Source organism: Kitasatospora sp. NEAU-CNBT7, from assembly GCF_057220535.1.
Genome location: NZ_JBXQQB010000040.1, coordinates 1 through 57,671, shown reverse-complemented (window position 1 = coordinate 57,671; position 57,671 = coordinate 1). Strand labels below are relative to the sequence as shown.

General features: G+C 73.5%; 42 protein-coding genes and 1 rRNA gene. 34 read left to right on the top strand and 9 right to left on the bottom strand.

The genetic code is table 11. From position 1 onward, the window contains the following. The first annotated feature begins 97 nt into the window (after positions 1-97). Positions 98-439: a DUF2218 domain-containing protein gene (locus tag AC2TEW_RS33870; protein ID WP_484627099.1), complete on the top strand. Its 342-nt coding sequence runs from the start codon at positions 98-100 to the stop codon at positions 437-439. A 47-nt stretch (positions 440-486) separates the two neighbouring features. Here the strand turns inward: AC2TEW_RS33870 and AC2TEW_RS33865 are convergent, their stop codons facing one another. Together AC2TEW_RS33865 and gabT are read right to left on the bottom strand one after the other, a co-directional pair. After that, positions 487-1,182: a phosphatase PAP2 family protein gene (locus AC2TEW_RS33865; protein WP_484627098.1), complete on the bottom strand. Its 696-nt coding sequence runs from the start codon at positions 1,180-1,182 to the stop codon at positions 487-489. Between the two features lie 372 nt (positions 1,183-1,554). Next, positions 1,555-2,895: a 4-aminobutyrate--2-oxoglutarate transaminase gene (gene gabT, locus AC2TEW_RS33860; protein ID WP_484627097.1), complete on the bottom strand. Its 1,341-nt coding sequence runs from the start codon at positions 2,893-2,895 to the stop codon at positions 1,555-1,557. Between the two features lie 241 nt (positions 2,896-3,136). On the opposite strand from gabT, the gene AC2TEW_RS33855 reads away from it, so the two are divergent. The 9 genes from AC2TEW_RS33855 (at position 3,137) to AC2TEW_RS33815 (ending at position 14,747) form a co-directional block, all read left to right on the top strand. Continuing rightward, positions 3,137-5,191, top strand: a complete 2,055-nt coding sequence (locus tag AC2TEW_RS33855; RefSeq protein WP_484627096.1) for a type IV secretory system conjugative DNA transfer family protein — start codon at positions 3,137-3,139, stop codon at positions 5,189-5,191. A 157-nt stretch (positions 5,192-5,348) separates the two neighbouring features. Further along, entirely contained in the window at positions 5,349-6,914 is a 1,566-nt protein-coding gene (locus tag AC2TEW_RS33850) for a PucR family transcriptional regulator (protein ID WP_033824381.1), read from the top strand. Between the two features lie 230 nt (positions 6,915-7,144). After that, positions 7,145-8,587: an aldehyde dehydrogenase family protein gene (locus AC2TEW_RS33845; protein WP_033824380.1), complete on the top strand. Its 1,443-nt coding sequence runs from the start codon at positions 7,145-7,147 to the stop codon at positions 8,585-8,587. Positions 8,588-8,726: 139 nt separating this feature from the next. After that, the gene (locus AC2TEW_RS33840) at positions 8,727-9,134 is read left to right on the top strand and encodes a hypothetical protein (RefSeq protein ID WP_033824379.1); all 408 of its coding nucleotides are present in this window, start codon (positions 8,727-8,729) and stop codon (positions 9,132-9,134) included. A 58-nt stretch (positions 9,135-9,192) separates the two neighbouring features. Continuing rightward, on the top strand, positions 9,193-10,419 hold the full coding sequence (gene dxr, locus AC2TEW_RS33835) for a 1-deoxy-D-xylulose-5-phosphate reductoisomerase (RefSeq protein ID WP_484627095.1): 1,227 nt from the start codon (positions 9,193-9,195) through the stop codon (positions 10,417-10,419). Between the two features lie 43 nt (positions 10,420-10,462). Then, a complete protein-coding gene (locus AC2TEW_RS33830) occupies positions 10,463-11,767 on the top strand; it encodes a M50 family metallopeptidase (RefSeq protein WP_484627094.1) in 1,305 nt (434 codons plus the stop codon). Positions 11,768-11,908: 141 nt separating this feature from the next. Then, the gene (ispG, locus tag AC2TEW_RS33825) at positions 11,909-13,069 is read left to right on the top strand and encodes a flavodoxin-dependent (E)-4-hydroxy-3-methylbut-2-enyl-diphosphate synthase (RefSeq protein ID WP_033824378.1); all 1,161 of its coding nucleotides are present in this window, start codon (positions 11,909-11,911) and stop codon (positions 13,067-13,069) included. Between the two features lie 128 nt (positions 13,070-13,197). Continuing rightward, positions 13,198-14,073, top strand: coding sequence for a GNAT family N-acetyltransferase (locus AC2TEW_RS33820; RefSeq protein ID WP_484627111.1), 876 nt, complete (start codon positions 13,198-13,200; stop codon positions 14,071-14,073). A 107-nt stretch (positions 14,074-14,180) separates the two neighbouring features. Further along, positions 14,181-14,747 (top strand): GNAT family N-acetyltransferase, encoded by a 567-nt coding sequence (locus AC2TEW_RS33815; RefSeq protein WP_033824377.1) that lies wholly within the window; start codon positions 14,181-14,183, stop codon positions 14,745-14,747. Here the strand turns inward: AC2TEW_RS33815 and AC2TEW_RS33810 are convergent. Then, positions 14,720-15,646 (bottom strand): aminoglycoside phosphotransferase family protein, encoded by a 927-nt coding sequence (locus AC2TEW_RS33810; RefSeq protein WP_484627093.1) that lies wholly within the window; start codon positions 15,644-15,646, stop codon positions 14,720-14,722. The two genes, AC2TEW_RS33815 and AC2TEW_RS33810, sit on opposite strands and share 28 nt — an antisense overlap. A 116-nt stretch (positions 15,647-15,762) precedes the next feature. Then, positions 15,763-16,917, bottom strand: coding sequence for a ferritin-like domain-containing protein (locus AC2TEW_RS33805; protein WP_484627092.1), 1,155 nt, complete (start codon positions 16,915-16,917; stop codon positions 15,763-15,765). Positions 16,918-17,159: 242 nt separating this feature from the next. Between AC2TEW_RS33805 and rimP the strand changes: the two genes are divergently transcribed. The 10 genes from rimP to AC2TEW_RS33755 all read left to right on the top strand — a co-directional run bounded on the left by rimP (position 17,160) and on the right by AC2TEW_RS33755 (position 31,020). Next, positions 17,160-17,747, top strand: coding sequence for a ribosome maturation factor RimP (gene rimP / locus AC2TEW_RS33800; RefSeq protein ID WP_484627091.1), 588 nt, complete (start codon positions 17,160-17,162; stop codon positions 17,745-17,747). 51 nt (positions 17,748-17,798) lie between these two features. After that, positions 17,799-18,797 carry a transcription termination factor NusA gene (gene nusA / locus AC2TEW_RS33795; RefSeq protein ID WP_033822733.1) on the top strand — a complete coding sequence of 333 codons (999 nt, stop codon included), beginning with the start codon at positions 17,799-17,801 and terminating at the stop codon, positions 18,795-18,797. An 88-nt stretch (positions 18,798-18,885) separates the two neighbouring features. After that, a complete protein-coding gene (locus AC2TEW_RS33790; protein ID WP_484627110.1) occupies positions 18,886-19,179 on the top strand; it encodes a YlxR family protein in 294 nt (97 codons plus the stop codon). Between the two features lie 186 nt (positions 19,180-19,365). Beyond that, the gene (gene infB / locus AC2TEW_RS33785; protein ID WP_484627090.1) at positions 19,366-22,485 is read left to right on the top strand and encodes a translation initiation factor IF-2; all 3,120 of its coding nucleotides are present in this window, start codon (positions 19,366-19,368) and stop codon (positions 22,483-22,485) included. Positions 22,486-22,618: 133 nt separating this feature from the next. Then, complete coding sequence (locus AC2TEW_RS33780; protein WP_033819666.1) at positions 22,619-22,915, top strand: DUF503 domain-containing protein; 297 nt, start codon at positions 22,619-22,621, stop codon at positions 22,913-22,915. A gap of 150 nt (positions 22,916-23,065) precedes the next feature. Next, positions 23,066-23,515, top strand: coding sequence for a 30S ribosome-binding factor RbfA (gene rbfA / locus AC2TEW_RS33775; RefSeq protein ID WP_359891583.1), 450 nt, complete (start codon positions 23,066-23,068; stop codon positions 23,513-23,515). A 2-nt stretch (positions 23,516-23,517) separates the two neighbouring features. Next, positions 23,518-24,609: a DHH family phosphoesterase gene (locus AC2TEW_RS33770; protein ID WP_484627089.1), complete on the top strand. Its 1,092-nt coding sequence runs from the start codon at positions 23,518-23,520 to the stop codon at positions 24,607-24,609. Between the two features lie 103 nt (positions 24,610-24,712). Next, on the top strand, positions 24,713-25,618 hold the full coding sequence (gene truB / locus AC2TEW_RS33765) for a tRNA pseudouridine(55) synthase TruB (protein WP_484627088.1): 906 nt from the start codon (positions 24,713-24,715) through the stop codon (positions 25,616-25,618). 387 nt (positions 25,619-26,005) lie between these two features. Beyond that, positions 26,006-29,962, top strand: coding sequence for a hypothetical protein (locus AC2TEW_RS33760; protein ID WP_484627087.1), 3,957 nt, complete (start codon positions 26,006-26,008; stop codon positions 29,960-29,962). An 80-nt stretch (positions 29,963-30,042) separates the two neighbouring features. Further along, positions 30,043-31,020 (top strand): bifunctional riboflavin kinase/FAD synthetase, encoded by a 978-nt coding sequence (locus AC2TEW_RS33755; protein ID WP_484627086.1) that lies wholly within the window; start codon positions 30,043-30,045, stop codon positions 31,018-31,020. A 141-nt stretch (positions 31,021-31,161) separates the two neighbouring features. Here the strand turns inward: AC2TEW_RS33755 and AC2TEW_RS33750 are convergent, their stop codons facing one another. From AC2TEW_RS33750 to eccE, 3 genes are all read right to left on the bottom strand, one after another. Then, positions 31,162-33,381, bottom strand: a complete 2,220-nt coding sequence (locus AC2TEW_RS33750) for a nucleotide-binding protein (protein WP_484627085.1) — start codon at positions 33,379-33,381, stop codon at positions 31,162-31,164. A gap of 214 nt (positions 33,382-33,595) precedes the next feature. Next, the gene (locus tag AC2TEW_RS33745) at positions 33,596-34,360 is read right to left on the bottom strand and encodes a hypothetical protein (RefSeq protein ID WP_484627084.1); all 765 of its coding nucleotides are present in this window, start codon (positions 34,358-34,360) and stop codon (positions 33,596-33,598) included. Beyond that, positions 34,360-35,739 carry a type VII secretion protein EccE gene (eccE, locus tag AC2TEW_RS33740; RefSeq protein ID WP_484627083.1) on the bottom strand — a complete coding sequence of 460 codons (1,380 nt, stop codon included), beginning with the start codon at positions 35,737-35,739 and terminating at the stop codon, positions 34,360-34,362. Before eccE ends, AC2TEW_RS33745 begins: the two co-directional genes overlap by 1 nt. Positions 35,740-35,960: 221 nt before the next feature. Between eccE and eccB the strand changes: the two genes are divergently transcribed. The 4 genes from eccB to mycP all read left to right on the top strand — a co-directional run bounded on the left by eccB (position 35,961) and on the right by mycP (position 39,834). Then, a complete protein-coding gene (gene eccB, locus AC2TEW_RS33735) occupies positions 35,961-37,547 on the top strand; it encodes a type VII secretion protein EccB (RefSeq protein ID WP_484627082.1) in 1,587 nt (528 codons plus the stop codon). 188 nt (positions 37,548-37,735) lie between these two features. Further along, positions 37,736-38,038: a WXG100 family type VII secretion target gene (locus AC2TEW_RS33730; RefSeq protein ID WP_033817668.1), complete on the top strand. Its 303-nt coding sequence runs from the start codon at positions 37,736-37,738 to the stop codon at positions 38,036-38,038. 83 nt (positions 38,039-38,121) lie between these two features. Continuing rightward, positions 38,122-38,418, top strand: coding sequence for a WXG100 family type VII secretion target (locus tag AC2TEW_RS33725; protein WP_484627081.1), 297 nt, complete (start codon positions 38,122-38,124; stop codon positions 38,416-38,418). Positions 38,419-38,556: 138 nt separating this feature from the next. Continuing rightward, positions 38,557-39,834 (top strand): type VII secretion-associated serine protease mycosin, encoded by a 1,278-nt coding sequence (gene mycP / locus AC2TEW_RS33720; protein ID WP_484627080.1) that lies wholly within the window; start codon positions 38,557-38,559, stop codon positions 39,832-39,834. A gap of 80 nt (positions 39,835-39,914) precedes the next feature. Here the strand turns inward: mycP and AC2TEW_RS33715 are convergent, their stop codons facing one another. Together AC2TEW_RS33715 and eccCa are read right to left on the bottom strand one after the other, a co-directional pair. Continuing rightward, the gene (locus AC2TEW_RS33715) at positions 39,915-41,324 is read right to left on the bottom strand and encodes an APC family permease (protein WP_484627079.1); all 1,410 of its coding nucleotides are present in this window, start codon (positions 41,322-41,324) and stop codon (positions 39,915-39,917) included. A gap of 418 nt (positions 41,325-41,742) precedes the next feature. Beyond that, a complete protein-coding gene (eccCa, locus tag AC2TEW_RS33710) occupies positions 41,743-45,696 on the bottom strand; it encodes a type VII secretion protein EccCa (protein WP_484627078.1) in 3,954 nt (1,317 codons plus the stop codon). A gap of 422 nt (positions 45,697-46,118) precedes the next feature. Here eccCa and eccD point away from each other — a divergent pair, with 422 nt between their 5' ends. The 10 genes from eccD to AC2TEW_RS33660 form a co-directional block, all read left to right on the top strand. Beyond that, positions 46,119-47,573 (top strand): type VII secretion integral membrane protein EccD, encoded by a 1,455-nt coding sequence (gene eccD, locus AC2TEW_RS33705; RefSeq protein WP_484627077.1) that lies wholly within the window; start codon positions 46,119-46,121, stop codon positions 47,571-47,573. Positions 47,574-47,717: 144 nt separating this feature from the next. Beyond that, positions 47,718-48,008: a 30S ribosomal protein S15 gene (gene rpsO, locus AC2TEW_RS33700; RefSeq protein WP_033817663.1), complete on the top strand. Its 291-nt coding sequence runs from the start codon at positions 47,718-47,720 to the stop codon at positions 48,006-48,008. 419 nt (positions 48,009-48,427) lie between these two features. Then, entirely contained in the window at positions 48,428-50,635 is a 2,208-nt protein-coding gene (locus tag AC2TEW_RS33695; RefSeq protein ID WP_033817662.1) for a polyribonucleotide nucleotidyltransferase, read from the top strand. A gap of 93 nt (positions 50,636-50,728) precedes the next feature. Further along, complete coding sequence (locus tag AC2TEW_RS33690; RefSeq protein WP_484627076.1) at positions 50,729-52,081, top strand: M16 family metallopeptidase; 1,353 nt, start codon at positions 50,729-50,731, stop codon at positions 52,079-52,081. Positions 52,082-52,095: 14 nt separating this feature from the next. Beyond that, positions 52,096-52,842: a 4-hydroxy-tetrahydrodipicolinate reductase gene (gene dapB, locus AC2TEW_RS33685; RefSeq protein WP_484627075.1), complete on the top strand. Its 747-nt coding sequence runs from the start codon at positions 52,096-52,098 to the stop codon at positions 52,840-52,842. 7 nt (positions 52,843-52,849) lie between these two features. Further along, the gene (locus AC2TEW_RS33680) at positions 52,850-53,290 is read left to right on the top strand and encodes a tetratricopeptide repeat protein (RefSeq protein ID WP_484627074.1); all 441 of its coding nucleotides are present in this window, start codon (positions 52,850-52,852) and stop codon (positions 53,288-53,290) included. A gap of 48 nt (positions 53,291-53,338) precedes the next feature. After that, positions 53,339-54,073, top strand: a complete 735-nt coding sequence (gene thyX / locus AC2TEW_RS33675; RefSeq protein ID WP_484627073.1) for an FAD-dependent thymidylate synthase — start codon at positions 53,339-53,341, stop codon at positions 54,071-54,073. 240 nt (positions 54,074-54,313) lie between these two features. After that, entirely contained in the window at positions 54,314-55,213 is a 900-nt protein-coding gene (gene dapA / locus AC2TEW_RS33670) for a 4-hydroxy-tetrahydrodipicolinate synthase (RefSeq protein ID WP_484627072.1), read from the top strand. Positions 55,214-55,384: 171 nt separating this feature from the next. After that, on the top strand, positions 55,385-57,070 hold the full coding sequence (locus tag AC2TEW_RS33665; RefSeq protein WP_484627071.1) for a ribonuclease J: 1,686 nt from the start codon (positions 55,385-55,387) through the stop codon (positions 57,068-57,070). A gap of 481 nt (positions 57,071-57,551) precedes the next feature. Beyond that, positions 57,552-57,671: ribosomal RNA gene (locus AC2TEW_RS33660) — 16S ribosomal RNA — on the top strand; the annotation flags it as partial.

Sequence of the window (57,671 nt, the reverse complement as noted above, 5' to 3'; positions counted from 1 at the left end):
GGCGGGCCCCGGGGGCGAGATATTGAGCCAAGCTCAGCATCTGGGGTACGGTGAGGGAACTTAGGTCATCCTAACCAGCCCGAACCGGAGTCCCGCCATGCCTCGTTCCGAAGCCCGCGTCCGCACCGACCGCCCCGCCCGCTACGGCAAGCAGCTGGCCGCCCACATGGGCCGCAAGATCCAGGCCGACTGGTCGGAGGAGGCCGGCCGCGGCGAACTCGCCTTCCGGGCCGGCACCGCCGTGCTGGTGGCCGAGGCGGGGGCGCTGCTGCTCACCGTCGAAGGCGCCGCCGACGACCTGCCGGGCCTGGAGGACGTGGTCGGCCGCCACCTGGTCCGCTTCGGCACCCGGGACGAGCTGGTGGTCGAGTGGCACCGCGACAACGGCGAGCCCGGCCTGGTCCAGCGCAACGAGGACGGCCCCGCCGAAGGTCGGTGAGCGGCCCGGCCGACGGAAGGTCAGCGAGCCGTCCGGCCGGCTGGAGGTCAGCCGGCCGCCCGGTCGGGTTCGCGGCCGTCCGGCCCGGTCGGTGCCGGGGTGGCCCACCGGGCCAGGCCCCACAGCACCAGGGCGCCCAGGCACCAGCTCGCGACCACGTCGAGCAGCCAGTGGTAGTCGCTCCACACCAGGCCCCAGCCGACCCCCGCGCAGAGCAGGGCGGTCGCCGCGTACAGCCGGCGGCGGGCCGGCGCCGCGAGCTCCCGGCTCACCAGCAGCGCCGCGGCGCCGTACGCGATCGTCGAGGTCGCCGTGTGGCCGGACGGGTACCAGCCCAGCTGCTCCGGCGAGAGCGGCACCCCGAACGGGCCCGGCCGGGCGAACAGGGCCTTGCCGGGGATGACCAGCGCGGGCAACAGGACGCCGGCCAGGACCGCCACCGCCACCGGACGCCACCGGCGCGGCGCCCCCGCGCGGTACCGCAGCCAGGCCGCCGCCGCGCCGCCCAGCAGTAGCAGCGGGAAGGCCGGGACGTTGCCGCCCAGGTCCGAGAGGGCGACGCCGAGGTGGTTCACGGCGGTGCTGTGCAGGTCGTGGCGGAACTCGTAGGTCGCCCGGCGGGCGGCCCGGTCCAGGCCCAGCAGCGGGCCGTCGGCCGCGACCTGCCAGGAGACCACCGCGAGCAGTGCGAACAGGACCGCCGGCAGGACCGTGGAGCGGGCGGCCGCCCCCAGGGCATGCATGAGCCGCCCCGAGGCGGGGGGGAGAGCCCCGGGGCGGCTGAGGTGATCGCCGTTCCGTGCGTCCCGGGGGGTTTGGGGCGGACGGTCGGTCGATCGGTCATGGGGGTCCGGCGCCCTGTCGGGGGCGGCGGACCGGGTTGTCGCTAAGTCGTCTGGCTCGCTGTCCATCTGCCCATGACAGTACGTCATGACCCTGCCCTGATGGGCGGGTTCGCCCGATCGCCACAGCATCTTCACCACCGGTAGTACAACCTCCATGGCGGCTCGACGGTCCGCGCAGATCCGCGCGCGTGCACACCGGACGTCCACCTCAAACGGAACGACCCGGTCCGAAGCGGACCGGGTCGTTCAGGGCGTTCGTGCCGGGTCGGATCAGACGGCGGCGAAGGCGCTCTCGATGATGTCGAGGCCCTCGGTCAGCAGGTGCTCCGGCATCACCAGCGGCGGCAGGAAGCGCAGCACGTTGCCGTAGGTGCCGGCGGTCAGGACCACCAGGCCCTCGGCGTGGCAGGCCTTGGCCACCGCGGCGGTGAACTCCGGGTTCGGGTCCTTCGTGCCGGGCTTGACCAGCTCGACCGCGATCATCGCGCCGCGGCCGCGGACCTCGCCGATCACGTCGAACTTCTCCTGCATGGCGCGCAGACGGCCGAGCATGACCTCGCCGATCCGCTTGGCCTTGCCGTTGAGGTCCTCGGACCTCATGGTCTCGATCGAGCCCAGCGCGGCGGCGCAGGCCACCGGGTTGCCACCGTAGGTGCCGCCCAGGCCGCCGGCGTGCGCGGCGTCCATGATCTCGGCGCGGCCGGTCACGGCGGCCAGCGGCAGACCGCCGGCGATGCCCTTCGCGGTGGTGATCAGGTCCGGGACGATGCCCTCGTCGTCACAGGCGAACCACTGGCCGGTGCGGCAGAAGCCGGTCTGGATCTCGTCCGCCACGAACACGATGCCGTTGGCCTTCGCGTACTCCACGATCGCCGGGAGGAAGCCCTTGGCCGGCTCGATGAAGCCGCCCTCGCCCTGGATCGGCTCGATGATGATCGCGGCGACGTTGTCGGCGCCGATCTGCTTGTTGATCATGTCGATGGCCTGGGCGGCGGCCTCGGCGGCGCAGTTCTCCGCACCGGTCAGCCAGCGGTAGGGGTAGGCCACCGGCACCCGGTAGATCTCCGGCGCGAACGGGCCGAAGCCCTGCTTGTACGGCATGTTCTTCGCCGTCAGGCCCATGGTGAGGTTGGTGCGGCCGTGGTAGCCGTGGTCGAAGACCACGACGGCGGTGCGCTTGGTGTACGCGCGGGCGATCTTCACCGCGTTCTCGACCGCCTCGGCGCCCGAGTTGAACAGCGCGGTGCGCTTCTCGTGGTCGCCCGGGGTCAGCTCGTTGAGCTGCTCGGCCACGGCCACGTAACCCTCGTACGGGGTCACCATGAAACAGGTGTGGGTGAAGGCGGCCAGCTGCTCGGTCGCCTTGGCGACCACGGCGGCGGCGCTGTTGCCCACGTTGGTCACGGCGATGCCGGAACCGAAGTCGATCAGGGAGTTGCCGTCCACGTCCTCCAGCACGCCGCCGCCGGCGCGCGAGACGTAGACCGGCAGGGTGGTGCCGACACCGGCGGCCACCGCGCCGAGCTTGCGAGCCTGCAGCTCCTGCGACTTCGGGCCGGGGATCGCGGTGACCAGACGGCGCTCCTGCGGGAGCGGCGTTGCAGCGCTCATGGTGTTCTCCAGATTCTCAAGACGCGGTAGTTCGCAGGCTACGGCGGGCCCTGCCGCCCGGGCATGCGCCACTCGGTAGCACTGGGCCGTACGACTTGTCCGGCACGGCCAGTGCCCGCGGATCGGCTACCGGCAGGTTCCGCTCCACTACATTGAGCGCGGGCGTGTCGCCGGGTGGGCGGCATGGGTAAAGGCGGCACGGGGACGGTCGTGCAGGGTGGGCACAGGGAGCGGGGCCGGGATGGAACTGGACGGCGGACACGGCCGGCAGGCCGCGCACACGGGGGAGCCGGCCGGCGTACCGTCCCAGCGGGGCGGGCGGTTCGACCTGGCGGGCTGGGTGGGTGCGCCGCGGCCGGAACTCCCCGCGGGCATCTTTCGGCTTCACTACCGTCCGATCGACGAGGGCCGGAGCGAGGACGCCGCCGTCGCGGCCGGACCGCTGCTGCTGCGCGCGGTGCTGAACCTGGTGGTCGGCTGGCTCGCCTTCGTGTACGGGCGGCAGGCGCTCTTCGCCCTGATGGGGCTGGTGGGTCTCGGGACGCTGCCGCTCGTCCCCACCATCCTGCTCGCCCTGCTGGTCAATCTCGCGCTGGCCTACTTCGTGATCAAGGTCTTCGGGCGGATGGGCCGCTGGCCGGAGATCTGGCGCCGCTACCTCGCACCGCTGCTGTCCCGGACCGTCACCCACGAGGAGCCCGCCGCCCCGCTCCCCGGCAGCCAGGCCGGGCCCGCCGGGCCGGCCGATCCGTGGGCCGAGTTGCGGGGCGGGGGGGCCGGGGCGGCGGCGGTGCGGCTGGACGGGGAGGCGGTCGGGGACGTCGACTACGTGCGGATCCGGCAGGCGTGGCGGGCGGTGCGCAGTGCGCCCGAGCTGCTGCCGGCGTTCAGCGAGCAGGTGCTGGGGCGGGGGGCGGCCGCGTGCGCGCACCCGTCCGAGGCCCGCGACCTGCCGGGCCGCGGGGCCCGGCACGATCTGCTGACCGGCCAGGTGCGGCTCGGTACGGCGCAGGACGTGGTGAAGAACCCGCTCGCGCACCGCTCGGCGGGTTTCGCGCTCGACCCGGCCACGCTCGGCACCTCGCTGCTGGCCGTCGGCCCGGCGGGCACCGGGAAGACCGCCGCCCTGGCCCGGCCGCTGGCCGAGGCGCTCTGTCTGCAGGCGCTGGCGGGGACGGCCTGCGCGGTGGTGGTGGGGGCGGCCGACAGCGACCTCGGGCCGGACTCCTGGTACGACGTGGTGATCGCCCCGGGTGACCCGGCCGCCCCCTACGGGCTGGATCTGTACGGTGCGGCGCGGACCGCCGACGAGGCCGCCGCGCGGCTCGCCGACGCGCTGCTGCCCGACGAGCTGGTGCTGCGCGGGGAGAGCGCGCGGACGGCGCTGCAGCAGGTGGTCGGGCCGTTCCACGCGGCGTACGGGCGCTATCCGGGCGTCCGCGAGCTGCGCGGGCTGCTGGGCGGGGACGACGAGCGCTGGGCGGAGCTGACCGAGGCGCTGCGCAAGGCCGGCCGGGACGCGGTGTTCGAGGCGGACCTGCAGCAGCGGGCGAGGCAGAGCGGCCGGGCCGACGACCCGGGGGTGCTGCTCGCCGACCGGCTGGCGCTGCTGGACCGGCCGGTGTTCGCGGACTGCTTCGCCGGGCCGGCCGGGGCCAAGCCGGCGTTCGCGATGCGGGCGCTCGACCACCCGCTGCGGGTGCGGGTCAAGCTCCCCGAGCGCAGCCACCCGGAGGCGGCCCGGATGCTGTCGCGGCTGGTGGTGGGGCAGTTCCTGCAGGCCGCGGCGGTGCGCGAGGAGCGCGAGCTGTTCGCCGGCCTGGTGGTGGACGACGCCTCGGCCGCGGTGGACCAGCACGCGGTGCGCGGGCTGCAGCGGATCCGGGGGCTGAACGCGGGCGCGGTCCTGCTGCTGCGGACCCTGGTGGACCTGCCGGAGGGGCTGCGGGCGCCGCTGTTCGGCGCGGTCGGCTGCCGGATGGCGTTCCCGGGGATCGCGCCGTGGGACGGCCGGCTGTTCTCCGAGGCCTGGGGGACGCACCTGGTCACCGAGACGGCGGTCACCCACACCCCCGACACCTCCGGCGGGCTGGTCCGCAAGGCCGCCCGGGGGCTGCGCAAGGCGCTGTCCGGTACGGCCGCGCAGACCCGGTCGGTCACCACCCGGGACGTCGAGCGGCACCGCTGGTCGCCGTCGGACCTGGCGCACGCGCTGCCGTCCGGCCACGCGGTGATCTCGCTGTCGACGGTGACCGGCGAGCAGGTGCCGCCGCTGCTGGTCGATCTGCGCAGCTGAGGCCCGGTTCGGGCCGTTCCGGCAGGGACGGCCCGGCGGGCCTGACTCCGGTCCGGTGGATTCGGCGTTCCGGCTTGTCCGGGGCGTACATAATGGGGGGAGACCCCTTTCTCGCCCGGCCGCAACGGCGCGGCCTGGTCGAACCATCGAAGGTGCCATGCCCCCCACACTCGCCTCCGTCGTCCGCAACACCGCGCTCCACCTCACGGTGCTGGCCGGCGCCGACCACCTGGAGCGGCCCGTCCGCTGGGTGCACACCAGCGAGCTGGACGACCCGACGCCCTTCCTGGAGGGCGGCGAACTCCTCCTCACCACCGGCATCAAGCTCGGCAAGAGCGCGGCCCGGCTGCAGGCCTACGTCCACCGGCTGGCCGACGCCGGGGTGGTGGGCCTCGGGCTCGGGGTGGGGCTCTCGCACTCCGAGGTGCCGCAGGCCCTGGTCGACGCGGCCGCCCAGCGCGGCCTGCCGCTGCTGCGGGTGCCGGAGGCCACGCCGTTCATCGCGATCTCCAAGACGGTCTCCGCCGCGCTGGCCGCCGAGCAGTACGAGGCGGTGACCACCAGCTTCGAGGCGCAGGAGGAGCTGACCCGGGCGGCGCTCGGCAAGGACGGCACCACCGCGGTGGTGCGCCGGCTGGCCGCCCGGCTCGGCGGCTGGGCCGCGCTGTACGACGGCTCGGGCGCGCTGTCCGCGGTGGCGCCGGACTGGGCGGCCCGCCGGGCCGGCCGGCTGGCCGCCGAGGTGGACCGGCTGCGCCGCCGCCCGGCCCCCTCCAGCGCCGCGCTGCAGGGGCGCTCGCCGGGCATCGACACCGCCGACGAGGACTACGTGGTGGTCCAGTCGCTGGGGGCCGACCGGCGGGCCCGCGGCTTCCTGGCGGTCGGCACCGAGGACCGGATCACCCCCACCGAGCGGTACGTGCTGAACGCCGCCGTCGCACTGCTCACGCTGACCCTGGAGCGCTCCCGCGAGCTGCGGCAGGCCGAGGAGCGGATGGGCGCCGCGCTGCTGCGGATGGTGCTGGCCGGTGAGGTGGCGACCGCCCGGCAGGTGGCGTCCGGGCTGTTCGGCGGGCTGCCGGAGGGGACGATCCGGGTGCTGGTGGCCGGTGCGGCCGCCGGGCCGGAGGCGGCCGAGGCGCTGAGCGAGCTCGGCGACCGGGCCGAGCAGGCCGGCGGCAAGGTCGGCGAACGGCTGCTGGTCTCCCGCGAGGACGGGCCGCACGGTCCGCGCCTGATGGTGCTGGCGCTGGACAACGGCGCCGCGCACCGGGCCTGCCTCGGCGCGGTCGAGGAGCAGGAGGGGCTGTCGCTCGGGGTCTCCGCACCGGCCGCCCTGGAGGACGCCGGGACGGCGTACGCGCAGGCCGAGCGGGCGCTCGCGGTGGCGCAGCGCGGCGGCCGGCGCTCGGTGGACCACGAGGAGGTCGGGGCGGGCTCGCTGCTGCCGCTGCTCGGCGAGGAGGCGGTCACCGCTTTCGCCGAGGGGCTGCTGCGGCCGCTGCGCGACCACGACCGGACCGCGCGCGGCGATCTGGTGGCCAGCCTGCGGGCCTGGCTGTCGCGGCACGGCCAGTGGGACGCGGCCGCCGCCGACCTCGGGGTGCACCGGCACACCCTGCGCTACCGGATGCGGCGGGTCGAGGAACTGCTGGGCCGCTCGCTGGACGACACCGACGTCCGGATGGAGCTGTGGCTGGCCCTGCGCTCCGGCGAGGACTGACCGGGCCGCGGGGACCGACCGGGCCGCGGGGACCGACCGGATCGGGGCGACCGACCGGGCCCCGGGGGCCTACCGGGCCCGGCGTCCGCGGCCTTCTCGCCATGGTGTAGTGGACCGGCGGCCGACCGCTCCGCTGCGTCCAATCCGGTTTGCTCCATCCGGGTCCTACCGTGGGTGGCAGGTTCCGCGTCCGTGGAGCCGCAGACGACGAGGAGAGGGCCGGTACGACCGTGACCACCACCCATGAGTTCTGGCTGGCCGGCCGCAAGGCGAGCGGCGACGGGGACTTCGAGGTCCGCCACCCGTACGACGGCAGCCTGGTGGGCAAGGTCAGCGTGCCCACCGACGCCCAGGTGGAGGAGGCCGTCGCGGCCGCCGCCGCTGCCGCCCCGGTCTTCGCCGCCACCCCCGCGCACGTGCGCGCCGCCGCGCTGGACCACGTGTCCAAGCGGCTGGCCGAGCGTACCGAGGAGATCGCCCGCCTGATCACCGCCGAGAACGGCAAGCCGATCAAGTGGGCCCGCGGCGAGGTCGGCCGGGCCGTCTCGGTGTTCCGCTGGGCCGCCGAGGAGGCGCGCCGTACCAACGGCGAGACCATGCGGCTGGACACCGACCCGGGCGGCACCGGCCGGTTCGCGGTGGTGCGCCGCTTCCCGAAGGGCGTCGTGCTCGGCATCGCGCCGTTCAACTTCCCGCTGAACCTGGTGGCCCACAAGGTGGCCCCGGCCATCGCGGTCGGCGCCCCGATCATCCTCAAGCCGGCCCCGGCCACCCCGCTGTCCGCGCTGGTGCTGGGCGAGATCCTGGCCGAGACCGACCTGCCGGCCGGCGCCTGGAGCGTGCTGCCGGTGCCCAACGAGAAGATGCCGGCGCTGGTGCAGGACGAGCGGCTGCCGATCATCTCGTTCACCGGTTCCGACAAGGTCGGCTACCAGATCATGGACTCGGTGCCGCGCAAGCACGTCACCCTGGAGCTCGGCGGCAACGCCGCGGCGATCGTGCTCGCCGACTGGTCGTCGGAGGCCGACCTGGAGTGGGCGGCCACCCGGATCGCCACCTTCGCCAACTACCAGGGCGGCCAGTCCTGCATCTCCGTGCAGCGGGTGATCGCCGACGCGTCGGTGTACGACGCGCTCGCCGAGAAGGTCGTCGCCAAGGTGCAGCAGCAGGTCACCGGTGACCCGTCGGACGACGCCGTGGACGTCGGCCCGCTGGTGGACGAGAACGCCGCCAAGCGCGTCGAGGCCTGGGTCGAGGACGCCGTCGCCAAGGGCGCCAAGGTCCTCACCGGCGGCACCCGCGAGGGCGCGGCGTACGCGCCGACCGTGCTCGCCGAGCTGCCCGCGGACGCGATCCTGGCCTCCGCCGAGGCCTTCGGCCCGGTGCTGTCGCTGCACCGGGTGGAGTCCACCGACGAGGCCTTCGCCGAGGCCAACAACTCCGCCTTCGGCCTGCAGGCCGGCGTCTTCACCCACGACGTGCAGGTCGCCTTCCGCGCCCACCGGGAGCTGGAGGTCGGCGGCGTGGTGATCGGCGACGCCCCCTCGTACCGGGCCGACCAGATGCCGTACGGCGGCGTGAAGGACTCCGGCGTCGGCCGCGAGGGCGTGCGCTACGCGATGGAGGACTTCACCTACGAGCGGGTGCTGGTGCTGACCGGCCTCGACCTCTGATCCGCCGGCTCCGGCCCCTGCGGGCGGAGCCGTCCGATGCCCCGTCACCGCAGGCCGGTGGCGGGGCATCGGCGCGTCTTGACACCCCCGGCACCCCGGCGTAGTCCGGAAGCAGGGGGACGGCGTCAGGAGGGTCGTCATGCTGGGTGATCTGGTGGGTGTGGAGTCGGGCCGTACGACGGTCCAGCGGGTGGTCGCCTCGGACCACGGGCTGCCCCCGGCGGTGGAGACGTCGTTCGAGGCGGACGGGCAGCTGCTCGGCGTACCCGTGCACGACCTGGGCAGCTACACCGCCCGGCTACGGGCCGACGGCACGCTCAGCGGCCTCGGGCAGGGCGTCCTGATGAGCCCGACCGGTGCGCACGCCTCCTGGACGGGGCTGGGGGTCGGCCGGTTCGCCGAGGGCGGCGGTACCAGCTGGCGCGGGGTGATCGTCTACGAGAGCGCCTCGCCCGAGTTCGCGGACCTGCGCGGCGTGGCCGGGGCCTTCGAGTGGGACGTCGAGGCGGACGGCTCCGCGCACGGGAAGCTCTGGGCCTGGAAGTAAGCCCGCGGACGGGGGAGGCGGGGCACGGCGGGTCCGCGGACAGGCCACAATGGTCCGCATGAACTCGCTCGCCCACCCGCAGCTGCGCTTCACTCCGACCGTCCAGGACCCGTCCGGCCCCCGGGAGCTGGTGATCCTCGGCTCCACCGGGTCGATCGGCACCCAGGCCATCGACGTGGTGCTGCGCAACCCGGACCGGTTCAAGGTGGTCGCGCTCTCCGCGGCCGGCGGCCGGGTGGCGCTGCTGGCCGAGCAGGCGCTGCGGCTCGGGGTGCACACGGTGGCGGTCGCCGACGAGGCGGCCGTCCCGGCGCTGCGCGAGGCCCTGGCGGCCGGCGCCGCGGGCCGGCCGCTGCCGGAGATCCTGGCGGGTCCGGAGGCGGCCACCGAGGCGGCCGGGATCGCGTGCCACTCGGTGCTCAACGGCATCACCGGTTCGATCGGCCTGGCCCCGACCCTGGCGGCGCTGCGGGCCGGCCGGGTGCTGGTGCTGGCCAACAAGGAGTCGCTCATCGTCGGCGGCCCGCTGGTGAAGGCGCTGGCGAAGCCCGGCCAGATCGTCCCGGTCGACTCCGAGCACGCCGCGCTGTTCCAGGCGCTGGCCGGCGGCACCCGGGCGGAGGTGCGCAAGCTGGTGGTCACCGCCAGCGGCGGCCCGTTCCGCACCCGGACCCGCGAGCAGCTGGCCGGGGTCACCCCCGCCGAGGCGCTGGCCCACCCGACCTGGGCGATGGGCCCGGTCGTCACGATCAACTCGGCCACCCTGGTGAACAAGGGCCTGGAGGTGATCGAGGCGCACCTGCTGTACGACGTGCCGTTCGACCGGATCGAGGTCGTGGTCCATCCGCAGTCGGTCGTGCACTCGATGGTGGAGTTCTCGGACGGTTCCACGCTGGCCCAGGCGAGCCCGCCGGACATGCGGATGCCGATCGCGCTCGGCATCGGCTGGCCGGACCGGGTCCCGGACGCGGCGCCCGGCTGCGACTGGACCAAGGCCGCGACCTGGGAGTTCTTCCCGCTCGACAACGAGGCCTTCCCCGCCGTCGAGCTGGCCCGCGAGGTGGGTACGCTCGGCGGCACGGCCCCGGCGGTCTTCAACGCGGCCAACGAGGAGTGCGTGGACGCCTTCCTGCAGGGCCGGCTGCCCTTCACCGGGATCGTGGACACTGTGGCCAAGGTGGTCGTGGAGCACGGCACCCCGGCGGGAACTTCCCTGACGGTGGCGGACGTACTCCACGCGGAGGACTGGGCCCGGGCCCGCGCCAGGCAGCTGGCCGCCGGGTGACCGGCCCGGACGGCGAGCGGAGCGGCATGACGGAGGACCGGCAGTGAACAACCTGATGTGGGCGCTGGGGATCCTGATCTTCCTGGTGGGCCTGCTGTTCTCGATCGCCTGGCACGAGCTCGGGCACCTGTCGACGGCCAAGCTGTTCAAGATCCGCGTCCCGCAGTACATGGTCGGCTTCGGGCCGACGGTCTGGTCCCGCAAGAAGGGCGAGACCGAGTACGGCATCAAGGCGATCCCGCTCGGCGGCTACATCCGCATGATCGGGATGTTCCCGCCCGGGGCCGACGGGCGGATAACCAAGCGCAGCAGCTCGCCCTGGCGGACCATGATCGAGGACGCCCGGGAGGCCTCCTACGAGGAGATCCAGGACGGCGACGAGGACCGGATGTTCTACACCCGGAAGCCGTGGAAGCGCGTCATCGTGATGTTCGCCGGGCCGTTCATGAACCTGATCCTGTCGGTCGTGCTGTTCCTGGCGCTGTTCATGGGCATCGGCCAGCAGATCGCGGTGCCCACCGTCGCCACCGTCAACCAGTGCGTGGTCAAGGCCGGCCAGCCGACCGACACCTGCCCGGCCGACGCCCCGCTCTCCCCGGCCAACAAGGCCGGCCTGCGCGGCGGCGACACCGTGCTGTCCTTCGGCGGCGACCGGATCACCACCTACCGCCAGCTGCAGGACGACATCCGCGACTCGGCCGGGCGGACCGTGCCGATCGTGGTGCAGCGCGACGGCCGGCAGGTCGTCCTGCAGGCCGAGATCGCCACCAACACGCTGCCCGCGATGGACAAGGACGGCTTCGCGATCAAGGGGAGGACGGTCGAGGCCGGCTTCCTCGGCATCACCCCGGCGACCGGCGTGCACCATCTGTCGGTCGGCGAGAGCGCCGAGCAGATGGGCAAGATGGCCGAGCACGGCATCGAGTCGCTGGCCGCGCTGCCCGGCAAGATCCCGAGCCTGTGGCACGCGGTCGTCGACGGCACCCCGCGCTCCACCGACGACCCGATCGGCATGGTCGGCGCCGCCCGCCTCGGCGGCGACGTGTTCGCAATGGACCTGCCGGCCACCCAGCAGCTCGCCTTCTTCGTCCAGCTGCTGGCCGGGATCAACCTGTCGCTGTTCCTGTTCAACATGCTGCCGCTGCTGCCGCTGGACGGCGGGCACATCGCGGGCGCGCTGTGGGAGTCGGTGCGCCGCCGGTTCGCCGCGCTGGTGCGCCGGCCGGACCCGGGTCCGTTCGACGTGGCCCGGCTGATGCCGGTGGCCTACGTGGTGGCGGGGATCTTCATCTGCTTCACGGCGCTGGTGATGGTCGCCGACATCGTCAACCCGGTCAGAATCAACTAACTCTTGTCCGAAGCGGCCGAGTGTGCTCCGCCGCTCGGCCGTGGCGTACCTTTGTAACCCGGGCGTGCCCTTCGGCGGCCGCCCGGCGGGGCCAGTCCACCCGGCCCGCTCACCTACCTCGACCTGGGGAACCCTGCGCACATGACCGCGATCTCGCTCGGTATTCCGTCCCTGCCGCTCAAGCCGCTGGCCAAGCGCCGCGTCTCGCGCCAGATCATGGTCGGCAACGTCCCGGTCGGCGGCGACGCCCCGATCTCGGTCCAGTCGATGACCACCACGCTGACCTCCGACATCAACGCCACGCTGCAGCAGATCGCCGAGCTGACGGCCTCCGGCTGCCAGATCGTCCGGGTCGCGGTGCCGTCGCAGGACGACGCCGACGCGCTGCCGATCATCGCCAAGAAGTCCCAGATCCCGGTCATCGCCGACATCCACTTCCAGCCGAAGTACGTGTTCGCCGCGATCGACGCCGGCTGCGCCGCCGTCCGGGTGAACCCCGGCAACATCAAGGCCTTCGACGACAAGGTCGGCGAGATCGCCAAGGCCGCCAAGGCGGCCGGCGTCCCGATCCGGATCGGCGTCAACGCCGGCTCGCTCGACAAGCGCCTGCTGGAGAAGTACGGCCGGGCCACCCCCGAGGCGCTGGTGGAGTCCGCGCTCTGGGAGTGCTCGCTGTTCGAGGAGCACGACTTCCGCGACATCAAGATCTCGGTCAAGCACAACGACCCGGTCGTGATGATCAACGCCTACCGCCAGCTGGCCGCCGCCTGCGACTACCCGCTGCACCTCGGCGTCACCGAGGCCGGCCCGTCCTTCCAGGGCACCATCAAGTCCGCGGTCGCCTTCGGCGCGCTGCTGGCCGAGGGCATCGGCGACACCATCCGGGTCTCGCTCTCCGCCCCGCCGGCCGAGGAGATCAAGGTCGGCAACCAGATCCTGGAGTCGCTGAACCTGCGCCAGCGCGGCCTGGAGATCGTCTCCTGCCCGTCCTGCGGCCGCGCCCAGGTCGACGTCTACAAGCTCGCCGAGGAGGTCACCGCCGGCCTCGAGGGCATGGAGGTGCCGCTGCGCGTCGCGGTCATGGGCTGCGTCGTCAACGGCCCCGGCGAGGCCCGCGAGGCCGACCTCGGCGTCGCCTCCGGCAACGGCAAGGGCCAGATCTTCGTCAAGGGCGAGGTCATCAAGACCGTCCCCGAGTCGAAGATCGTCGAGACCCTGATCGAGGAGGCGCTCAAGCTCGCCGAGCAGATGCAGGCCGACGGCGTCGCCTCCGGTACGCCGACCGTGGTGGCCGCCGACTGAGGTGCCGCCGCACCGTCGTGAACGGGGGCCGTCCGCCCACGGACGGCCCCCGGCCTTGTCTGCGTCCCTCAGGGGAGTAGGGTGCCGCAGAGTTGTCCTGAGAGGTGCCCGTGCTCGATCGAGGTGTGATGCTCCCCGGCCCGTTCCAGGTCGCCCGGGCCCTGTCGGCCACCCGCGTGCTGGAGACCAGCGACGTCGCGGACGCGCTGGAGATCCTCCACCGCGACCCGGTGGCCAACGCCTTCGTCGCGACCCGGGTCGAGGCCGTGGGCCTCGACCCCTGGCGGCTCGGCGGCGAGATGTGGGGCTGGTCCGGCGAGGACGGCCGCCTGGAGTCGCTGTGCTACGCCGGCGCCAACCTGGTCCCGGTCAACGCCGGCCCCGAGGCCGTCCGGGCGTTCGCCGAACGGGCCCGCCGGCAGGGCCGGCGCTGCTCCTCGATCGTCGGCCCTGCCGACGCCACCGCCACCCTGTGGGCGCTGCTCGAACGCAGCTGGGGACCGGCCCGTGAGGTCCGCGGCCACCAGCCGCTGATGGCCACCGAGACGCCCGCCACCGAGGTCGCCCCCGACCCGCTGGTGCGGCGGGTGGGCCGGGGCGAGGTGGAGGACCTGATGCCGGCCTGCGTGGCGATGTTCACCGAGGAGGTCGGGATCTCCCCGCTGGCCGGCGACGGCGGCCTGCTCTACCAGGCCCGGGTGGCCGAACTGATCGCCGCCGGGCGCTCGTTCGCCCGCTTCGACGACGACGGCCGGGTGGTCTTCAAGGCCGAGATCGGCGCCGTCACGGCCGGCGCCTGCCAGATCCAGGGCGTCTGGGTGGCCCCCGAGTACCGCGGCCGCGGCCTGTCCGAGACCGGTATGGCGGCGGTGGTGGAGATCGCCCTGCGCGAGGTCGCGCCGACCGTCTCGCTGTACGTCAACGACTACAACGTGCGGGCCCGGGCGGCGTACCGCCGGGTCGGCTTCCGCGAGGTCGGCGCCTTCATGAGCGTGCTGTTCTGAGGTGGGGACCGCTGCGCGGGCGCACCACCCGCCGGTCCGCGGCCGGGTACGGCACCGGATCGCCCGATGATCGCCCGGGACCCGGGCGAAGTAGTAACGTCCGGGGCATGACGCAGCTGACCGAGGTGACGATCGAGGCCATCGATCTGGCCGCGTGGGCGCCGGCGGCGCTGGAGGTGCAGGCGGTCGCCTTCGGGCTCGGACCGGCCGAGGTCGCGGTCCGGCTGCCGCTGGTGGGCCGGCACGCCCTCCAGCCGGGGGTGCTGGCGCTCGGCGCGATGTCCGGCGGACGGCTGGTGGGCTTCGGCTACGGCATGCCCAACCACCGCGAGCACTGGTGGAGCACGGTGATCCAGCCGTACCTGGAGGCGGCCGGCCACGCGGACTGGCTGGACGGCGTGTTCGCGATCACCGAACTGCACGTGCTGCCCGAGTTCCAGGGCCGCGGGGTGGGCAGTTCACTGATCCGCACGCTCTGCGAGCGCTCCGGCCTGGACCGCTCGATCCTCTCGGCGATCGACGAGGAGACCCCGGCCCGGCGGCTCTACCGCGCCCTCGGCTACCGGGACCTGGCCCGGGCGGTGCGCTTCCCGAACACCCTGCGCCCGTACGCCGTGATGGGTGCCCCGCTGCCGCTGCGCCCGCGTCACAGCCAGGACGCGAACTCCAGGTAGAGCTCGGCCTGTTCGCCCGCGCCGGTGGACAGGTGCCACAGGCCCGCCTCGACCGTGCGGAACAGCGTCCAGCCACGCAGCCGCTCGTGGTCCACCTCGACCGCGTCGGCGAGCTGCTGCAGGCGGCGGCGCAGCGCGCCGCGCGGGCCGGGGGAGCCGGCCAGGGTGTCCAGCCGGTCGCGGGCCAGCCGGGCGAGGTCGTAGGCGCGCTCGCCGACCAGCGGGCGCGGGTCGATCGCGAGCCACGGTGCGCGGTCGGCGGCGAGCACGTTGCCGTGGTGGAAGTCGCCGTGCAGCAGCAGGTGTTCGGGCTGGTCGGCGGCGAGCGCGGCGGCCGTCTCCAGCGCCTCGTCGACCAGGGGGAGGGCGTCGGCGGCGCCGGGCAGCGCGCGGTGCTCGCGGACCAGTGCGGACAGCTCGGCCACCCGCTCGGCGAGCGGGGTGAACGGATGGTCCTCGCCCGGCTCCACCCACAGCCGCTGGAGCAGTCCGGCCGCCTCCAGCATCGCCTTCGCCTCGGCCAGCGAGCGCAGCGGGATGTCGCCGTGCAGCCGCTCCAACAGCAGGACGCCCTGGTCCGGTTCGGCCGCCAGCAGCAGGACGGCGCCGCGGCCGGCCCAGCGGGTGAGCGCGGCGTGCTCCTGGGCGGTCTCCCGGTTGACCACGCCGATCTTGAGGACGGCGGGGGCGAGGTCGTCGGACCGGTGCACGTAGCCGACCAGGCTGATCCGGCCGCCGGGCTCGCAGATCCGCTCCAGCACCAGTCCCCGGCGGTCGAGTTGCTCGGCGAACCGGCCGGGCAGGCCGGCCAGCCAGTCGAGGCCGGCGCCGCCCTCCCAGAGCCGGACGGTCTGGGTCAGCCGCTCGGGGACGGCGATCTGCCCCGGTTGTGCCGTCATGACGGCCTTTCGGTCGTTCCGGTCCCCTTTGGGCGTGCCCGCCCATTGTCGGCCATCGGGCGGTCCGAGCCGCTCAGGCGCTCGGTGGTGCCGCTGTGTCCGGCGGCGGAGCGGGCTCAGTGGCCGGGGGAGGAGGCCGCGCCGCCCGGGCCGCCGCTCGCGCCCGCGGCGGCGCCCGGCGCGGGCAGGCCGGGCAGGGCCGGCGGCTGCGCGCCCCAGTGCAGGGCGCGCAGCGCGCTCTCGCGCAGCGCGTCGGCGGCCTGCAGGCGGACCGGTCCGGTGCCCGCGCCGGCCAGCTCGGCGTAGACGGTGGTCAGCCGGGTCTCGATGTGCGCGGCCAGCTGGCCGGCGGTGGCCGGGTCCTTGACCGCGAAGGGCAGCCGGTAGCCGGCCGCGGCGGGGGTGGGGCCGGTGCCGGACGCGCGCAGCAGCCGCTCCCAGCCGTCCCGTCTGGCCTGGTGCGCGACGTAGTCGAGGCGGCCGTCCTCGCGCTGCTTGCCGACCGGCAGGAACGCGCAGACCACCCCGTAGCCGTACACGGCGGCGTGCTCGGCGGCCAGCGCGGACTGGGTGCCGGCCGCGGCGGCGGTGGGCAGCGGTGACGGCTTGGCGCTCGCCGACGGCGCCGGGGCGCCGGTCGCGCCGCCGCTCGCGGTGGAGGTGGCGCCGGCGGTGCCCGGGGCGGCCGGGGAGGGGGCGGTCGCGGCCGGGGTGCCGACCGGGCCGGTGTCGCCGAGCCGGGCCGCGTGGACGGCGCCGGAGGCGGAGACCGAGGCCAGCAGCCCGGCCAGGGCGGGGGAGGCGGCCGGCAGGTCGGTGAGCCGCTCGGCCGCGGTGCGCCGCTCGGCGGCGGCCAGCGCGGCCACGGTGGTGACGGCGCCGCCGGACGCGGCCGGGGCGGTGGCCGGGGCGGTGGCCGGGGTGCCGGCCGGGGCGGAGGCCGAGGGCTGCGCGGACCCGGTGGCCTGCGCGGAGCCGGAGGGCTGGGCGGGGAGGCCCTGGGCGAGGGCGGTCCGGTGCTGGGAGACCTCCTCGCGCAGCTGCCGCAGCAGCGCCCCCTGGGTGCCGGCGGCGGCTCCGGCGAGCACCGCGTCGTACCCGGCCAGCAGCGCGTCGGTGGCGGCCACCGCCTTGGTGCGCAGGGGCAGGTCCTGGTCGGGCCGCTGCCCGTCCGGGTGGTCGCCGTCGTGCTCGTCGGTGCATCCGCTGAGCACGGCGGCGCCCGAGAGCGCGCCGAGGACGAGGAACGTCCGGCGGGTGGGGGACGGCATCGGGTGGGCTCCCGTCGGGTCGAGCGGGAGTTCTGGTGTCCCCCTGCTGCGTGAATCATTACCGGACCCTCACGACTCCGAGCCCGGAGGGACGCTATCCGTCCACTGTGACCTTCCTCGCAGCGGGGTCGGCCGAGTGGCCCACGGCCAGGTCGGAATCGGCGTTTCGGGGGTCGGCCCGATAGGCTCTGCTCTCGGTTAGCACCTACGACAACAGCAGACGCGCCCGAGGAGTCATTCGGATGAGCACCACCCAGACCGACCGGTTGCGCGCGCTGCTGGAGCCCCTGGCCGCGGAGGCCGGGCTCGACCTCGAAGCCGTCGTCGTCACCCAGGCCGGCAGCCGCCGCCAGGTGCAGATCGACGTGGACGCCGACGGCGGCGTCGACCTGGACACCATCGCCGAGTTCAGCCGCGAGGTGGGCCGGGTGCTGGACGACTCCGACCTGATGGGCGAGACGCCCTACCTGCTGGAGGTCGGCTCCCCGGGTGCCGAGCGCCCGCTCCACGAGCCCCGCCACTGGCGCCGGGCCGAGGGCCGGCTGGCCAAGGTGCACCTGGCGGACGGCAAGGAGATCGTCGCCCGGGTGCTGGAGAGCGACGAGGACGGCGTGCTGGTCGAGGTGCAGCCGGTCAAGGGCCGCGGCCGCCCCAAGGAGCGCCGCCTGGCCTGGGCCGAGATCGACCGGGCCCGGGTCCAGGTCGAGTTCAACCGCAAGGACGAGGAGCTGCTGGACGCGGCCCCCGACCTGGTCGGCGACGACGACGCCGACGACGAGGACTTCGTGGACGACGCCTCCGAGGGGGCGGACGAGGGTGCGGACCGGTAGTCGCCGGTCGGATCGCACCGTGAACCTGATGAGTGAAGAGGAGGCGTAGCCGTGGACATCGACATGAGCGCCCTGCGTGGGCTGGTTACCGAGAAGGGCGTTCCGTTCGACCTGCTGGTCGAGTCGATCGAGTCGGCGCTTCTCATCGCGTACCACCGCACCGAGGGCTCCCGCCGCCGGGCGCGGGTCGAGCTGAACCGCAAGACCGGGCACGTGACCGTGTGGGCGCTGGAGGACCCGGCGGAGCTGGACGAGGGCGTGGAGCCGAAGGAGTTCGACGACACCCCGAGCGGTTTCGGCCGGATCGCCGCGTCCACCGCCAAGCAGGTGATCCTGCAGCGGCTGCGCGACGCGGCGGACGACCAGACCTTCGGCGAGTACGCGGGCAAGGAGGGCGACATCGTCACCGGTGTCGTCCAGCAGGGCAACGACCCCAAGAACATCCTGGTCGACATCGGCAAGCTGGAGGCCATCCTGCCCCCGCAGGAGCAGGTCCCCGGTGAGGACTACCGGCACGGCACCCGGCTGAAGTGCTATGTGGTGGGCGTGCGCCGCGGTGTCCGCGGGCCGTCCGTGACCCTGTCGCGGACCCACCCGAGCCTGGTCAAGCGGCTGTTCGCGCTGGAGGTGCCGGAGATCGCCGACGGTTCGGTGGAGATCGCGGCGATCGCCCGCGAGGCCGGCCACCGCACCAAGATCGCGGTCTGGTCCCGCCGGGCCGGCCTGAACGCCAAGGGCGCCTGCATCGGCCCGATGGGCGGCCGGGTGCGCAACGTGATGGCCGAGCTGCACGGCGAGAAGATCGACATCGTGGACTGGTCCGAGGACCCGGCCGAGATGGTCGCCGCCGCGCTGTCCCCCGCACGGGTGACCAAGGTGGAGATCGTGGACCTCGCCCAGCGCTCCGCCCGGGTGATCGTCCCGGACTACCAGCTGTCGCTGGCGATCGGCAAGGAAGGGCAGAACGCCCGCCTGGCCGCCCGCCTCACCGGCTGGCGGATCGACATCCGTCCGGACACCGAGGTGCCCGCCGAGGACGGCCGGGAATAGTCCCCCGCCGCCCGCCGTTGTGCACCCGAGCCCCCCGCCGCCGGTTGGCGGGGCGGCGTCATGTCCCTTCGGAGGGGTAGACTTGATTCTGTCTGGCCGGACGCATGTCCGAGCATGCCCGGAACGCACCTGCGTGGGCTGCCGCAAGCGAGCGGCCAAGCATGAGCTGTTGCGTGTCGTTGCGGTCGAGGGCGTGTGCGTCCCCGATCCGCGCGGCACACTGCCGGGCCGGGGTGCGCATCTGCACCCCGAGCCGGGCTGCCTCGACCTCGCGGTTCGCCGCCGGGCGTTCCCCAGGGCCTTCCGGCTCCAGGGGCCGCTCGACACCGACGCACTGCGGGCATGTGTCGAGGACCGGGCGGGCGGTTCGCCGACGCCTTGAGAAGACAGATCACCAGCAGGACGCACACAGCGCACGGCGGCGGCACGCCGTGCGTCACGTCAGGTACCTCGCGAGATGGAAGTAGGTCGAGATTGCGATGAGCACTCGATGAGTACGCGATGAGTACGCCCATGAAGTAGCGACAGTCCGGCGGACGACCACCCCGGACTCATAGACAGGAGTGAAGTGGCTAAGGTCCGGGTATACGAGCTCGCCAAGGAACTTGGCTTGGAGAGCAAGGCCGTGATGGCCAAGCTCACCGAGCTCGGTGAGTTCGTCCGTTCGGCGTCCTCGACGATCGAGGCGCCGGTCGTGCGCAAGTTGACTGACGCTCTGGGAGCGACGCCGCCGTCCGGTGGCGCGTCCGCCAAGCCTGGCCCGCGGAAGCCCGCGGCGCCCCAGCCCGCCGCCGGCGCCTCCGCGCCGCGTCCGGGTGCCCCCACCCCCGGCCCGCGGCCCACCGCGACGCCGGGTCCCCGTCCCACCCCCGCGGCCGCCGCCCCGGCGCCGGCCGCCCCCGCCAAGCCCGCAGGCGCCCCGGCCCCCGGCCCGCGCCCGGCTGCCCGTCCGGCTGCGCCGGCTCCGGCCGCCGCTGCGGCTCCGGCGGCCCCGGCCGCTCCCGCGGCCGAGTTCTCCTCCCCGGCCCCGGCCGGCGGCGAGGCCGCTCCGGCGGCCCGTCCGGCCGCCGCGCGTCCGGCCAACCCCGCGGCCCGTCCGGGCCCGCGTCCGGCCGGCCCGCGTCCGGGGAACAACCCGTTCACGTCCAGCAACACCGGTATGGCCCGTCCCGGCGCCCCGCGCCCGGCCGGCCAGGGCGGCGGCGACCGTCCGCGCCCCGGTGGCGACCGTCCGGCCCGTCCGGGCCAGGGTGGCGCCCCGGGTGCCGGCGAGCGTCCGCGTCCGACCGGTGACCGTCCGGCCCGTCCGGGCCAGGGCGGCCCCGGTGGCGCCCCGCGTCCCGGCGGCGACCGTCCGCGTCCCGCGGCCGGCCCCGGTGGCGCCCCGCGTCCCGGCGGCGGTGCCCCGCGTCCCGACGGCATGCCCCGTCCGGCCGGCCCGCGTCCGGGTGCTCCCAGCCCGTCCGGCATGCCGCGCCCGAACCCGGGCATGATGCCGCAGCGTCCGGCCGGTCCCGGCCCGCGTCCGGGCCCGCGCCCGGGTGGCGGCCCCGGCGCCCGTCCCGGTGCGCCCGGCGCCGGTGGCGCCCGTCCCGGTTTCGCCGGCCGTCCGGCCGGTCCGGGCTCGCGTCCGGCCGGTGGCGGCGGCGGCTTCGGCGGCCCCCGTCCCGGTGGCGGCGGCGGTGGCGGCTTCGGTGGCGGCGGTGGCCGTCCCGGTGGCTTCGGCGGCCGTCCCGGCGGCCCGGGTGCCCGTGGTGGCACGCAGGGTGCGTTCGGCCGTGGCCCCGGTGGCCGTCCGGCCCGTGGTCGCAAGTCGAAGCGGGCGAAGCGCCAGGAGTACGAGGCCATGCAGGCCCCGTCCGTCGGCGGTGTGATGCTGCCCCGCGGCAACGGGCAGACCGTCCGCCTGTCGCGCGGTGCCTCGCTGACGGACTTCGCGGAGAAGATCAACGCCAACCCGGCGGCGCTCGTCTCGGTGATGTTCAACCTCGGTGAGATGGTGACCGCGACCCAGTCGGTCTCGGACGCCACCCTCGAGCTGCTGGCCGGCGAGATGGGCTTCGTGCTCGAGATCGTCAGCCGCGACGACGAGGACCGCGAGCTGCTGGAGTCGTTCGACATCGACTTCGGTGCCGACGAGGGCGACGACGAGATGCTCGTCGCGCGCCCGCCGGTGGTCACCGTCATGGGTCACGTCGACCACGGTAAGACCCGCCTGCTGGACGCCATCCGCAAGACCAACGTGGTGGCCGGCGAGGCCGGTGGCATCACCCAGCACATCGGTGCCTACCAGGTCACCGCGACGGTGAACGACGAAGAGCGTCCGATCACCTTCCTCGACACCCCGGGTCACGAGGCGTTCTCCGCCATGCGTGCCCGTGGTGCCAAGTCCACCGACATCGCGATCCTGGTGGTCGCGGCCAACGACGGCGTCATGCCGCAGACGGTCGAGGCGCTCAACCACGCCAAGGCCGCCGGTGTGCCGATCGTGGTCGCGGTCAACAAGATCGACGTCGAGGGCGCCGACCCGACCAAGGTCCGCGGCCAGCTGACCGAGTTCGGTCTGGTGGCCGAGGAGTACGGCGGCGACACCATGTTCGTCGACATCTCCGCGCGCCAGGGTCTGAACATCGACCAACTGCTCGAGGCCGTGGTCCTGACCGCGGACGCCTCGCTCGACCTGCGGGCCAACCCGGAGCAGGACGCGCAGGGCATCGCGATCGAGGCCCACCTCGACAAGGGCCGCGGTGCCATGGCGACCCTGCTCGTGCAGCGCGGAACGCTGCGCGTCGGCGACTCGATCGTGGTCGGCGACGCCTACGGCCGCGTCCGCGCCATGCTGGACGAGAACGGCAACAGCATCGCCGAGGCGGGCCCGTCCCGTCCGGTCCTGCTGCTCGGTCTCACCTCGGTGCCCCGCGCCGGCGACAGCTTCATCGTCGTCGACGAGGACCGCACGGCCCGCCAGATCGCCGAGAAGCGTGCCGCCCGCGACCGCAACGCGTCCTTCGCGCAGCGCCGCGTCCGGGTCTCGCTCGAAGGCTTCGAGGCGGCCCTGCTGGCCGGCAGCATCGAGAAGCTCAACCTCATCATCAAGGGTGACGTCTCCGGTTCGGTGGAAGCCCTCGAGGACGCCCTCGTCAAGCTGGACGTGGGCGAGGAGGTCGAGCTCCGGATCCTGCACCGCGGTGTGGGTGCCATCACCGAGTCCGACGTGGACCTGGCGATGGGCTCGGACGCCATCATCATCGGCTTCAACGTGCGCGCCGAGGGGCGTGCCCGTACCGCGGCCGAGCGCGAGGGCGTCGACATCCGGTACTACTCGGTCATCTACCAGGCGATCGAGGAGATCGAGGCGGCCCTCAAGGGCATGCTCAAGCCGGAGTACGAGGAGGTCCGCCTCGGTTCGGCGGAGATCCGCGAGGTGTTCCGTTCCTCCAAGTTCGGCAACATCGCCGGTGTCCTCGTCCGCGAGGGCGTCATCCGACGCAACACCAAGGCCCGCCTGCTGCGCGACGGCAAGGTCGTGGCGGAGAACCTCAACATCGAGGGTCTGCGCCGCTTCAAGGACGACGCGACCGAGGTCCGCGAGGGCTTCGAGGCCGGTGTGACCCTCGGGTCGTTCAACGACATCAAGGTCGAGGACGTCATCGAGACCTACGAGATGCGCGAGAAGCCGCGCGCCTAGTCGGTGTCGGCCGGGGCCGTTCGGCGGGGGTGAATTCCCGTCGACCGGCCCCGGTCTCGCTGTGTAGGGTCCACGTACGTCCGCCCTCCGGGGTGGTTGCTACGAGGCCTTCAGGTCGGCGAGACCTGTCCACATGTTCGTTGGAACACTCACTTTCGACCTGCTCCTCGGCGACGTCCACTCGCTGAAGGAGAAGCGTTCGATCGTGCGGCCCATCGTGGCCGAACTGCAGCGCAAGTACAGCGTGTGCGCTGCCGAGACCGGGAACCAGGAGCTGCACCGCAGGGCCGAGATCGGCCTGGCGGTGGTGTCCGGCGAAGCCGGGTACGTGACCGAGATCCTGGACAGCTGTGAGCGGCTCGTCGCCGGCCGCCCCGAAGTGCAGCTGCTCTCCGCGAGGAGACGGTTCCACAACAGCGACGATGACTGAGAGCGGCGACGGTGGTGCCCAGGCGCCACCGTCACAGAGCCGAGGACCGAGAGCGCCCACAAGGCTGGGCGCGGGCAGGTACGTTGGGGCATGGGCCCCACCCGGGCGAGTGTTCTCCCGGATACCGAGCCCACCGCACGAGGAGGCAACGTGACCGACACCGCAAGGGCGCGCAAGCTCGCCGACCGCATCCAGGTGGTGGTGGCCGAGACCCTGCAGCGCCGGATCAAGGACCCCCGCCTGGGCTACGTGACCATCACGGACGCCCGGGTCACCGGGGACCTGCGCGAGGCCACCGTCTTCTACACCGTCTACGGTGACGAGACGGAGCGCCAGGCCAGCGCCGCGGCGCTGGAGAGCGCCAAGGGCGTGCTGCGCTCCGAGGTCGGCAAGCAGACCGGGGTGCGCTTCACCCCGACGCTCACCTTCGTGGCCGACGCGCTGCCGGACAACGCCAAGAACATCGACGACCTGCTCGACCGGGCCCGGCAGTCCGACGCGGCGGTGCGCACCGCCGCCGCCGGCGCCAGCTACGCCGGGGACGCCGACCCGTACCGGGTGCCGGGCTCCGAGCAGGACGACGCGGACGAGGACGAGTAGTCATGGCCGGCGAGCCGGCAGCGGCCGGCGACATCACGGGGGCGGCCTCCACCAGCACGGTGGAGGGCGCCCTCGCGGTGCTTCCCGGCCCGCGGGCGGAGCAGCCGGGCCTGGAGCACGAGTGGCAGCGCGCCGTCGCGGCCATCGTCCGGGCCCCGGTGATCGACCTGATCTGCCACATCAACCCGGACGGTGACGCACTGGGCTCCGCGCTGGCGGCCGGTCTCGCGCTGCGCTCGCTCGGCCACCAGGTGCGGGTCTCCTTCGGCGACGACCCGCAGGTGATCCCGCAGTCGCTGTCCTTCCTGCCCGGCCAGGAGCTGCTGGTGCCGGCCGCCGAGGTGCCGGACGTGCCGGAGCTGGTGGTCTGCTTCGACGTCGCCGCCGAGAGCCGGCTCGGGCTGCTGCACGACAAGGCCTTCGCCGCGCCGGTGCTGGTGGTCATCGACCACCACGCCTCCAACCCGGGCTTCGGCACCCACCGGCTGATCGACCCGGCCGCACCGGCCACCGCCGTCCTGGTCGACGAACTGCTGCGCCGCCTCGGCGTACCGCTCGACCAGCAGCTGGCGACCTGCCTGTACACCGGCGTCGCCACCGACACCGGCTCGTTCCGGTACGCCGCCACCACCCCCGCCACCCACGAGCTGGCCGGCCGGCTGCTGGCCACCGGGATCCGCCACGACGAGATCTCCCGGCAGCTGTGGGACACCTCCTCGTTCGGCTACCTCAAGGTGCTCGCCGCGGCCCTGGACCGGGCCCGCTACGAGCCCGAGCAGGCCGGCGGCCGCGGCCTGGTGTGGACCTGGGTCCCGTACCAGGACCTGGTGCTGTACAGCGTCACGGTGGAGGAGCTGGAGGGCCTGATCGACGTCGTGCGGCGGGCCGCCGAGGCCGAGGTCGCGCTGGTGCTCAAGCAGGACCCGGACGGCACCCTGCGCGGCTCCAGCCGTTCCCGGGGCGGGGTGGACGTCGCCGCCGCCTGCGCCGAGCTGGGCGGCGGCGGGCACGTGTACGCCGCCGGGTTCGCGGTGCGCGAGGACGTGGCGGCCGCCGTGGACCGCTTCCGGGCGGCGCTGGACCGTACGTCGTAGCCCGGCCGGAGCCGGAGCCGCCGCGGTGGCCGCAGCCGCCGCCCGGCCGCCCGCACCCCCCCATCCGTCACCCGCACATCCGCCACCGCACAGAGAAGAACCGATGAAGCGCAAGGGAACCGGCCCGGACGGCCTGGTCATCGTCGACAAGCCGGAGGGCATCACCTCGCACGGGGTGGTCGCCAAGATGCGGTGGCTGGCCGGCACCAGGAAGGTCGGCCACGCCGGCACGCTCGACCCGATGGCCACCGGTGTGCTGGTGATCGGGGTGGAGCGGGCCACCCGGCTGCTCGGGCACCTGATGCTCACCGCCAAGACCTACGAGGCCACCATCCGGCTCGGCCAGACCACCGTCACGGACGACCGGGAGGGCGAGGTCACCGCCTCCTCATCGGCCGAGGCGGTGACCCGGGAGGCGATCGACGCCGGGATCGCGGCCCTGACCGGCGAGATCATGCAGGTCCCGTCCAAGGTCAGTGCGATCAAGATCGACGGCAAGCGGTCCTACGCGCGGGTCCGCGAGGGCGAGGACTTCGAACTCGCCGCCCGGCCCACCACCGTGCACTCCTTCACCGTGCACGGGCAGCGGACGGCGCTCGCCGAGGACGGCACCCCGGTGATCGACCTGGACGTCACCGTCGAGTGCTCCTCCGGCACCTACATCCGGGCGCTCGCCCGCGACCTGGGCGAGGGCCTCGGGGTCGGCGGCCACCTCACCGCGCTGCGGCGCACCCGGGTCGGCCCGTACGGCGTGGAGTCGGCCCGCACGCTGGAGCAGCTGGAGGAGAAGCTGGAGGTGCTGCCGATCGCGGACGCCGCCGACGCCGCCTTCCCGCGCTGGGACATCGACGCCGACCAGGCCCGGCTGCTGTCCAACGGCATGAAGCTCGCCGCCCCCGGCCTCGGGGTGGACGGTCCGATCGCGGTCTTCGACCCGGACGGGCGGTTCCTGGCCCTGGTGGAGGAGAAGGGCGGCAGCGCCCGCCCGGTCGCCGTCTTCGTCGGCTGACCCCCACTCGGTACCTACCCGGCCCCCCTCCGTACCCGGCCCATGTGACGGCCGCCGCCCGCTCCCGGGCGGCGGCCGTCGGCGTACGGGGTGGCGGCCCGTCGGCGTACGGGCGGCGGCCCGTCGGCGTACGGGGCGGCGGTGGAGCTGGTGGGCGCGGCGGGTGGGGCGTGGGTGGGGCCGGAGCGGGGCGCGGTGGGGGAGGGTGCGTCCGGATCCGTCCCCGGTTCATCCGCACGGGGGAGCGCGCGAGGCGAAAGCCCGTGGTGAACGGCGTGGGCGCGGTGGTACGCCCGCCGGGCTGGGCAGGCTCCCCGCCGCGAGAACGGCAGCCGTGCCGGGCCCGGTCCGGCGCCCGGCCGGCCCGGCACGGGGAGGCGGGGCGACATGGCCGGGAGGTACACCGGTGCGGCGGCGGACCCGGCCCAGGCGGTGCTGCTGGTCCGGGACCTGGACGGCGGGCTGCGTGGGCTGGGGTTCGTCGCCGACCGGCACGGCACGGTGGTCACCGCGCACGAGGTGGTGGCCGGACTCGACCGGGTGGTGCTGCACACCCCCGGCGGGCAGAGCCGGGTGCTCGGCGCCGGGAACATCGACCTGCTGCCCGGGCAGGCGCTGGCCCTGCTGCGCACCGACACCGTCGGCGGCCTGCCCGGGCCCGCGCTCCCGCTCGCCCATGGCACCCACGGGGCCGGGCCCGAGGAGGGTGCCGACCCCGGCGGCGGGCCGGTGGTGATGCTGCAGGAGGCCGGGGAGCGGCCCCGGCCCGGCGGGGTGCTGGGCCGCTGCGCCGCCGGGTACCCGTGGCAGGAGGACTTCCATCCGGTCGCCGGCGCCCTGCTGATCCGGCCGGACCGCCCCGGGCCGGTCCCGCCGGCCGGCACGCCGGTCCTGGACGCCGACACCGGCGCGGTACTCGCCGTGGTCGCGCCCGGCCTGATCCTGCGCGGCGGCCTCGGCCGGCCCGACCTGATCGCGGCCGCTCCGCTGCGGCCCGGCCCGGCTACCGCCGGTTCGTCCGCCGCCGGCCCTGGTGCCGCCGGTTCGTCCGCTGCCGGCTCGTCCGCCGGTGGGTCCACCGCGGGTGCGTCCACGGCCGGCCCGCTCGGCGAGCTGCTGGAGCGCAACGCCGCCGAGGTACCCGCCTTCGGGCGCGCCCTCAACCTGGCCGGACTGCTGCGTCTGGCCGCCGTCCAGCTCGGCAGCGCCACCGCGGGGCCCGGCCGGATCGCCGACCTGGCGGCGGACCGGGTCGACCGCCCCGACGGCATCTGCGGCGAGGAGCCGCGCCGGACCGTCACCGTCCTGCTCGGCGCGCCCGGCACCGGCCGGACCACCGAGATCGCCGCACTGGCGGTCCGCCGGTCCACCGGCCCGAACGCGCTGCCCACACTGTGGCTGCGCGGCGCCGACCTCGACCCCGGGGACGACTCGCTGGCCGCCCCGGTCGGACGCGCCCTGGCCCGCGCCGCCGCCCTGCTCGGCGTGCCCGCACCCGAGGCGTCCCCGGCCGCGGCGCTCGGCACCGTCGCCCGGCGCCCGCTGCTCGTGGTGCTGGACGGACCCGAGGAGGCCCCGGCCGCACCCACCGCCGAGTGGCTGGCCGCCGGGACGCACTGGCTGGCCGCCACCGGCGCCCGCCTGCTGACCGCCGCCCGGCCGGACGGCTGGGAACGCCTCGGATGCTGGCACCCCGGCGCCGACGTGCACCGGCTGGGCCCGCTGCCCGCCGACGCGGCCGCGCGCGCCGCCCGCCGCTACGGGCTGCCGCCCGGCTGGCTCGACCCGGCGGACGCGGTGCACCCGCTGGCCGTCCGGCTCGCCGGCGAACTGCACTCGGCGGGGGTGACCGGGCCGGCGCCCGGACGCGACGAACTGTTCGCCGCCCACCTGGACCTGCTCTGCCTACGGGCCGCCCGGCGGCTCGCCGCGGCCGGACCGCGCCGGCAGGGCGCCCACCGCCGGGGCGCCCCGCCGCCACCCGGCGAGGACGCGGGCCGGATCCGGCGGCTGGCGGCCGTGATGGCCGGGCGGGTCCACGAGGCGGCCCGGCTGATGCTCGGCACCGGCCACGGCGGGCTGGACGCGGCCGACTTCGACCGGCTCTCCCCGGTGGCCGGGGGCTGGGCCGCGGCGGTCCTGGCCGAGGGGCTGTTCGTGCCGGCCGGACCGGGCTTCCGGACGGCGTACGAGGAGCAGGCCGACTGGCTGCAGAGCCTGCACCTCGACCTCGACGAGGCCCTGCGGCTGCTGCTGGCCGAGCGGGCCCCGGACGGCGTACCGGAAGGGCCTGCCGAAGGCGGAACGGGCGGAACGGGCGGGCCGGGCGGGCCGGACGGCCTGGACGGCCCCGCTGACGGTGCACCGCCCCCGGACCGGCCCGGGCCGGAGCACGCCGGGACGGGCGAGGACGGTACGGCAGGGGACGGGACCCCGGCGGACAGGACCCCGGCGGACGGGACGGCGGGGGACACGGCGACGGCGGCGGACGGCCGGGTGCCACACGGAGTGCCCCGGCACCGGGTCGGCCCGGTGGTGGCGGCGCTGGGGCGCGTCTGCAGGGCCGCGTCGGACGAGACCGCGGCGTCGGGCGCCCGGCCGCCCGGTGACGGCTGGGCGCACCTCCCGGCCGAGGGCCGGTGGAGCGCCGTGGACCCGGCGGGACTCCGCCGGCGTGCCCCGGAGCGGTCGGAGGCAGCCGGTACGGTCGGCGGGGCGGAGGCGCCGGACGGCCGCCCGGACCGGCTGGAACGGCTGGACCTGCTGGAACGGCTGTGGCCGGCCCTGGAGGCGGCCGAGCCGGGCAGCGAACGGGACTGGTGGGCCGGGCGGCTGCTGGCCGCGGTGCTGCCGACGGTGCCCGATGCCGGGGTGCACCGCGCGCTGCTGCAACGGCTCGCGGAGCGGGCCGGCCGGGACCCGAGGTTCGGCCCCGAGTTCTGGGCCTCCCTGTCGCTCGCACCGGCGGACCGGCTGGCCCTGCTGCGTCGGCTGGTCGCCACGGACGGACCCGGGCAGACCTTCCGTACCGTCACCGCCGCGCTGCTCACGGCGGCGCCGGGCACGGTGATCCCGCTGCTGTGCGGATGGCTCGACGACCGGCCCGCCAGCGGCCGGGAGCCCGCCGGCCGGGAGCCCGCCGGCCGGGAGCCCGCCGGCCGCGGACCCGGCGCCGACGAGGCGGCCGCGGCGGCCGCGGCAGCCGCGGCCGAGGCCGCCCACGAGCTGCTGTTCGCCCACCGCAGGCTGGCGCTGGACGACCTGACGGAGGCCCTGGTGGCGGCCGCCCACCCGCGCGCCGACGCCCTGCTCGGCCTGCTCTCCGCCGAGGAACCCTCCGCGCTCTGCCGCGCCGTCGACCGCTGGAGCCACGACCCGCGGCCGGAACGGCACGTGGCGGCCGCGGTGCACGCGCTGCGCACCGCCCCGCACGCGAGCGGACCCGGGCCGCGGCTGCTGCGGCACACCGCACGGACGCTGCTGGCCCGGGAGGACGAGCCGGCCCTGCACGGGGCGGCGCTCGCACTGCTGGTCCGCGACCCGGCGACCAGGAGCGCCCGGCTGGCCGACGCGCTGGCCGCGTACCTGGCGGACGACCCGTTCGTCACCCCCGAGGTGCTGGCCCCCGCCCTGGACACCCACCCCGATGCCGTGCTGACGGCCTTTCGGGAACGCCTGGCGCGGCCGCGGGGCGCCGTCGGCCCGGCGCTGCGGGTGCTCGCCGGGGCGGCCGACCCGCAGGTCGCCCGGCAGGGCATGCAGCTGGTGGCCGCGCTGCTGCGCCGGCAGCCCGAACGCGCCCCGCTGCTGGCCGCACTGGCGGGGTACCTGGACCGGCTGCTGGAACTCGGCCGGGACGTCCAGCCGCTGCTGGCCGGGGTGATCACCGCGCCGCCGGGCGCCCGCCGGGCGCTCGCCCTGCTGCTGGTGGCGCCGGGCGATCCGGAGCGCGGGTGGCTGCTGGACACCGTCCTGGCGGCCGAGCGGGACCCGGAGGTGCTCGGCGCGGTGCTGGCCGCGCTGGTGGACCGGGTGGGGCAGTACCGGCCGGCCCGGCTGCGCGAGCTGGTCCGTCGGCTCGGTGTCCGGTGGCCCGGCGCGGACGCCCTGCTGGTGCGCTGCGCGGGCCGCTCGGCCGCCTTCGCGGCCCTGCTGGCCGGCTGGCCGCCGGACGAACCGCCGCCCCCCGCCGGGCCGTTGGTGGCGCGGATGCGGAGCCTGGCCGCCGCCGGCGGGGACCCGCAGTACGCCGCCGCCCGGGCCGAGCGCACCGGCCGGGCACCGGCGCCGCGCTCAGCGGCCGTTCCGGTGCCGGAGCAGGGTCGGGCGCATGGCACGCTATAGGGGTTCAGGTTTGGGTGTTCGAGTGCGCCTGGTCGTGCAGGGCACGGTAACCACGGCATAGGGAACGAGGAGCGGTCAGGGTGCAGCGCTGGCGTGGCCTGGAGGAGATCCCCGGGGACTGGGGGCGCAGCGTCGTCACCATCGGATCGTTCGACGGTGTGCACCGCGGTCATCAGCTGATCATCAGCCGGGTGGTCGAGCGCGCCCGCGAGCTGGGCGCCCGGTCGGTGGTGGTGACCTTCGACCCGCACCCCAGCGAGGTGGTCCGGCCGGGCAGCCACCCGCCGCTGCTGGCCCCGCAGCCGCGCCGGGCGGAGCTGATCGAGGAGCTCGGCGTGGACGCGGTGCTGGTCCTGCCGTTCACCCTGGAGTTCTCCAAGGAGTCGCCGGAGTTCTTCGTCCGCCAGGTGCTGGTGGAGGCGCTGCACGCCCGCCTGGTGGTGGAGGGCCCGAACTTCCGCTTCGGACACCGGGCCGCCGGCGACGTGGCGCTGCTCGCCGAGCTGGGCCGGGCGGACGACTTCGAGGTCGAGGTGCTCGACCTGCAGGTGCGCGGTGCGGCCGGCGGCGGCGAGCCGTTCTCCTCCACGCTGGCCCGGCGGCTGGTCGGCGAGGGCGACCTGACCGGGGTCGCCGAGGTGCTCGGCCGCCCGCACCGGGTCGAGGGCGTGGTGGTGCGCGGCGCGCAGCGCGGCCGCGAACTCGGCTACCCGACCGCCAACGTCGACACCGTGCCGCACAGCGCGGTCCCGGCCGACGGCGTGTACGCGGGCTGGCTGACCGTACCGGCGCACGGTTCGCAGCTGCCCGACGGCGGGCCCGCGGAGAGGATGCCCGCCGCCATCTCGGTCGGTACCAACCCGACCTTCGACGGCACCGCGCGCACGGTCGAGGCGTACGCCATCGACCGGGTCGGCCTCGACCTGTACGGCCTGCACGTCGCCGTCGACTTCCTGGCCTACCTGCGGGGCATGGAGAAGTTCGAGTCCATCGAGGCGCTGCTCGACCGGATGGCCGACGACGTCAAGCGGGCCCGTGAACTGACCGAGGGGTCCTGACCGCGGGCCTGCCCGGGCGGGCGGCCTGACCGCCCGTCACGCACCGCCGCCCGCCCCCGTACGCCAACGGCTCGGCCCTGTACGCAAACGGTTCGGCCCGCCGGACTCCCTTCCGGTGGGCCGAGCCGCGTGCGGCCGCCGCTACTGCTGCGGCGGCGGGTAGCCGTACCCCGGTGCGGGCGGCTGCTGGCCGGGCTGGCCCTGCTCCTGCGGCGGCGGGTACCCGTAGCCCGGCTGGCCCGGCTGCTGGCCGGGCTGACCCGGCTGGCCCTGCTGGAGCCACTCCTGCGGGGGCTGCTGCGCACCCTGCGGCGGGTACGGCTGCTGCTGGCCCGGCCCGTACCCGGGCGGCGGTGCCTGGCCCGGCTGCGGGGCCCACGGCGCACCCGGCGCGGGCGCGCCCGGGTAGCCGCCCTGCGGCGGGTACGGCTGCTGCGGGTAGCCCGGACCGGGCTGCTGCGGCGGGTACTGCTGCTGCGGGTAGCCGGGGCCGGGCTGCTGCTGCGGGTACCCCTGGGCCTGCCAGCCGCCGCCCTGCTGGGCGCGCGCGATGTCCTCGCCGACCAGCGCGGCCAGCTCGAAGTACGCGTCCCGGACCTTGGGCCGCATCATCTGCAGGTTGACCTCGGCGCCGGCCGCCAGGCTCTCGTCGAACGGCACCACGACCACCCCGCGGCAGCGGGTCTCGAAGTGCGCGACGATGTCCTCGATCCGGATCATCTTGCTGGTCTCGCGGACCCCGGAGACCACCGTGATGCTGCGCTGCACCAGGTCGGCGTAGCCGTGCGCGGAGAGCCAGTCCAGCGTGGTGGAGGCGCTGCTGGCGCCGTCCACGCTCGGGGTGGCGACCACGATCAGCTGGTCGGCCAGGTCGAGCACCCCGCGCATCGCGCTGTACAGCAGGCCGGTGCCGGAGTCGGTCAGGATGATCGGGTAGTGCTGGCCGAGGACCTCGATGACCTGCCGGTAGTCCGAGTCGTCGAAGGTGGTGGAGACGGCCGGGTCCACGTCGTTGGCGACGATCTCCAGGCCCGAGTTGAGGTCCTGCGAGGTGAACTGCCGGACGTCCATGTAGCTGCGCAGGTGCGGGATGGCCGTCACCAGGTCGCGGATGGTCGCGCCGGTCTGACGCTTGATCCGGCGGCCGAGGGTGCCGGCGTCCGGGTTGGCGTCGATCGCCACCACCTTGTCCTGCCGCTCGCTGGCCAGTGTGGCGCCGAGCGAGGTGGTGGTCGTGGTCTTGCCGACCCCGCCCTTGAGGCTGATCACCGCGATCCGGTAGCAGGTCATCACCGGGGTGCGGATCTGCTCCAGCTTGCGCGCCCGGTCGGCCTGCGCCGCCTTGCCGCCGAACTGGAACCGCGGCTGCTGGCGCTGCGCCTTCGGCTGGCCGCGCAGCAGCCGGTCCGAGGACAGTTCGACCGCGGCGGTGTAGCCGAGCGCCGCGCCGTGCGCGGTCGGCTGCTGGCCGCCGCCCTGGAACGCGGCGGGCGCCTGCGGCATGCCCTGCTGCTGCGGGTAGCCGGGCGCGTGCGGCTGCTGCGGGTACGGGCCTTGCTGCGGCCAGCCGCCCTGCCGCGGGTCGGCCACCGGCTGCGGGGCGGGCGGGCCCGGCTGCTGCGCGGCCTGCGGCGGCCAGGGCTGACCGGGCGGTGCGTACTGCGGGCCGGCCGGTCCCGGCTGGCCGTGCTGCACGGGCGGGGCCTGCGGCGGCAGTTGGCCCGGCAGGTGCTGGCCGGCCTGCTGCGGGAACGGGGGCTGCGCCACCGGCGGCTGCTGCACCGGGGCCTGCTGGACCGGCGTCGGCGGCGTCGGCGCACCGGCCTGCTCGGGGTGCGGCCAGGCCGGCGGCTGCTGCCCGGCGGTCTGCTCGGGCAGCGGGGCGGGCGCGGGCGCCGGCGCGGACTGGACCTGCACCGGCGGGGCCTCGGCCACCGATGGCTGCGGGGCGGCCGGCGCGGGGACCGCGGCGGGCTCGGCGGCCGGGGCCGGCGCGGCGAGGGGAGCCGGGGCGGACGCGGCGGTGCTCTGGGCGACGGGAGCCGGGGCAGCGGTGGTCTGGGCGACGGGAGCCGGGGCGACGGGAGCGGGTGCCGGTGCCGGGGCGACGGGGGCCGGCACGGGGGCGCCCTGCTGCGGCGGCACCTCGGCCGGCGGAGCGGGCGCGGCGGGCGCCGGCGCCGGCGCCGGTGCCGGGGTGTCGGGCACGGCCGCGGCCGGTGCGGGGGCCGGGGCCGCCGGTGCACCGTCCGAACTCTGCGTGTACCAGGAGGGTGGCGTGTAGTCAGGGGCGTCGGACCAGTCGTCGTCGTCCTCCGCCGCGTTGTCGCCGACGTAGACGCCGTCCCGATCGCTGCTCACTTGGGCTCCCTCGTTTTCGCCGCCATTGGGCGCGGTACCGTCGGCAACAAGACTAGGCCGTGAATCGTGGTCATCTGAAGGCGGTGCCGCATCTCACGTCCGGTCGGGCGGTGCCGCGCCGACCTGCGGCGCACTTCCGGCCCCCGGGCCAAGCACCCGTGCCGGCCCGCCCCGGTGGGCGGGCCGGCACGGCCGGACGGAACGGGCGGACGGGTCAGTCCATCCGGCGCGGTGCGCCGAGCACCTGGGCCTCGGCCTCGCCCGGGTTGGTCATGACGTACTGACGCCGCATCCGGGTCGCCCACAGCGTGATGTTGTCACCGAGCGTGGGCAGTGCCGCGACCTCCGCGCTCCCGAGCGACAGCAGCCGCCCGACCAGGTCGGACTCCTGCGGGGAGATCCGCTGCAGGCCGACCAGGTCGGCCGCGTTGAGCACCCGGGCGGCGTTCGGGCCGAGGTACGGGAGCAGGGTCAGGGTGGTCTGCCACGGCGTCGCGGACAGCCGGCTGCGCGACGGGCGGGCGCCGAGGTCGCGCACGACCAGCACCGGCGAGGCCACCGAGGCGCCCTGGGCGCCGAGCCGGCCGACCTGGTGCACCGTCACGCACGGCTGGCCGCCGCCGGCCGCCTGCGCCATCGGCGACCAGGCCTGCGGGCGGCCGGTCTCGACCGCGACCCGGGCGCCGGTGGCGGCCGCCCGCAGCGCGATGATCTGCGCCGTCCACATGCCGCCGACCAGCACCACCTCGTACGAGGAGGGGCGGAACAGACCGATCACGGCGGGCTGCTGCTGCGGGTCGACGCCGATCAGCACACCGTCGTCGCCGACCGGGAAGGACAGCGCGGCCAGGTCCTCGGTGGTCAGGACGTGCTTCTCCCGGCTGGGGCCGCGCAGGCCGAAGCCGGGGCGGATCTTCGGCGGGCGGGGCTGGTCCGGGCCGGGCTGCGGGGCCTGGGCGGGGTAGCTCTGATACGCCATCAGGAAGTTCCTCCCAGGGGCAGCGTGGCGAGCAGGCCGGGCGCCTGCTCCAGGTCGAGGCGGGTCAGGCCGACCCCGGCGCTCTGCGCACGGGTCTCGACCAGGCGGCCGACCTGGGCGACCTCGCTCTCGCTGCGGCCGGTCACCCGGACGTGTCCGCTGATCGCGACCGAGCCGCCCATGCCGTGGCCGGCGGTCAGGCTGAAGGTGCTGGCCAGCGCGGGCGTGCCGGTGACCAGGTTGACCAGGTCGGGTGCGGAGATCCGGCCGGGGGCGCCGCCGGGGCGGCTCAGCTGCGGCCACTTGGAGATCCAGTAGGTGCTGTGCCAGCGGTCGTCGATCCGCCAGAACTTGCCGCTCTCCTGGGTCCGGCGGGCGCCGAGCCCGCCGCCGCCGGTGCCCTGACGGCCGGCCACCGCCACCGGGTTGGCGCAGATCGAGATGGCCAGCGCCGCGATCAGCTCGCGCTCGTCCAGCACGGTGGCGGTGAACCCGGCACTGTTGAGCCGGCCGGCCAGCTGGTCGGTGACGCGCTGCAGGGTCTTGCGCGCGCCCTCCTCGCCGCCGCCGCGGGCCAGCACCGCCGAGGCGGCCTTCTCCGGGTCGAGCTTCAGCGCGACCCAGGTCAGCCGGAGCCCCGGGGTGGTGAGCCCGTCCGGCAGCTGGTGGTAGGCGCGGAACGCCAGCGACTGGTCCGGCAGGTGCGGCGCCGGGGCGGGCTGGGTGTGCTGGACCAGCTGCACCGACTCCAGGGTGATGTCGTCCACCTGGAGGGCCGAGCAGATCACGTCCAGCGGCAGCGGCAGTGCGGTCCGGTGCGGACGCAGCGGCTGGTCCTTGGCCTGCACCAGCAGGACCGAGGTCAGGAAGGTGCCGTCGCCGACCATGCCGGTCTCCCGGCGCAGCGGCCGGCCGTCGCCGAGGTCGGTCTCGGTGGCGTGGGTGTACGTGCGCAGGGCCGGCTCCAGCTCCAGGGCGGGAGCCAGCGCCGGGTCGGTGCCGGGCGGCGGCACGTTGTACTGCGCCTCCTTGCGGCGGGACTTGAGCGCGAGACGGACCCGCATGCCCTCGGGCGCGGTCCGGCCGGACAGCGGCAGCAGGGCCACCACCACGAGGACGACGGCGGGCACCGCGAAGACGCCGGCCATCATCGGCTTGATCGTCCAGCCCACCGCGACCAGGGCGGCGGCGACCTCCAGCAGCACGAGCTGCTGCAGGCGCAGCCGGCTGCCGAGCAGCCCCGGCCTGGGCTGGACCTTCGGCGTGACCGCGGCGGTGGGCGCGGGCCGCGCGGCGGCGGCCGCCCGGCGTCCTCCCCGGCTCTCCGGCGTCCGGCCCTGTGATGTGCTGCGTCGCGCTGGAGCGGACTGGCTTGGCATCCCCCGAGTGGCCCTCTCTGATCAGATATCACGGCCCGGTTGGCCGGTCGGCGAACCGTACCCGTACCGTACTCACCGTCTGCTGCCGCATCGTAGAGGGTTGGCCGGTCCTCGTGCCGGTGGGGGGTGCCCGGCCGGGTGGCCCGGGGTGGCAGACTCGCGCACCGGACACGTGCGCTGACGCAACCACAGATGTCGGTCACACAGGGGAGACGACAAGCATGGCATCACGCCGGGACGAGCTGAACGCCTACACCTTCGCACGCAAGCGGATGGTCGGCGCCTTCCTGCAGCCCAGTGGCGGCGGCAACGACGAGGACGCGCCTCGTCCGGTGCGCGCGGTGCTGCCGAGCTTCGTGGTGGCGGCGGTCACGGTGGCGGGCTTCGGCATGTGGGGTGTCATCAAGCCGGCCGCGCCGGTGAACTGGGACAGCGGCAAGTACATCGTCCAGGCGAAGCAGTCGACCACCCGGTACGTGGTGCTCAAGGACCCGGCCAACGGGCAGATGGTGCTCCACCAGGTGCTGAACATGTCCTCGGCCCGGCTGGTGCTGCCGGCCGGCGCCGAGGTGATGCCGGTCGCCGACGACGTGCTCGACAAGTACCGCAACCACGGGGCGACGATCGGGATCCCGTACGCGCCGGACCGGCTGCCGAAGGCGGCCGACGCGGGTACGGCGAAGAAGTGGTCGGTCTGCGACCGTCCCGGCAACGCGACCAACACCCAGGAGTCGATCAGCCAGTCGGTCTTCGTGGCGGCCGACAAGGAGGCCGAGACCCTGGCGGCCAAGGACAAGATGCTCGCCGACGGCCAGGCGCTGTTCGTCCAGGGCCCGCCGACCGGTGGCAGCCCGGGCAGCAAGTACCTGGTGGACTCCACCGGTACCCGGCACGCGGTCGGCCCGGTCGACACCCCGGCCGGCGACCAGCAGGCCATGGAGTCGGCGCTGTTCGGCCGCGGCACGCAGCCGCAGCAGGTGACCGACGACTGGCTGCGCACGCTCGCCGACGGCAAGGCGATCACCTTCCCGAAGATCCCCGGCTTCGCGGACGGCAAGGTCACCCCCTCCACGGTGGACGTCTCCTCGGCGGCCGAGAAGCGGGTCGGCCGGGTGCTGCAGTTCCAGGACAGCTTCTTCGTGGTCGGCACCGACCACATCTACGCCGTGACGCCGCTGCAGGCCGAACTGATCCTCAACGACCCGGGGATGGACACGGTGTACGACCGGAAGAAGCCGGAGCCGTTCCAGCTGACCCCGTCGGACAACGCCAAGCTGGCGCCGCTGGTGGACACCGAGGCGATGAAGGCCCCGGCGACCTGGCCGTCCAACCGGATCGACAAGGCGGTCAACGCCGGCACCGACAAGGGCGCCCGGTCGGTGGTCTGCAGCACCTTCGAGGGCATCGACAAGAACGTGGTCAAGCGCAGTGTCTGGGCCTGGACCGACTACCCGGCGCCGGTCTCCTCGGGTTCGCTCAGCGCGCACGTGACGCCGGGCCACGGCCTGCTGTACCGCGCGGTGGACAACGTCGGCGCGGAGGCGTCCGGCAGCGACTTCCTGATCACCGAGACGGGTCTGCGCTACTCGCTGCCGAACAACAACGACGGCCCGGCCGGTGCGGCCGGCGCCTCCGCCACCCCGGCGCCCGGCGGCCAGCCTGAGCAGAAGAGCGAGGCCAACGAGGCGCAGGCGCGGCTGGGTTACAAGGACATCACCCCCACCCAGGTGCCGGTGGAGTGGTCGAAGCTGGTGCCGGGCGGCGGTGTGCTGAACACCTTCGCCGCGCTGCAGGCCCAGAACGCGTAGGGGAAGGCGTGACAGAACGTCATTCCGCTTTGGGGCGTAGTGTCATGGTCTGGTAACTACCCGCCTCCCGGTGTTGGGTGTCTTGCGTCGGAAGGCTAAAGTTCTCCGGGGCATCACACCGTGGTGTCGACGGGTAGACCGTGCCAGGACTATCCGGACGAAGTCTGTCTCATGGGGGACGGTGGATCATGGCTGGTCAGTTCAGGACGACCGCTGAGGAGATGAACGCGTTCGCCAACCGCATCGGTGAGGTGAACGCGCAGGTTCAGGGGGAGATCGGCAAGCTGAACTCGCTGGTGGACTCGATCTCCCAGGGCTGGCAGGGTCAGGCCGCGGCCGCGTACCAGCAGATGCAGTCGCGCTTCAACGAGGACGCGAACGCGCTGAACAAGGTGCTCGACGAGATCAAGCAGGCGATCGAGGCCACCACGAAGCTCTACGCCGCGACCGAGGAGGACCAGCAGTCCTCGCTGTCCGGCATCGGCGGCTGAGCCCTCGCGGGCGACTCAATCCGAAGCCTTGGCCGACGGCTGCGTAAACGGGGCGCCGACGGCTGCATCGACAAGGAGACACCATGGCTGGCAACAACGGCATTCTCGTCAATTTCTCGACCATTCAGAACGCGGGCTCGGAGGTGCGCCAGACCGCCGCGCGCATCCAGTCGCAGCTCGACGACCTGAAGGCGGGCGTCCAGCGCATCGCGGCCAGCTGGGAGGGCGCGGCCCAGGAGGGCTACCAGGCCCGCCAGGCGCAGTGGGACGCGAAGGCCGCCGACCTGCAGCAGGTGCTCGGCCAGATCGCGACCGCGCTGGACAACGCCGCGCAGAGCTACCAGGCGACCGAGCAGAAGAACGTCACCATCTGGGGCTGAGTACGGCCCACCAGGGGCGGTACCTCGCCGGTGAGGCGGTATCTCACCGGTGAGCGGGGCGGGCGTCCGGCAGGACGCCCGCCCTTCGCGCGTCGCGCAGACGCGCACGGCATCGTGTGGATTCAGAGGGGTGGACTGGTGTCGTTGGGTAGGTACCGCAGGCTGGCCGCCGCATCGGTGGTGCTGGGGGTGGTCGGCGTGACGGCCGCGGGGCCGGCGTACGCGGCCGGGCCGGGGGACGCCTCGGGCGATGTGAAGGCACCGGTCGCGATAGCCGCCGCCGGTGAGTGCACCTTCCCGTCCCAGGACGTCGCGAGCGCCCCGTGGGCGCTGCAGCGGGTGCTGCTGGACGAGTTGTGGCAGGGCGGACGCGGCGCGGGGGTCACCGTCGCGGTGATCGACACCGGCGTGGACAACCAGAACCTGCAGCTCAAGGACAAGGTCCTGGACGGCGGCTCGTACCTCGTCGACCGGCAGACCAACCAGCCGGTCGAGGGCAACGGGCTGACCGACAAGGTCGGCCACGGCACCAAGGTGGCGGGCATCATCGCCGCCAGGCCGCTGCCCGGCCGGACCGGCTTCGTGGGCATCGCCCCGGACGCGACGATCCTGAGCATCCGGCAGAACGACAGCGACGGCAACGGCAACGTCGAGACGCTGATCAAGGCGATCGACACCGCGGTCGCCAGGGGCGCCAAGGTCATCAACATCTCGCAGGACGTCCGGGCGACCGGCGAAGAGGGCGACTTCCCGATGAAGTCCCAGCTGCGCGACGCCCTCACCCGCGCGGAGACCAAGGGCGTCGTGGTGATCGCCTCCTCCGGCAACGACGGCAAGGAGGGCCCGACCTACCCCGCGGCCTTCGACACCGTGCTGGCGGTCGGCGCCTCGGACCGCAACAACGAGCGCGCCCCGTTCTCGCAGTACGGCGACTTCGTCGGGGTGGTCGCGCCCGGGGTGGACATGCTCTCCACCGTCCCGGCCGGCGGCCAGTGCGTCGACAACGGCACCAGCTTCTCCGCGCCGTACGTGTCCGGGCTGGCGGCGATCCTGGTCGGGATGCACGACAAGTGGACGCCGGCCCAGGTCCGGGCCCGGATCGAGCAGACCGCGCAGCGCAACGAACGCGACCGCAACAAGTTCATCGGCTGGGGCGTGGTCGACCCGGTCAAGGCCGTCCAGGGCGGCAACGACCAGGAGCCCAAGCCGCACCCGGACGCCAAGGTGCGCCTGGACACCGTGCCGATCGTGGCGCAGCCGCTCGGCCTGGCGGAGACCCAGGCCGACCGGGACCAGCGCACCGGCACCTTCGTGCTGGCCGCGGGCGCGCTGATGGTGGCCGGACTGGCCGGCGGCTCGGTGGTGATGCGGGACTACCGCCGGCGCCAGGCGGGCCAGGCCGGCCAGGAGTTCTGAGCGGCCGTACGGCACACGGAAGGCCGGTGGCCCCGTCCCCTCGCGGGACGGGGCCACCGGCCTTCCGTAGGTGGTGCGGGTCAGACCTGCTCGTCCTCGGGCAGGGTGATCACCCAGCGGCTGTCCTGCCGCGGCCGCAGGTACAGCAGCCAGTAGAGGGCGGCCGCGGCGGTGAGGCCGCCGGTCCACCACAGCGCGGTGTGGTCGAGCTTGGTCAGCACGTAGAGCAGCACCAGGATCAGCAGGGCCGGCAGGACCGGCCACAGCGGCTGGCGCCAGGCGGGGGCGTCCTTGTGGGCGCCGCGGCGGGAGAACAGCGCGGCGAAGGCGACCAGCAGGTAGAGCGCCGCGACGGCGACCCCGGTGATGTTGGTCAGCAGGCCGTTGGGGACGAAGCAGAGCACCGCGCCGGGGACGCCGACCGCGAGGGTGGAGATCCACGGGGCGCCGTGCCGGTTGAGGGTGCCGAAGGCCTTGTTGACCGGCTCCGGCCAGGCCTTGTCGCGGCCGGAGGCGAACAGCACCCGGGAGTTCTGGATGACCATCACGATGCCCGCGTTGATGATGGCGAGCGCGATGCAGAGGCTGATGAAGCTGCCGACCGTGGAGTTGCTCCACCCGGCCACCAGGCCCGAGACGTCCCCGCCGGTGAGGGCGTCGAGGTCGGGGGCGCCCATGGTGATGGCGATGACCGGCACCAGGATCACCACGACCGACAGGGCGAGCGTCCACAGCACGGTCCGGGCGACGTTGCGGCGGGGGTTCTCCAGCTCCTCGGAGAGGTAGATGGCGGTGGAGAAGCCCTGGGTGACGAAGAGCGCGGTGCCCATCGCCGCCAGGATGGCCCCGAAGCCGACCGCGCTGCTGCCGCCGTGGCTGTCGCCGACCACGCCGTGCAGCATCGAGCCCACGCCGCGCTCGCTGTGCGCGAAGCCGAGGACGGACACCACACCGGCCGCGATCACCTCCAGGACCAGGAAGACACCGGTGATCCAGGCGTTGGCCCGCAGGTCCAGCAGACCGGCCACGGTGGCCGCCAGCATCACCGCGGCGCCCGCCCAGCGGGCGTCCACGTGCATGATCGGCGCCAGGTAGTCGGCCGTGCCGATGGCGATGACCGAGGGCACGATCATCACCACGATCAGGGACTGGATGAACACCAGCCAGCCGGCGAACCGGCCCGCCAGGGTCCCCACCATCGCGTACTCGCCGCCGGCGCTGGGGATCAGGGTGCCGAGCTCCGAGTAGCAGAACGCGACCGCGATGCAGAGCACCGAGCCGATCGCGATCGACATCGCAGTGGCGGTGCCCAGCGAGTTGAACAGGTCGGGGACCAGGACGAACAGGGAGGAGGCCGGCGTGACGCAGGAGAGCGTCAGCAGGGTGCCGCCCACCACGCCGATCGAACGGGTGAGCGTCTTCGGCGCGCCCGCTCCGGTGGGGTCGGCCGCGGGGGCGGCGACGACCTGAGGGGGAAGCGTGTCGGTCATGGGTGGTCCGATCGGCCGAGGTGGTGATGGGGGCGGGAGCGGTATCGCCTCCGAGGCGTTGCCGGTGTCTTCAAGGTCACTCCCGCTGCGCCATGGAACCGCGACGGGATCGGGTGCGTCAACGCCGATCAGCTTCGGAATCCGTTGCATCCTGCATCGTTCGAGACTGATTTCATGGTCACGCGCGGCAATGTTCTGCTATGTCCGACTTGTTAACGCGGATGAACGGCACTTGAATCAAAGGTAAATCTGGCAGAAGTGCCATTGATTCGAAGGTCTCAGGGGGGTGCGGGAACCGCAGGTCCGCCGCGAAAAAACCTCCATAACGTTCTGGCACAGTCCACGGTGCGGAATGCCACGAGGGCCGGACCCCTGGCGGGATCCGGCCCTCGTCGTCGCGCGGTGCGCCCCGGTGCCGCTACGGCGCCGGCAGCCAGCCCGTCTGCACGGTGTTCCCGGCGGTGGCCCGGCGGGTCACGAACGTGCCCCGGCCCGGCGGGAACGGCTGCGGCTTGGCCGTGCCGAGCAGCGCGCCCTCGCTCTTGTCACCGGAGAGCAGCACGCCCTGGCCGCCCAGCTCGCGCATCCGCTGCATGACCGGCTCGAACAGCGCCCGGCCGGCGCCGCCGGCGCTGCGCGCGATGATCACGCGCAGACCGATGTCGCGGGCGAACGGCAGGAACTCCGCCAGCGGTGCCAGCGGGTTGCCCGAGGCGGTGGCGACCAGCTCGTAGTCGTCCACGATCACGAACATGTCCTTGCCGGTGTACCAGCTGCGGTTGCGCAGCTGCTCCGGCGTGACGTCCGGGCCGGGGAGCCGGCGGGAGCAGGCCCCGCGCAGCATCTCGACGATGGACGTCATGGCGGGGGCCGCGGCCGCGTACTCCACCAGGTACTCCGGCGGCACCACGCCCAGCAGCGAGCGGCGGAAGTCGCCGACCACGATGCCGGCCTGGTCCGGGGTGTACCGCTCGGTGATCTGCTTGATCAGCATCCGCAGCAGCGCCGACTTACCCGACTCGCTCTCACCGAAGACGATGAACAGCGGGTCGGACTCGAAGTTGACGAAGACCGGCGCCAGCTCGACCTCGTCCACACCGAAGGCCACACCCAGCTCGGGGTGCTCGAAGCCCTTGGGCAGCGCGTTGCCGTCCAGCACCTGCGGCAGCATCCGCACCTGCGGGGCGCGCGGCCCCGCCCAGGCCGCGTTGACCTGGGCGACCAGGTCGCCGACCCCGTCCACCAGGTCCTCGACCGAGGACGAGCCGTCCAGGCGCGGCAGACCGCCCAGGAAGTGCAGCTTGGAGGCGGTCAGACCGCGGCCGGGCGCGCCGGCCGGGACGTTCTGCGCGACCTTGCGGTCGATCTCCGACTCCATCGAGTCGCCGAGCCGCAGCTCGGTGCGGTTCTGCAGCAGGTCCTTCAGCGCCGGGCGGACCTCGGCGTACCGGGCCGCCGTGATGATCACGTGGACGCCGTAGCCGAGACCGCGCTGGGCGATGTCGGCGATGACCGGCTCCAGGACCTCGTACTCCTGCTTGAAGGTCAGCCAGCCGTCGATCATCAGGAAGACGTCGCCGAACTGCTCGTCCGGCAGCTGGCCGGCCGCCCGCCTGGTTCGGTAGGTGGCGATGGTGTCGATGCCGCTGGCCCGGAAGAGCTCCTCGCGGCGGTTGAGCACCCCGTGCACCTCGCTGACCGTGCGGCGGACCTTCTCGACGTCCAGACGCCCGGCCACGCCGCCGACGTGCGGCAGGTCGGCCAGCGCGCCGAAACCGCCGCCACCGAAGTCCAGCAGGTAGAACTGGGTCTCCACCGGGGTGTGGGTGACCGCGAAGCCCGCCACCATGGTGCGGATCATCGTCGACTTGCCGGACCGCGGACCACCGACGATCAGACCGTGGCCGGCCGCCCCCGAGTAGTCCTGGTACAGCACGTCCCGGCGCTGGTCGCGCGGCTTGTCGACGATGCCGACCGGCACCACCAGACGGCCGAGCGCACCGTACTCCGGCGAGGTCAGACCGCGGTCGGCGGTCGCCTGCAGCGGCGGCACCAGCTGGTCGACGCTGGGCGCCTCCTCCAGCGGGGGCAGCCACACCTGGTGGGCCGGCGGGCCCTGGGAGAGCATCCGCGCCACGAACACGTCGAGCATGGTGTCGAGCAGCGAGTCGTCGATCTCCTCGACCTCCTCGACCACCTCCTCCACCACGGGCTCGATCACCGGCACCTCGGAGGCGGTGAACAGCACCGGCTGCGCGGTGACCGTCGTACCGCCGACGCTGCGCACCTGGCCCGGCGGCCGGTACGGCCCGGACACGTACGCGGCCCGGAACCGCTCCATCACGTCGGAGCCGAACTTCAGGTACCCGACACCGGGGACCGGCGGCAGGTGGTAGGCGTCCGGCACGCCGATCGCGGCCCGCGACTCGGCCGCCGAGAAGGTGCGCAGACCCAGCCGGTAGGACAGGAAGGTGTCCAGGCCGCGGAGCTTGCCCTCCTCCAGGCGCTGCGAGGCGAGCAGCATGTGCATACCGAGCGAACGGCCGATCCGGCCGATCTGGATGAACAGGTCGATGAAGTCGGGCTTGGCGGTGAGGAGTTCGGAGAACTCATCGATGATCATCACCAGCGAGGGCAGCGGGTCGAGCGCCGCACCGGCGCCGCGGGCCCGCTCGTACTCGTTGATGTTGGCGTAGTTGCCCGCCGCGCGCAGCAGCTCCTGCCGGCGGTTCATCTCACCCTCGATCGCATCGCGCATGCGGTCGATGAGGGTGGCCTCGCCCTCCAGGTTGGTGATGACCGCCGCGGTGTGCGGCATCTCCGACATGCCCGCGAAGGTGGCGCCACCCTTGAAGTCGGCGAGGACGAAGTTGAGGATCTCCGAGGAGTGCGTCACCGCGAGCGCCAGCACCAGCGTGCGCAGCACCTCGGACTTGCCGGAACCGGTGGCGCCGACGCACATGCCGTGCGGGCCCATCCCCTCCAGCGAGGCCTCCTTGATGTCCAGCCAGACGTACTCGCCGTTGGTGCCCACGCCCAGCGGCACCCGCAGCTTCTCCCGCAGCGGCCGCGGCCGCCAGTGCCGGGCCGGGTCGAAGGCGCCCGGGTCGCCGGTGTTCATCATCTCGGTGAAGTCCATGCTGACCAGCGACGGGTCACCGTCGTCACCGCCCGCCGACACCCGGAACGGGGCCAGCTGGCGCGCCAGCGCCTCGGACTGCCAGATCGACAGGAAGTCGGGCCGGCCCGAGTAGGCGGCGCCCGAGGCGGCCTCCAGCAGCAGCTCGTCCTTGCCGACGGTGATCATCAGGTGGCCGCCGGGCTCGTCCAGGTCGCCGGGGACGACCTCCAGCACGGTGACGCCCTGGACACCCTCCACACCGCCGAGGACCGAGTCCTGCGGCACCGCGGCGCCGTCCATGATGACCACGATGTGCGGTTGGTCCGGCGAGGGCACGGTGTCCCGCGAGAAGCCCTTGCGGCCGGCCAGTTCGTCGGCCAGCAGCTCCTCCAGCTCACCGAGACCGGTGGCGATCAGACGGCGCGAACCGGCGCCGTCGGTCTCCTTGCGGTGCTGGGTGTGCGGCAGCCACTTGGCCCACTCCCACTCGTCCACCGCACCGGGCGCGGCGGCGACCGCCACGATCAGGTCCTCGGGCGAGTGCAGCGTCGTCAACTGGGCGACCATCGCCCGGACGTTGCCGTACACGGCGTCCGGGTCGCCGGACACCATGATGTGGTAGAAGGCGCGCAGCGAGACCGACAGCGGCAGGTCCTGCAGGGTGCCGTGGGCCTTGATGAAGGTGCCCATCGCCTCGGCCGCGAGCGGCTCCAGCTCGTCCATCGGCGCCGTCTGCGGCGCCCGGATCGGCGTGGACAGCTGCTGCGGCCCGCGCCCCAGCCTGATCTGGGCGAAGTCCCCGTCACCGGGCCTTCGCTCCCACAGTCGGCGGCCCTCGGCCACGATCGACCACAGCTGGTCCGGCTCGGGGTGGGTGAACAGCAGCGAACCGCGCTGGTGCTCCGCCGTGCGGCGGACCTGGCGGCGCATCTGCTGCAGGTACTTCAGGTAGTCGCGGCGCTCGTCCGCGGTACCCGCATTGCCCCCCTTGCGGGCCTTGACGATCTGCGCCACCGCCATACCGGCGGTGGAGGCGACCATCAGGACACCCATCATCTTCATCGGGCCCTGGGCGCCCGGCGAGAAGAAGAAGGCCGCCGATCCGCCCATGCCGAGCAGCGGCAGCAAGGACATCATCCAGTCCTCGCCACCGCCGCGGGGCAGCTCTGGCGGAGCCACCAGCTCCACCGGCTCGTCCGGGACCGGGGGCGGATACGCCCGCGCCGGACGCTTGACGGTTACCACGCTCATGCGACCGCCTCGTACTGCTCGCTCACCACGGCATCAGCCCTCACGCAACTGGATACGTACGGGTGAGGGCGCCCCGTGTGATGACGCCGCCCCCGCTCCGCCGACCGCAGGCGCTCCAGGGGTGACGTGCGTTCGTCCGCCCCCGTACGCCTCGCGCAGGGGCCGATCCTACTGGGCGGGTCCGGATCGTTCGGCCACGGGGGCGGCCTGGCCGGGCGTCAGCGCCGCCGCGCCCGCCTGCCGGGCAGTCACAACTGCCGTCCGCCGCCGGGCGGCGCGAGGGGCGGCGAGCGGGCCGCGCCGGGCTGGCGGTAGGGTAACGCCGCGCCAACTCTTGGCCGGATCGTGTCAGTTCCGGGCCGGCCCGGAGCCAGCAAGGCGTCTAGCTGACTTACCGACACAGTCAACGAGGGGGAGCGCCGGTGAGTGGAAACGCGACGACCGGATTCTGCCGGGTCACGGTCGTGGCGCCGGACAGCAGGATCGATGTCGCACTGCCGGAGGACGTGCCGCTCGCGGACATCTACCCCGAGGTCCTGCGGCTGTCCGGCCAGACCCAGGTGGACGGGGCGCCCACGGGCTTCCACCTGGTGCGCCGCGACGGCACCGTGCTCGACAGCGGCCTGCCGCTGGCCGCGCAGCAGGTCCGCGACGGTGACCTGCTGAGCCTGCGCCCGTTCGCCGAGTCGCTGCCGCCCGCGGTCTACGACGACGTGGCGGACGCCATCGCCAAGGCCGTCGAGGCCGACCGCCGGTTCTGGAGCCCCGACCTGATGCGGGCCTTCGGCCTGGTCGGCGGCACCGTGCTGCTGGTCCTGCTGGGCTTCGCGCTCTGGTTCTCCGACGCCCACCACGACATGTACGGCCTGCCCGGCATCCTGTCCGGCGTCACCGCCCTGGTGCTGGTCGCCTACGCCGGCGTGCGCGCCCGGGTGTACGACGACCACGACGCCGCGCTGGCCCTCGGCCTCGGCGCCCTGCCGCACACCCTGATCGCCGGTTCCGGCATCATCGCCGCCGCCCACCGCGGCGACGGCCCGGGCCGACTGCAGTTCCTGGTCGGCTGTGTGGCCGTCCTGGTGGTCTCGGTCCTGCTGGTCGGCCTGCTGCCGGAGAAGGACTCGGTCTTCGTCGCGGCCTCCTTCCTGGCCGCCGCCGGCACCCTGGCGACCTTCGCCGCGGTGCTGCTGCCGGGCACCTCGCCCACCCACATCGCCGCCGTCACCGGCGTCGCCGCGGTCTCGGTGATCGGCTTCCTGCCGGCCCTGTCGGCCCGGTTCGCCAGGCTCCCGGTCGGCTTCAGCGCCCCCGGTCAGACCCGTACCCGCGGCACCTCCTACACGGAGGAGGCCGACCACGCGGAGACCGTCCAGTACGAGCGGATCGCCCACCAGGCCCGCCGCGGCCACGAGGTGCTGGTCGGCCTGGTCGGCGGCTGCGCCGCGACCATCGTCGGCGCCTGCGCGGTGCTCGGCTTCAGCAACGGCGCGTTCGCCGAGGTGCTGGCGCTGACGCTGGGCGTCTCCACCATGCTGCGGGCCCGGCTGTTCCGCTACACCGCCCAGGTCTTCAGCCTGACCGTGGCCGGCCTCGCCGGTCTCGGCCTGCTGATCCTCGGCCTGTCGCTGAACACCCCGCTGTTCCTGCTGAAGTCCGGCGAGACCGCGATCGACCTGCGCACCATCTGGCTGGCCGCCTCGATCGCGTTCGGCGCGGCGGTGCTCACCGCCATCGCGCTGATCGTGCCCAAGCAGGGGGTGTCCCCGTTCTGGGGCCGTATCCTCGACATGATCGACGGCCTGATGCTGATCTCGCTGGTCCCGCTGGCCCTGGCGGTGCTGAACATCTACGCCCTGGTCCGCGGCGCCACCAGCTGACCGCGAAACCGCAGCTCCGCGCCGGTCGGCGGCCCCCTTGGCGGGGGCGGCCGACCGGCGCTGGTACTCTTGGTCAGTCCGGGCTCAGTCAGATTCTGTGTCGCCTACCAGAATCGCTCGGCGAAACCCTTTGAAGGAGATGCAGTGGCTCTCGCCGCCGACGTCAAGAAGCAGATCATCGCCGAGTTCGGCCAGAAGGAGGGCGACACCGGCTCTCCCGAGGTCCAGGTCGCCATGCTGTCCCGCCGCATCGCGGACCTGACCGGCCACCTCAAGACCCACAAGCACGACCACCACTCGCGCCGTGGCCTGCTCATCCTGGTCGGCCAGCGCCGCCGGCTGCTGCAGTACCTGGCCAAGAAGGACATCGAGCGCTTCCGTACCCTGGTCGACCGCCTCGGCATCCGCCGCGGCGCCGCCGGCGGCGCTCGCTGAGTACCGCACCGCGGGGCGGCTCCCCTTCCCGGGGGAGCCGCCCTTCGGCACATCCGCCGCAGTGACGCCGCCGTATTTCCCCACGCGTGGCAATCACCGGATCGGTAGGGTGTGAATTTGTAAGGTGAGGGGCATGCCCGGTCATGACGGCGACACGACGCCGCAAGAACCGGGGCAGCATCACCGCACCACGAGCGGGCCGCTGGCTTCAAACGGAAGCCGCCCGCACCAGGGGAGCGTCCACACGCGACCACCTACCAGCAGGCCGCAGGCGCCGGTCCTCGGTAGTGGCCCCCGGGAGTCCGACGAACGGACGGCCCGGAGGCTTCGATCGAAGACCGGCCCAGACTGCCCGGGCCATCGGTAGGCAAAGCGCAGGGGCGCTCCTCGGGAGACGTACGAAAGAGGAGATCTTCCAGGTGGAAGAGAACGTGTTCTACGCCGAGGCCGTCATCGACAACGGCAGCTTCGGCACCCGTACCATCCGTTTCGAGACCGGCCGGCTGGCCCGTCAGGCCGCCGGCTCCGCCGTGGCCTACCTGGACGACGACACCATGGTGCTGTCGGCCACCAGCGCCTCCAAGCAGCCGAAGGAGCACTTCGACTTCTTCCCGCTGACGGTGGACGTCGAGGAGCGGATGTACGCCGCGGGCCGGATCCCCGGCTCGTTCTTCCGTCGTGAGGGCCGGCCCTCCGAGGACGCGATCCTCACCTGCCGCCTGATCGACCGCCCGCTGCGCCCGTCCTTCGTCAAGGGCCTGCGCAACGAGATCCAGGTCGTCGTCACCGTGATGGCGCTCAACCCGGACCACCTGTACGACGTCGTGGCGATCAACGCCGCGTCCGCGTCCACCCAGCTGGCCGGCCTGCCGTTCTCCGGTCCGATCGGCGGCGTCCGGGTCGCGCTGATCAAGGGCCAGTGGGTGGCGTTCCCGACCCACACCGAGCTCGAGGACGCGGTCTTCGACATGGTCGTGGCCGGCCGCGCGCTGCCGGACGGCGACGTCGCGATCATGATGGTCGAGGCCGAGGCCACCACCAAGACCATCAAGCTGGTCGAGGGCGGCGCCGAGGCGCCGACCGAGGAGGTCGTGGCCGCCGGCCTCGAGGCCGCCAAGCCGTTCATCAAGGTGCTCTGCGCCGCCCAGGCCCAGCTGGCCGCCCAGGCCGCCAAGCCGACCGGCGAGTTCCCGGTCTTCCTGGAGTACCAGGACGACGTCCTGGCCGCGCTGACCGCCGCCGTCAAGCCGGAGCTCGCCAAGGCGCTCACCATCGCCGGCAAGCAGGACCGCCAGAACGAGATCGACCGCATCAAGGCGATCGCCGCCGAGAAGCTCCTGCCGGAGTTCGAGGGCCGCGAGAAGGAGATCGGCGCCGCCTACAACGCGCTGACCAAGAAGATCGTCCGCGAGCGCGTCATCAAGGACAAGGTCCGCATCGACGGCCGCGGCGTCACCGACATCCGCACCCTGGCCGCCGAGGTCGAGGCCATCCCGCGGGTGCACGGCTCGGCCCTGTTCGAGCGTGGCGAGACCCAGATCCTGGGCGTCACCACCCTCAACATGCTCCGCATGGAGCAGCAGCTCGACACGCTCTCCCCGGAGACCCGTCGCCGCTACATGCACAACTACAACTTCCCGCCGTACTCGGTCGGCGAGACCGGCCGCGTGGGCTCGCCCAAGCGCCGCGAGATCGGCCACGGCGCGCTGGCCGAGCGGGCGATCCTGCCCGTGCTGCCGACCCGCGAGGAGTTCCCCTACGCGATCCGCCAGGTCTCCGAGGCGCTGGGCTCCAACGGCTCCACCTCGATGGGCTCGGTCTGCGCCTCCACCATGTCGCTGCTGAACGCCGGTGTGCCGCTGAAGGCCGCCGTCGCCGGTATCGCCATGGGCCTGATCTCGCAGGAGATCGACGGTGAGACCCACTACGTGACCCTCACCGACATCCTCGGCGCCGAGGACGCGTACGGCGACATGGACTTCAAGGTCGCCGGCACCCGGGGCTTCATCACCGCCCTCCAGCTGGACACCAAGCTGAACGGCATCCCGGCCTCGGTCCTGGCCGCCGCGCTGAAGCAGGCCAAGGACGCCCGTCTGCACATCCTCGACGTGATGAACGAGGCGATCGACGCGCCCGACGAGATGTCGCCGAACGCGCCGCGCATCATCACCATCAAGATCCCGGTGGACAAGATCGGTGAGGTCATCGGCCCCAAGGGCAAGATGATCAACCAGATCCAGGAGGACACCGGCGCGGACATCACCATCGAGGACGACGGCACCATCTACATCGGTGCGGTCGACGGTCCCTCGGCGGAGGCTGCCCGTACGACGATCAACCAGATCGCCAACCCGACCATGCCGGAGGTCGGCGAGCGCTACCTGGGCACCGTGGTGAAGACCACGACGTTCGGCGCGTTCGTCTCGCTCATGCCGGGCAAGGACGGCCTGCTGCACATCTCGCAGATCCGCAAGCTCGCCGGTGGCAAGCGCGTGGAGAACGTCGAGGACGTGCTCGCGGTCGGCTCCAAGGTCCAGGTCGAGATCGCCGAGATCGACCCCCGCGGCAAGCTCTCGCTGATCCCGGTCGTCGAGGGCGAAGAGGCCGGCGAGGCCGCGTCCGAGTGACGCAGCGCTAGCACTCCCGCGGCCCGCACGCTCCACCCGGAGCGTGCGGGCCGCACCCTGTTGTTTCCCCGCACGTTTCATGGAGGTCCACCCGTGGCCCAGGCCTCGGCAGCACAGCAGCGTCCCGGCACCACCCGGACCCTGCTCAAGGGCGTCGACGGCGCCGGCACCGTCCGGCGCACCGTCCTCGCGGGCGGCCTGCGGGTCGTCACCGAGACCCTGCCCACGGTGCGCTCGGCGACCTTCGGCATCTGGGTCGGCGTCGGCTCCCGGGACGAGACCCCGGTCCTCAACGGCGCCACCCACTACCTGGAGCACCTGCTCTTCAAGGGCACCGAACGCCGCTCCGCGCTGGAGATCTCCGCCGCGCTGGACGCGGTCGGCGGCGAGATGAACGCCTTCACCGCCAAGGAGAACACCTGCTACTACGCGCGGGTCCTCGACACCGACCTGCCGCTGGCCATCGACGTGGTCTGCGACATGCTGACCGGCTCGCTCATCCGCCCCGAGGACGTCGACGCCGAGCGCGGCGTCATCCTCGAGGAGATGGCGATGGCCGAGGACGACCCGGGCGACGTGGTGCACGACCTGTTCGCCAAGGTGATCTACGGCACCGGGCCGCTCGGCCGCCCGATCCTCGGCACCCAGGAGACCGTCACCGGCCTCACCCGCGACCAGATCGCGGGCTTCTACCGCCGCCGCTACAAGCCCGAGAACCTGGTGGTCGCCGCCGCCGGCAACCTCGACCACGCCAAGGTCGTCCGGCTGGTCGAGAAGGCCTTCGCACCCGTCCTCGCCAAGTCCGCCGGCCACCCCGCCGAGGTCCGCCGCGGCGTCAAGGCGGTCCGCACGGCCGGCCGGATCGAGGTCATGAACCGCCCCACCGAGCAGGCCCACCTGGTCCTCGGCGTCCCCGGCGTGCCCCGGCACGACGAACGCCGCTGGGCGATGGGCGTGCTCAACGCGGCGCTCGGCGGCGGGATGAGCTCGCGGCTGTTCCAGGAGGTCCGCGAGAAGCGCGGACTGGCCTACTCGGTCTACTCGTACTCCTCCTCCTACGCCGACAGCGGCCTGTTCGGCATCTACGCCGGCTGCCAGCCCAAGCGGGTCGAGGAGGTGCTCAAGATCTGCCGCGCGGAACTCGCCCGGGTGGTCGAGGAGGGCATCACCGAGGAGGAGCTGCACCGCGCGATCGGCCAGCTCTCCGGCTCCACCGTGCTCGGCATGGAGGACACCGGCTCGCTGATGAACCGGATCGGCAAGGCCGAGATCAGCTACGGCCACCACCTGTCGGTGGACGAGATGCTGGAGAAGATGGCGTCCGTCACCCTGGCCGACGTCCACGCGGTGGCCCGTGATGTGCTGGGGGCCCACCGGCCCTCGCTCGCGCTGATCGGCCCGGTCAACAACAAGCGCGCCGCCAACCTCGCCGACCTGCTGGTCTGAAGGGACCCCACAAGATGACGCTGCGTGTCGCCGTGATCGGCGCCAAGGGCCGGATCGGCTCCGAGGCCGTCAAGGCCGTCGAGGCCGCCCCCGACCTGGAACTGGTCGCGGCCCTGGGCCGCGGCAGCGACCTCGCCGAGCTCACCGCCGCGGGCGCCGAGGTCGCGATCGAGCTGACCCACCCCGACTCGGTGATGGCCAACCTGGAGTACTGCCTCGGCCACGGCATCCACGTGGTCACCGGCACCACCGGCTGGACCGAGGACCGCCTGGCCACCGTCCGCGGGCAGCTCGACCGCAGCCCCGGCACCGGCCTGCTGATCGCGCCGAACTTCTCCATCGGCGCCGTGCTCGCCATGCAGTTCGCCCAGCAGGCGGCCAAGTACTTCGAGACCGTCGAGGTGGTGGAGCTGCACCACGACCGCAAGGCCGACGCGCCCTCCGGCACCGCCACCCGCACCGCCCAGCTGATCGCCGCGGCCCGCGACAAGGCCGGCCTGCCCCGCCAGTCCGACCCCACCACCCACGGCCTGCCCGGCGCCCGCGGCGCCGACGTCGACGGCGTCCCCGTCCATGCGGTACGCCTGCGCGGCCTGCTGGCCCACCAGGAGGTGCTGTTCGGCGACGCCGGCGAGACCCTGACACTGCGCCACGACTCGCTGCACCACAGCTCGTTCATGCCCGGCATCCTGCTCGCCGTGCGCACCGTGGTGGACCGCCCCGGCCTGACCCTCGGCCTCGAACACTTCCTGGACCTGTGAGCCCCCGATGACCTCGCGCACCGGTTTCTTCCTGCTCGCCGCCGCCCTGCTGGTGGTCGCGGCGATGTGCGTCCTGGAAGGCGTCCAGCTGATCGCCACCGGCGAGCCGCTCGGCATCGGCCTCGGCCTCTGCGCCTTCGTGATCCCCGGTATCGGGGTCTGGTTCCTGCGCCAGACCGTCCGCTTCGGCCGCGCCAGCGAGCGGCTCGCCAAGGAGCTGGAGGCCGAGGGCGGCCTCCCGGTGGACGAGCTGCGCCGCACCCAGGGCGGCCGGATCGACCGGGACTCGGCCGACGAGGTCTTCGCCCGCCGCAAGGCCGAGACCGAGGCGGCCCCGCACGACTGGCGGGTCTGGTTCCGCCTCGCCGTCGCCTACGCCGACGCCGGCGACACGCCGCGCGCCCGCAAGGCCATGCAGCACGCCATCAAGCTCAACCCGGCGGCCTAGATAGGCTGGCCCCGTCACCGACCTGCACCACCTCTGGAGGATCTTCGCGTGAGCGACGACCTGGGCACCGTCCCGCAGTTCCGTAGCGACGTCACCGTGGACCTGGTCCGCAGTGCCGCCGCCGACTCCGACGTGGTCTGGGCCGCCCGGGTCTCGACGGCGGGCGAGCAGTCCCTGGAGGCGCTCCGGCAGGACCCCGAGAAGTCCACCGGACTGATCAACTTCCTGATGCGGGACCGCCACGGCACGCCGTTCGAGCACAACTCGATGACCTTCTTCATCAGCGCGCCGATCTTCGTCTTCCGCGAGTTCCACCGCCACCGCAGCGGCTGGTCCTACAACGAGGAGTCCGGCCGCTACCGCGAGCTTCAGCCGGTCTTCTACGTCCCCGGCGCCGACCGCAAGCTGGTCCAGGAGGGCCGCCCCGGCCGGTACGAGTTCGTCGACGGCACCGAGAAGCAGCACGCCGTGGTCGCCGACTCGATGGAGGCCGCCTACCAGGCCTCCTACCGCGCCTACCAGGAGATGCTGGACGCCGGCGTGGCCCGCGAGGTGGCCCGGGCCGTGCTGCCGGTGGGCCTGTTCTCCTCGATGTACGCGACCTGCAACGCCCGCTCGCTGATGCACTTCCTCTCGCTGCGCACCAAGGCCGAGAACGCCAAGGTCCCGTCCTTCCCTCAGCGCGAGATCGAGATGGTCGCCGAGCAGATGGAGGCCAAGTGGGCGGAGCTCATGCCGCTCACCCATGCGGCGTTCGAGAAGCACGGCCGAGTCGCCCCCTGACCTGGGGCGATAGGCATATGGGCGGGTTGCGTGGCATGTCCGGATTGCAGCTTTTCACCCCGCTCCCTACGCTCAGGACACGGATTCCGGTGCTGCATGAACCCCCGAGCATGCAGCACCGGAATCCCACCTGTGTGACGGCCCTCCCGACCCGGCTGCGCCCCCGCGCGGCAGCCGCGACTGTCCGAACAGTGGACCGCCGTGGCTGCCACCCTGGGGCCTACGAGTAGTTTTGGACCCATGGCTCCGACCTCCACCCCCCAGACGCCGTTCGGCCGGGTACTGACCGCGATGGTGACGCCGTTCACCGCGGACGGCGCCCTCGACCTCGACGGGGCGCAGCAGCTCGCCGCGTACCTCGTCGACGCCGGCAACGACGGCCTGGTGCTCAACGGCACCACCGGCGAGTCCCCGACCACCAGCGACGCCGAGAAGGCCCAGCTGGTCCGCGCCGTGGTGGAGGCGGTGGGGGAGCGGGCCCACGTCATCGCCGGGGTCGGCACCAACGACACCCACCACAGCGTCGAGCTCGCCCGGCAGGCCGAGGCCGCCGGGGCGCACGGTCTGCTCGCGGTCACGCCGTACTACAGCAAGCCCCCGCAGGAGGGCCTGTACCGGCACAACCTCGCCATCGCGGACGCCACCGGCCTGCCGGTGATGCTGTACGACATCCCCGGCCGCAGCGGTGTGCCGCTCGGCCACGAGACCATCGTCCGGCTCGGCGAGCACCCGAGGATCGTCGCCAACAAGGACGCCAAGGGCGACGTCGGCGCCGCCTCCTGGGCCATCGCCCGGTCCGGGCTGGCCTGGTACTCCGGCGACGACGTACTGACCCTCCCGCTGCTCTCGGTCGGAGCCGTCGGCGTGGTCAGCGTGGTCTCCCACGTGGTCACCCCCGAGCTGCGCGCCATGATCGAGGCCTTCACCGCCGGCGACGCCGCCAAGGCCCTCGCCATCCACCAGGGACTGCTGCCGGTCTTCAGCGGTATGTTCCGTACCCAGGGCGTGATCCTCAGCAAGGCCGCGCTCACCCTGCAGGGCCGGCCGTCCGGCCCGCTCCGCCTGCCGCTGATCTCCGCCACGGACGACGAGATTGCCGTCCTGAGGCAGGATCTGGCCGCCGGCGGGGTACACCTGTAACAGACGAAGACGTGCGCGCCCCCGGATCGCCGAGCCGCCAGGCCCGCCGCTGGACCGGAACGAAGGCGCGAAGGCACAGATGCCTAGCAATGAGGAAACCAACGATGGACGCACGCCATATGTCGCCAGGGGCGGACCCGGGCATATGGCGTGCGTCGTGAGGAGAGTCTTTTGAGCCACCCGCACCCCGAACTCGGCGCACCCCCCGCCCTCAAGAAGGGCGCCCTGCGCATCACCCCGCTCGGCGGCCTCGGCGAGATCGGCCGCAACATGACGGTCCTCGAGTACGGCGACCGCATCCTGATCATCGACTGCGGTGTCCTGTTCCCCGAGGACGAGCAGCCCGGCATCGACCTGATCCTGCCGGACTTCAGCTACATCCGGGACCGCCTCGACAAGGTCGACGGCATCATCCTCACCCACGGGCACGAGGACCACATCGGCGCCGTGCCGTACCTGCTCCGGGAGAACCCGGACATCCCGCTGATCGGCTCCAAGCTCACCCTCGCCCTGATCGAGGCCAAGCTCGCCGAGCACCGGATCCGCCCGTACGTGCTCGAGGTGGCGGAGGGCGAGCGCGAGCGCATCGGCCCCTTCGACTGCGAGTTCATCGCCGTCAACCACTCCATCCCGGACGCGCTGGCCGTCGCCGTGCGCACCCCGGCCGGCATGGTCGTCGCCACCGGTGACTTCAAGATGGACCAGCTGCCGCTGGACGGCCGCCTGACCGACCTGCCGGCCTTCGCCAAGCTGGCCGAGGAGGGCATGGACCTGCTGCTGGTGGACTCCACCAACGCCGAGGTCCCCGGCTTCATCCCGCACGAGCGCGACATCTCCGCCGCGCTGCGCAACGTCTTCGCCAGCGCCGAGAAGCGCATCATCGTGGCCTCGTTCGCCAGCCACGTGCACCGCATCCAGCAGGTGCTGGACGCCGCGCACGAGCACAAGCGCAAGGTCGCCTTCGTCGGCCGCTCGATGGTCCGCAACATGGGCATCGCCCGCGACCTCGGCTACCTGAAGGTCCCGGGCAACCTGATCGTCGACGTCAAGACGCTGGACGACCTGCCCGCGGACAAGGTGGTGCTGGTCTGCACCGGCTCCCAGGGCGAGCCGATGGCGGCGCTGTCGCGGATGGCCAACCGGGACCACCAGATCCGGATCGTCGAGGGCGACACCGTCGTCCTCGCCTCCTCGCTGATCCCGGGCAACGAGACCGCGATCTACCGCGTGATCAACGGCCTGACGCGCTGGGGCGCCAACGTCGTCCACAAGGGCAACGCGAAGGTCCACGTCTCGGGCCACGCCTCCTCCGGCGAGCTGCTGTACTTCTTCAACATCTGCAAGCCGCGCAACCTGATGCCGGTCCACGGCGAGTGGCGCCACCTTCGGGCCTGCGCGGACCTCGGCATCAAGACCGGTGTGCCGAAGGAGCGCACGGTCATCGCCGAGGACGGCGTCTGCGTCGACCTGGAGAACGGCGTCGCGAAGATCGTCGGCAAGGTCCAGGCCGGGTACGTCTACGTCGACGGCTCCTCGGTCGGCGATGTCACCGAGGCCTCGCTCAAGGACCGCCGCATCCTCGGCGAGGAGGGCTTCATCTCCGTCTTCGTGGTGGTCGACTCCACCAACGGCAAGATGGTGAGCGGCCCGACCATCCAGGCCCGCGGCTCCGGCATCGAGGACAACGCCTTCGGCCCGGTCGTGGCCAAGCTGGAGGAGGCGCTCAGCCGCTCCGCCAGCGACGGCGTGCTGGAGGTCCGGCAGGTGCAGCAGCTGGTCCGGCGGACCATCGGCAAGTGGGTGGCGGACAACTACCGCCGCCGGCCGATGATCCTCCCGGTGGTCGTCGAGGTCTGACGGCCGGCCCCGCGGGGCCTGCACGACCCGGTTTGACGCGGGGCAGCTCGGAGCGTAGTGTTCTCCGAGTTGCCCCGCGGTCGTCGGGTTCGGAGATGAATTCGAATCGGAGCCCGGGAAAACAGCCCGAGAAACTCTGCTAGAGTTCGGGAGCGCCGAAAGGCCGAAATCGAGCGAAATCCGATCGAATGAAACTCCGGAAAACGGAGCGGAAAACATCTGATAAGCTCGGAACACGAAAGAACGAAGCGCCCGGAGGGCCCGCTGGAAGGCGGTCCGAAGGAAGCGTCCGTTCCTTGAGAACTCAACAGCGTGCCAAAAGTCAACGCCAGATATGTTGACATCCCCGGCCGGTCCGTTCGGATCGGTTGGAGATTCCTTTAGTAACAAAACACTAGCGAGGACGCAGTGCGCGGGACCGCCCTATTCCGGTGGTTGCCGTGCCGCTCAACGCGAGTGTAGGCCGGATTACCGGCAGACATTCACGGAGAGTTTGATCCTGGCTCAGGACGAACGCTGGCGGCGTGCTTAACACATGCAAGTCGAACGGTGAAGCCCTTCGGGGTGGATCAGTGGCGAACGGGTGAGTAACACGTGGGAA

Excerpts from the sequence above, each read along its gene's own strand:
- AC2TEW_RS33815 (WP_033824377.1), top strand. The coding sequence starts at position 14,181 with ATGACGCAGCTGACCGAGGTGACGATCGAGGCCATCGATCTGGCCGCG.
- rimP (WP_484627091.1), top strand. The coding sequence starts at position 17,160 with ATGAGCACCACCCAGACCGACCGGTTGCGCGCGCTGCTGGAGCCCCTG.
- AC2TEW_RS33745 (WP_484627084.1), bottom strand. The coding sequence starts at position 34,360 with ATGGCGTATCAGAGCTACCCCGCCCAGGCCCCGCAGCCCGGCCCGGAC.
- AC2TEW_RS33770 (WP_484627089.1), top strand. The coding sequence starts at position 23,518 with ATGGCCGGCGAGCCGGCAGCGGCCGGCGACATCACGGGGGCGGCCTCC.
- AC2TEW_RS33760 (WP_484627087.1), top strand. The coding sequence starts at position 26,006 with ATGGCCGGGAGGTACACCGGTGCGGCGGCGGACCCGGCCCAGGCGGTG.
- AC2TEW_RS33805 (WP_484627092.1), bottom strand. The coding sequence starts at position 16,917 with ATGCCGTCCCCCACCCGCCGGACGTTCCTCGTCCTCGGCGCGCTCTCG.
- eccE (WP_484627083.1), bottom strand. The coding sequence starts at position 35,739 with ATGCCAAGCCAGTCCGCTCCAGCGCGACGCAGCACATCACAGGGCCGG.
- dxr (WP_484627095.1), top strand. The coding sequence starts at position 9,193 with ATGAACTCGCTCGCCCACCCGCAGCTGCGCTTCACTCCGACCGTCCAG.
- AC2TEW_RS33810 (WP_484627093.1), bottom strand. The coding sequence starts at position 15,646 with ATGACGGCACAACCGGGGCAGATCGCCGTCCCCGAGCGGCTGACCCAG.
- dapB (WP_484627075.1), top strand. The coding sequence starts at position 52,096 with ATGACGCTGCGTGTCGCCGTGATCGGCGCCAAGGGCCGGATCGGCTCC.
- AC2TEW_RS33850 (WP_033824381.1), top strand. The coding sequence starts at position 5,349 with ATGCCCCCCACACTCGCCTCCGTCGTCCGCAACACCGCGCTCCACCTC.
- truB (WP_484627088.1), top strand. The coding sequence starts at position 24,713 with ATGAAGCGCAAGGGAACCGGCCCGGACGGCCTGGTCATCGTCGACAAG.
- eccB (WP_484627082.1), top strand. The coding sequence starts at position 35,961 with ATGGCATCACGCCGGGACGAGCTGAACGCCTACACCTTCGCACGCAAG.
- eccCa (WP_484627078.1), bottom strand. The coding sequence starts at position 45,696 with ATGAGCGTGGTAACCGTCAAGCGTCCGGCGCGGGCGTATCCGCCCCCG.
- AC2TEW_RS33865 (WP_484627098.1), bottom strand. The coding sequence starts at position 1,182 with ATGCATGCCCTGGGGGCGGCCGCCCGCTCCACGGTCCTGCCGGCGGTC.
- AC2TEW_RS33715 (WP_484627079.1), bottom strand. The coding sequence starts at position 41,324 with ATGACCGACACGCTTCCCCCTCAGGTCGTCGCCGCCCCCGCGGCCGAC.
- AC2TEW_RS33780 (WP_033819666.1), top strand. The coding sequence starts at position 22,619 with ATGTTCGTTGGAACACTCACTTTCGACCTGCTCCTCGGCGACGTCCAC.
- AC2TEW_RS33855 (WP_484627096.1), top strand. The coding sequence starts at position 3,137 with ATGGAACTGGACGGCGGACACGGCCGGCAGGCCGCGCACACGGGGGAG.
- AC2TEW_RS33820 (WP_484627111.1), top strand. The coding sequence starts at position 13,198 with ATGCTCCCCGGCCCGTTCCAGGTCGCCCGGGCCCTGTCGGCCACCCGC.
- AC2TEW_RS33725 (WP_484627081.1), top strand. The coding sequence starts at position 38,122 with ATGGCTGGCAACAACGGCATTCTCGTCAATTTCTCGACCATTCAGAAC.
- ispG (WP_033824378.1), top strand. The coding sequence starts at position 11,909 with ATGACCGCGATCTCGCTCGGTATTCCGTCCCTGCCGCTCAAGCCGCTG.
- AC2TEW_RS33870 (WP_484627099.1), top strand. The coding sequence starts at position 98 with ATGCCTCGTTCCGAAGCCCGCGTCCGCACCGACCGCCCCGCCCGCTAC.
- dapA (WP_484627072.1), top strand. The coding sequence starts at position 54,314 with ATGGCTCCGACCTCCACCCCCCAGACGCCGTTCGGCCGGGTACTGACC.
- AC2TEW_RS33730 (WP_033817668.1), top strand. The coding sequence starts at position 37,736 with ATGGCTGGTCAGTTCAGGACGACCGCTGAGGAGATGAACGCGTTCGCC.
- AC2TEW_RS33840 (WP_033824379.1), top strand. The coding sequence starts at position 8,727 with ATGCTGGGTGATCTGGTGGGTGTGGAGTCGGGCCGTACGACGGTCCAG.
- AC2TEW_RS33680 (WP_484627074.1), top strand. The coding sequence starts at position 52,850 with ATGACCTCGCGCACCGGTTTCTTCCTGCTCGCCGCCGCCCTGCTGGTG.
- gabT (WP_484627097.1), bottom strand. The coding sequence starts at position 2,895 with ATGAGCGCTGCAACGCCGCTCCCGCAGGAGCGCCGTCTGGTCACCGCG.